Source organism: Streptomyces sp. NPDC054047 (genome assembly GCF_055585065.1).
In genome coordinates, this window is sequence record NZ_JBVJKV010000001.1 from 111,079 (window position 1) to 166,131 (window position 55,053).

Below are 55,053 nucleotides of genomic sequence, written 5' to 3' on the forward strand. Positions count from 1 at the left end.
AGACGATGACGTCCAGCGAGGTCGCCGCGGCCAGTTCGGCGTAGTGCCCAAGCAGCCCCTCCTGCCCGGCGACGACGAGGTAGGGCGGCATCGCGAGCAGCCCGTCGGCGCCCGCCTCCTCGGCGATCCGCGCGTACCGCACGGCGAGCGCGGTGCCGTACCCGGCGCCCGCGACCACCGGCACCCGCCCGGCCGACTCCTCGACGGCGGCGCGTACGCACACCCCGAACTCCTCGGGCGTCAGGGCGTGGAACTCACCGGTGCCGCAGCAGGCGAAGACGGCCGCCGCGCCCGCGTCGACGCCCGCGCGCACGTGCGCGCGGAAGACGTCGAGGTCGATGGAGCCGTCCGGGCCGTAGGCGGTGACCGGGAAGAACAGTGGCCCGCTGGGGATGTCGAGTCGAGCGGCGAGGGGTGCTGACGTCACGGGCTCTCCCTTAGCGTGCACGTTTCTGATCCACGTCCATATTTCTGAACGCACCCACGCTAATCCGCCTCCTGAGCCCTGGTCAAGCAGCAAGGTCGCCAAGAGAACCGTGATTTCAGGAGCGGATTCCCCGCCTCCGTACGACACTTGACGCGACGAGGCACTGCTCCTTAGCGTGTCCACAGATGTGAATGCTGTACGTACACGCGAATGCGCGTACATACGGATGCGCGTACACGCGAACGCAGCCGCTGAGCAGCCCCTGATCCGAGGAGACCCCCTCATGCCCGCTCCCCGCACCGTCCTGCTCACCGGCGCCGCAGGCGGCCTCGGCACCTTGATGCGCGGGCTGCTTCCGGCCTACGGCTACGAACTGCGGCTGCTCGACGTACGGCCCATCGAGGGCGAGCCGGACGCGATCACGGCGGACCTCGCCGACAAGAAGGCGCTGCGGGAGGCCGTGCGGGGCGTCGACGCGGTCATCCATCTCGCGGGCATCTCCCTGGAGTCCACCTTCGACAAGATCCTGCGGGCCAACATCGAGGGGACGTACAACCTCTACGAGGCGGCGCGCGAGGAGGGCATCGGCCGGATCGTCTTCGCGTCGTCCAACCACGCCGTGGGGTTCACGCCGCGGCCCGTCGGCGACGATCCGCTGATCCCGGTGAACACCCCGCGCCGCCCCGACACGTTCTACGGCCTGTCGAAGTCCTTCGGCGAGGACCTCGCCCAGCTCTACTGGGACAAGCACGGGATCGAGACGGTCTCGGTGCGGATCGGCTCGTGCTTCCTCGAGCCGTCGAGCGTGCGGATGCTGTCGGTCTGGATGAGCCCCGGGGACGGCGCCCGGCTCTTCCACGCGGCGCTGACCGCTCCCGAGGTGGGGCACGCGGTGGTCTACGGCTCGTCCGCGAACACCCGGCTGTGGTGGGACCTCTCGTCGGCGCGCGCGCTCGGGTACGAGCCGCAGGACGACTCCGAGCAGTACGCGGAGAAGCTGCTCGCGGACCAGGGAGAACTGGACCCCGCCAACCCGGACCACGCGAATATCGGGGGCCACTTCTGCACCAACCCCCCGGTGTGGCCGTACTGAGGACGCCCCCGACCGGCCGGACGGGCTGAATCCAGCCGTCCGGCGGGGTGCGCCGAGCCGCCCCGGCCCGCATACGGGCACCGAACGGGCAGCCCTTGCCCCCGAACGGGCACCGCCCTCGCCCGCCGCACAGGCCGTAGCCCTGCCAACCGGGCAGATGCGGGCATCATCGCCCCGGTTTCGAGCCTGTTCACACACCGCCCCCCGCTGTAGAACTTTTCCCCAGGGCCCGAACGGGCACAGCGAGGGAAGGGGCGGTCATGACCGCGGAGGAACGCCAGCGGGAAATCGTCCGGGCAGCGCGGACATCCGGCTCCGTGGACGTCACCGCACTCGCCAGCCAACTGGGCGTCGCCAAGGAAACCGTCCGCCGTGACCTGCGCGCCCTGGAGGACCACGGCCTGGTCCGCCGCACCCACGGCGGCGCCTACCCCGTGGAGAGCGCGGGCTTCGAGACGACCCTCGCGTTCCGCACCACCATGCACGTCCCGGAGAAGCGAAGGATCGCCACCGCCGCCGCCGATCTCCTCGGCGACGCCGAAACGGTCTTCGTCGACGAGGGCTTCACCCCGCAGCTCATCGCCGAGGCCCTGCCCGAAGCGGCCAAGGGCCGCCCCCTGACCGTCGTCACCGCGTCCCTGGCCACCGCCGGCGCCCTCGCCGAGGCCGACAACATGTCCGTCCTCCTCCTCGGCGGCCGCGTCCGCCCCGGCACCCTGGCGACCGTCGACCACTGGACCACGCGCATGCTGGCCGGCTTCGTGATCGACCTCGCCTACATCGGGGCCAACGGCATCTCCCGCGAGCACGGCCTGACCACGCCCGACCCCGCGGTCAGCGAGGTGAAGGCGCAGGCCATCCGCGCGTCACGGCGCACTGTGTTCACGGGCGTGCACACCAAGTTCGGGGCGACCAGCTTCTGCCGGTTCGGGCATGTCGGCGAGCTGGAGGCGATCGTCACCAGCACACAGCTGCCCGCGTCCGAGGCACACCGTTACTCGCTCCAGGGCCCGCAGGTCATCCGCGTCTGACATCCTCGCTCGCCCTCCCTGACCCGTCCTCCCCCGCTCACCCCTCACCTCACCTCTCATAACCCCTCATAACCCGCTCGGCACCTCCCGTGATCCCGCACGCCCGAATTCACCCTCGACGCACCCCCACACCTCCCTTTGGTCCCCATACGTCCAGGAGCATTCATGCGAACCCAGAGCCGACGGAGGCCGCGCGCACTCGCCGCGGCAGCCGCAGGGACGCTGCTTGCCCCGCTGCTCTCCGGCTGCTGGGCCGGGGCGGGCGGGGCCGGCTCAGGCGGCGACTCCATCAACGTACTGATGGTGAACAACCCGCAGATGGTCGAGCTGCAGAAGCTCACCGCCGCCCACTTCACCAAGGAGACGGGCATCAAGGTGAACTTCACCGTGCTGCCCGAGAACGACGTCCGCGACAAGATCAGCCAGGACTTCGCAAACCAGGCGGGCCAGTACGACGTCGCCACGCTCAGCAACTACGAGATCCCGATCTACGCCAAGAACGACTGGCTGCACGAGCTCGGCTCGTACACCCGCAAGGACAAGGCGTACGACGAGAAGGACATCCTGCCCTCCATGCGCCAGTCGCTCACCGGCGACGACGGCAAGCTCTACGGACAGCCCTTCTACGGAGAGTCGTCCTTCCTGATGTACCGGAAGGACGTGTTCAAGAAGGCCGGTCTCACCATGCCCGAGCACCCCACCTGGCAGCAGGTGGCCAGGCTCGCGGCCGACGTGGACGGCGCCGAGCCCGGGATGAAGGGCATCTGCCTGCGCGGCCTGCCGGGCTGGGGCGAGTTGATCGCGCCCCTGACGACCGTGGTGAACACCTTCGGAGGGACGTGGTTCGACAAGGGGTGGAAGGCCCGCCTCGACTCCCCCGAGTTCGAGAAGGCAACTCGCTTCTACGTAGACCTCGTTCGCAAGCACGGCGAGTCCGGAGCCGCCCAGTCCGGCTATGCCGAGTGCCTGAACAACCTCACCCAGGGCAAGACCGCCATGTGGTACGACGCCACGGCCGCCGCCGGTTCGCTGGAGTCCGCCAAGTCGCCGGTCAAGGGCAAGATCGGCTACGTACCGGCGCCCGTGGAGAAGACCGAGAGCTCCGGGTGGCTCTACACCTGGGCCTGGGGCCTTCAGAAGGCCTCGCGCAACCCGGACAAGGCCTGGAAGTTCGTCTCCTGGGCGTCCAGCAAGGAGTACGAGCAGTTGGTCGGCGAGAAGATCGGCTGGTCCAACGTCCCCGCGGGCAAGCGCGCGTCGACGTACGACAACCCGGCGTACCGCAAGGAGGCCGCCGCCTTCCAGGACGTCACCCACGACGCCATCGAGGGCGCACGGCCGCGCGACCCGGGCGTGCAGCCCCGGCCCGCGCCCGGCATCCAGTTCGTCGGCATACCCGAGTTCACCGATCTCGGCACGAGGGTCTCCCAGGAGATCAGCGCGGCCATCGCCGGGCGTCAGTCCGTCGAGTCGGCCCTCAAGAAGTCGCAGAAGCTCGCCGACAAGATCGCCGAGGAGTACGAGGGACGATGACCGCCACCGCGAGTACCCCCACCGTCGCGCCCGCTCCCGCGCGCGTGCCCGGAGCACGGACACCGGGACGGCTGCGCGCCTGGGCCACCAGGGCCCCGCTCCTGCCCGCCCTGATCTTCATGGTCGTGGTGACCCAGCTGCCGTTCGTGGCCACGCTGGTGATCTCCTTCTTCGACTGGAACGCCCTCTACCCCGACGCCCGCAGCTTCGCCGGGTTCGACAACTACTCCGAGGTCCTGACCGACGCGGACCTGCGCAAGTCCGTCCTGACGACCATCGTGCTCACGGCCACCGTGGTGATCGCGAGCCTTGTCATCGGCCTCGGGCTCGCCCTGCTCCTGGACCGGAGGTTCCGGGGCCGGGGCATGGTGCGCACGTTGCTCATCGCGCCGTTCCTGCTGGTCCCGGTAGCGGCTGCCCTGCTGTGGAAGCACGTGCTCTACAACCCCGAGTACGGCCTGTTCAACGGGCTGCTGCACTGGGTGGGCGGTGACGGCGCCGCCCAGCCCGACTGGGTCTCCAACACCCCGCTGATCGCCATCGAGGCCTCCCTGATCTGGCAGTGGACGCCCTTCATGATGCTGATCCTGCTCGCCGGGCTGCAGAGTCGCGACAGCGAACTCATCGAGGCGGCCCGCATGGACGGCGCGGGCAACTGGCAGGTGTTCCGCTACCTCACGCTGCCGCATCTGCGCCGCTACCTGGAGCTGGGCGCACTGCTCGGCTCGATCTACATCGTGCAGAACTTCGACGCCGTCTTCACGATCACCTCGGGCGGCCTGGGCACCGCCAACCTGCCCTACACCGTCTACCAGAGCTTCTATCAGGCGCACGAGAACGGCCTGGCCTCCGCCGCCGGCGTCCTCGTCGTCATCGGTTCCATCATCATCGCGACCTTCGCGCTGCGGGTCGTCTCGTCCCTGTTCCGTGAGGAGGCGTCCCGCGCATGATCACTGCCGTGACGCGTGTAGGTACACAGCCCGGGAGCCGCTTTCGCATCCGGGGTTCCGCGGGCCTCGGCCTGGCCGCCTGGCTGGCCGGAATCCTGTTCTTCCTGCCCATCGCCTGGATGACGCTGACCTCCTTCCACTCGGAGGAGGACGCGGCCACCAATCCGCCCTCGCTCGCCGCCTCGCTCACCCTGGACGGCTACCGCGACTTCTTCGGCTCGGGCGGCGGCGCGAGCCCCTGGCCCTCGCTCATCAACTCGACCGTGGCGTCGGTCGCGTCGACGCTCCTTGTGCTGCTCCTCGCGCTGCCCGCCGCGTACGCCCTGTCCATCAGGCCGGTGAAGAAGTGGACGGACGTCCTGTTCTTCTTCCTGTCGACGAAGATGCTGCCGGTCGTGGCGGGCCTGCTGCCGATCTATCTCTTCGCCAAGAACACCGAGATGCTCGACAACATCTGGCTGCTCGTCATCCTCTACACGTCGATGAACCTGCCGATCGCGGTGTGGATGATGCAGTCCTTCCTCGCCGAGGTGCCGGTCGCGATCATCGAGGCCGCGCAGATCGACGGGGCGCGCCTGCCCACCATCCTCACGCGCGTGGTGGCCCCCATCGCGCTGCCGGGGATCGCGGCGACGTCCCTGATCTGCTTCATCTTCAGCTGGAACGAGCTCCTCTTCGCGCGGGTGCTCACGGGCGTCGTCGCCCAGACCGCGCCCGTGTTCCTGACCGGCTTCATCACCAGCCAGGGCCTGTTCCTGGCGAAGGTGTGCGCCGCGTCCCTCGTGATCTCCCTGCCGGTGCTCGCCGCGGGGTTCGCCGCCCAGGACAAGCTGGTCCAGGGCCTGTCGTTGGGAGCCGTCAAGTGAAGGCCGCCATCATCGAGTCCGTCGGCAAGGCCGTCGTCGGCGAGGTGCCCGACCCCACCCCGGGGCCGCGCGACGTCGTCGTCGAGGTCGCCGCGTGCGGACTGTGCGGGACCGATCTGCACATCCTGCAGGGCGAGTTCGCGCCCACGCTGCCGGTGGTGCCGGGGCACGAGTTCGCCGGGGAGGTGGTGGGGCTCGGCCGCGAGGTCACGGAGCTCGCGGTCGGCGACCGGGTCGCCGTCGACCCCTCGCTCTACTGCTACGAGTGTCGCTACTGTCGCACCGGCCACAACAACCTCTGCGAGCGCTGGGCCGCGATCGGCGTCACCACCGCGGGCGGAGCCGCCCAGTACGCCGTCGCGCCCGTCGCCAACTGTGTGCGGCTCCCCGAGAACGTACGCACCCAGGACGCGGCCCTCATCGAGCCGCTGTCGTGCGCGGTGCGCGGCTACGACGTGCTCCGGGCCCGGCTGGGCGCCCATGTCCTGATCTACGGCTCCGGGACGATGGGCCTGATGATGCTGGAGCTCGCCAAGCGGACGGGCGCGGCGAGCGTGGACGTCGTGGACCTCAACCCGGACCGCCTCGCCACGGCGCGGCAGCTGGGCGTATCGGGCTCGGCCGCGGGCGCCGACGAACTGGACCGGCCGCAGGGCTGGGACATCGTGGTCGACGCCACCGGCAACGCGAACGCGATCCAGGACGGCCTCGGGCGGGTCGCCAAGGCCGGGACGTTCCTTCAGTTCGGGGTGGCCGACTACGCGACACGGGTCAGCATCGACCCGTACCGCATCTACAACCAGGAGATCACCATCACCGGGTCGATGGCGGTGCTGCACAGCTACGAGCGGGCGGCGGAGCTGTTCGCCGCGGGCGTGCTGGACCCCGATGTGTTCATCAGCGACCGGATGCCGCTGGACTCCTACCCGCAGGCGCTGGAGCGGTTCGCCTCCGGTGTGGGCCGCAAGATCGTGGTGGTTCCGTAGCAGCAGTTCCGGACGCCGGACCGGCCTGGAGGCGGCCCGTCCGGCGTTCCGGGAGCGCGGGAGTGAAAACTTCCGCAGGTAAGGGAACGGCAAAGCCGGGACGTTCGTTACCCCGGACATGACCGCTATGACACCCGGCTCGAACATCCCCCTCACCGCCACCCGCGTGGCGGTGGACGTCGCCGCACCGGTGCGGCTCGACGTATCGGGCCTGCTGCTCACCGCCGACGGCAAGGTGCGCTCCGACGACGACTTCATCTTCTTCAACCAGCCCGCGGGCCCCGGCGTGACCTACACGTCGGGTGGCGGCACGACCCCCGACAAGATCACGGTGGACACCACCGCCGTGCCCGCAGGCATCGAGAAGATCGTCGTCACCGCAAGCCCGGACGCGGCGGGCCAGACCTTCCAGGGCGTCGAGCCCACCGCCACCATCCGCAACGCGGACGACGGTTCCGTGCTCGCCACGTTCACGCCCCCGCAGCTCGGCGGCGAGACCGCCCTGGTGATCGTCGAGGTCTATCTGCGCAACGGCGCGTGGAAGGCCCGCGCCGTCGGCCAGGGGTACTCGAACGGCCTGGCCGGCATCGCGACGGACTTCGGTGTCTCGGTCGAGGAGCCCGCCGCCCCGGCCGCTCCGGCCGCCGCCGCGCCCGCAGCCCCGGCCCCTGCCGCCCCGATGGCGCCCCCGGCCGCCGACCCCCGTCTCGCCGCCCCGGCGGCGCCCGCCGCTCCCCCGGCGCCCCCGGCCCCCGTGCTCGGCGCCGGGAAGATCAACCTGGACAAGGGCCGGGTCAGCCTCCAGAAGAACCAGACCGTGTCCCTGGTCAAGGGCGGCAAGCCGCTGCTCTCGCAGGTCAAGATGGGCCTCGGCTGGGAGCCGGCGTACGGCGGCAAGGACATCGACCTGGACGCCTCCGTCATCGCGTACGGCCCGCAGCGCAACCACGTGGACAGCTGCTACTTCGGCAAGCTGTCGATCGTGAACGGCGCGATCAAGCACTCCGGCGACAACCTCACGGGCGAGGGCGGCGGTGACGACGAGGTGATCGTCGTGGACCTGGGCCGTCTGCCGCAGGAGGTCACGGGCCTGGTCTTCACGGTGAACTCGTTCTCGGGCCAGAAGTTCACGGCCGTCGCCAAGGCTTATTGCCGCCTGCTGGACGCGGCGACGGGCGAGGAGCTGGTCCGCTTCGACCTCACGAACGCCGAGGCGCAGACGGGCGTGATGATGGCCAAGCTGATCAAGCAGTTCACCGGAGAGTGGGAAATGACCGGCATGGGCGACTTCGTGAAGTCACGGACCGTGCGCGGCATGGTGAAGCCCGCGGCGCAGGCGCTGTAGCCGCCGCGCGGGCGCCCTCGGGGCCCGCGCGCAGCGCGTGGGGACATGCAGGGGCGGTCGGTGGGGAAGGGTTGGACCTTCCCGCCGACCGCCCCTTGTCGTGCTTGCAGACGCGCCCGCAGGCGTACGTCAGGTCAGAGCTTGGCCAGCTTCGCGTAGGGGCTCAGGAACCTTCCCTGGCGGCCTGCGAAGTCGATGACCACCGCATCCTCGCCTTCGACTCCGACGATCCGTCCGAGTCCGTACTGGTCGTGAGAGACCCGATCGCCCACGGCGAACTGCTCGATGGGCGGTGCGGGCGGCGGCGGAACGTTAAAAGGGCTGTTCGGCAGGTGGCGTCGGGTACCGGGGGGCCTCGTCATGTTCCGAGTATGCGCCCTCCGGACCCCGACGCACCATGCTCCGAGCTCACACGGTCCTCACATCGGCATCAAACCGACACACAACCGCGGGTTCCTCGTAGCGGTACGTAGTTGCTCCGTGGCACCGCGCGCACATGTGTGCCCCACGGGTCCCCGTCAACCCCTGCCCCTCAGGAGGATCAGAACAGGGCGCTGTAGGCGTTCAGCGCGGGTTGCCCGCCGAGGTGGGCGTACAGGACGGTCGCGTCGCGCGCGATCTCTCCCCTGTCCACCAGATCGATCATCCCGGCCATCGATTTCCCCTCGTACACCGGGTCGGTCACCATGCCCTCCGTGCGGGCGGCGAGCCGCATCGCGTCGAGGGTCGCCTCGTCCGGGAGGCCGTAGGTGCCCGCGTGATAGCGCGTGTCCAGCTCGACGTCGGAGGCCTTGACCTCTGCCTGCACGCCGATGAGTTCGGCCGTCCCGCGCGTGATCCTGGCGATCTGCTCGCGGGTGCGGTCGGGATCGGCGGAGGCGTCGATGCCCAGGACACGGCGGGGGCGCTCGCCCTCCTCCGCGAGCGCGGCGAATCCGGCGACCATGCCCGCCTGCGTGGACCCGGTCACCGAGCAGACCACGACGGTGTCGAAGAAGACCCCCAACTCCGCCTCCTGCTCGGACACTTCGTATGCCCAGCGGGCGAAGCCCAGGCCGCCCAGCCGGTGCTCGGAACAGCCCGCCGGGATCGCGTACGGCCTGCCGCCCGCCTCCTCGACCTCGCGCACCGCCCGCTCCCAGCTCTCCTTGACGCCGATGCCGAATCCGGCGCGCACGAGGCGCACGTCGGCGCCCGCGAGCCTGCTGATGAGGATGTTGCCGACCTTGTCGTACACGGAGTCGGGCCAGTCGACCCAACTCTCCTGGATCAGCACGCACTTGAGCCCGGCGCGGGCGGCGACCGCCGCGACCTGGCGGGTGTGGTTGGACTGGACGCCGCCGATCGACACGAGGGTGTCGCAGCCCTGCGCGAGCGCGTCGGCGACCAGATACTCCAGCTTGCGCGTCTTGTTGCCGCCGTACGCGATGCCGGAGTTGCAGTCCTCCCGCTTGGCCCAGAGCGCGGCGCCGCCGATGTGGTGGGTGAGGCGGTCCAGGGGGTGCACGGGTGAGGGGCCGAAGAGGAGGGGGTAGCGGGCGTAGGAGTCGAGGAGCGCGGACACGGGGCCTCCGGGAGGTTCAGGGGTGGGCGAGCTCTTCCAGGACGCGCCAGATCTCCGTGGTGACGGCCGCCGCCGCGTCCGGGTCGCCGTCCGCGCAGGCTTCGATGAGCCGCTCGTGCAGTTCGGCGGAGCCGCAGGTCACGCCCTCGGCGAAGCGCTGCCGCGCCAGACGGCGGATGAGGGGGGTGTAGCGCGTGATGGTGGCCGCCGCCGCGCTGTTGCCGCAGGCCGCGACGAGGACGCCGTGCAGGTCGTCGTCGGCCCGCAGGGCGCCCTCCACGTCGCCGGACGCGACGGCCGCCGCGAACCCGCGGTTGGCTTCCCGCATCGCGTAGAGGTCCGTCGGCGCCAGGCGGGGCACCGCGGCGCGGGCCACGAGTTCGTGCATGGCGCGGACGACGGCCGCCGCGTCCCTGACGCCGGCCGCGTCCAGCGGTGTCACCCGGGTGTGGCTCTGCGGTTTGGTCTCCAGGAGTCCCTCGTCGACGAGCCGTGAGAACGCCTCGCGGACGGGCGCGCGGGACAGGCCGAGCGAGGCGGCCAGGTCGGCGTCCCGCACGACGCTGCCCGGCGGGATGTCCCCGCCGACGATCGCGTCACGGATCGATGCGTACGCCTGGTCCCTCAGGAGGGTGCGGCGCACCGGTTGCATGGCTCCCATGAACTGAAATGTTAGATACCAATTCCCGTGACGGACAAGAGCCTTGCCTCACTTCCGCACCCACGGCCAGTCGCTCGACGAGCCCGCTTCGAGCAGCTGCACCATCCGGAAGGCCGCGTCCGAAAGCCCCCCGAACACATGGCGGTTGCCCGTGCCGGACTTGCCGTGGCCCACCCGGTAGCCCGCGAGGTTCCAGGTGTAGACCGGGATGTGCGCCGGGACCTGCTCGGTCGGGTCGCCGTGGCAGTCGTACGTCACCTGCTCGTCGGTGACGATCAGGACGCGGTCGTGGTTCTTGTAGAAGCGGCGCACCGCCTCGGTGGTGTTCGTGCCGCCGAGGTCGCCGAAGCGCCCGAGCACCTTCAGGACGGACTCGCCCTTGCGGTACTTCACCCGGGCGCTGCCCGTGCCGAACTCGACCAGGTCCGCGTCCGCCGCCCGCAGTGCGAGCGCCGTGCCGAAGACCGCCGCCGCGTCCGCGCGGTTGAGCTGCGAGCGGGCCGAGAGCGGCGACCACATCGAGCCGGAGCGGTCGACCAGGATCAGCGAACGGCCGGGCAGCGCGGGCACGTTGGCCAGCGAGTGGCCGAGCGCCCGCTCCAGCGGGTACGCCCAGCGCAGCGACGGCGCGTGCCGGTACGCGGCGAGGTAGCGGAAGGGGAACTGCCGCGAGCGCGCGACCTCCGCCGGGTCCGCGAGCTTCGCCGCGACGACGCCCGCGACCTCGTCCGAGACGCCTGCCTCGTCGAAGTTGCGCAGGTTGCGCACGAGCGCCATCGCGCCCATGGACGGAATGACCGCTTCCCAGGCCGCCTTGTCCATCGGACCCTGCAGCCAGCCCGCCAGCGCCTCCCAGGTCATGCCCGCCGCCGCGAGCCGCTCGGCGCCGCCCGCGCCGGTGACCACCGCACGCCGCTCGGCGACCGGCAGGGCCATCAGCTCGCGGTGTGCGGCCAGGATGCGGGCGGCGGCGGGCGGGACGGCGGTGTCGGGGTGGTGGCGGCGGTCGAGCGCGTACCGGAAGAGGTCGCCCTGCCACGGCTTGTCCGGGTCGGGCGCGGCGTGCACGAGGTTGAGGATGTCGCCGAAGCGGTAACCCTTGGCGGCCGTGTCGTACTTGAGCAGGGCCTTCTCGCCGTACAGCCGGCGCACCGCGTCGGCGATGCCGCGCTTGACGGGCTTGGGGACGTTCCGGCCGTACGTCGCCGTCCAGTACCCGAGCAGCTCGCCGGGCTCGTCCGGGCGGCGCAGCACGGAGTCGACGACCCGGCGGTTGGCGGGCCCTTCGGTGGCGCCCGCGTCGAGGCGCGCCTTCACGTACTCGGCGGCGCCGACGATCGAGGCCGTGCGCATGTTGCCGTCGCCGCGCAGCCAGCCGAGCAGGCCCGCGGTCCACTCCGGGTCCTCTACGGCGAGGCGTCGCACGAGCGCGGAGAACCGGTCGTCGCGGTCGGCGCCGTTCTCGTAAAAGGTCTGCTGGGAGACGAAATTCGCCACCGCGAGCAGAAAGAGCTCGGAGCGCGGGTCACGCAGGTGGCCTCGGCCGCCCTGGTGGGTCGGCGCGGTGCGTCCATTCGACTTCACGACGGAAGTGACGAGTGCCTTCGCGGACTTGGTGTTGAAGCGTGCCATGTGAATTCCCCCGAATTCAGAATTACTGGGGGGAGGCAGCACAGCAGAAGGGCTGAGCCTCCCGAGATCAAAGTGGCCGCGGCGTGGATTCTTTGAAGGAAGGAGCCGCTTCCGGCGCACCGGGAGGTGCGTGACATGAAAAAGTCCTGGGTGCCCAGAGCGAGTGGGAGTAAGTCCTGCCCTCGCACCTGGACCGGATTCACATTAGGAGAGCGAACTGGCGGGACACCAATGCTTTTCCGCTGCAACCGTACGATGGCTCACAGGCGTCGCACAGATCGTCCGTTGGGTGCGGTCGAGGCGGAGGGGGATGCCGGGGCATGGCACGGACGGCGAGGGATGAGCCGGTCGAGTTCGGCGGGTTCCGGATCGTCGCGCCGATCGGCGAGGGCGGGATGGGGCGGGTGCGACTCGCCCGTTCCGCGTCCGGGCGGCTCGCGGCGGTCAAGACGGTGCACGAACACCTGGCGGCGGACCCGGAGTTCAGGGAGCGTTTCCGCAGGGAGACCGTGGCCGCGCGCGCCGTCGTCGGGCCCTTCACCGCGGCGGTGCTCGCCGCCGATCCGGACGCGGCGCAGCCGTGGCTGGCCACGGAGTTCTGCGCGGGCCCCGGTCTGACGGCGGCCGTCGCCGCGCACGGCCCCCTCGGCGCCGCCGATCTCGCCGCGCTGGGCGCGGCCCTCGCGGAGGCGCTGGCCGGGGTGCACGCGGCGGGACTCACGCACCGCGACCTGAAACCGTCGAACATCGTCATCGGCCGCGACGGCCCGAAGGTCCTCGACTTCGGCATCGCCAAGAGCGCGGCCGACGAGAGCCTGACCGCCGCCGACGAGGCGATCGGCTCGCCCGGCTTCATCGCCCCCGAGCAGCTGGCCCGTGACGGCAGGCCCGGCCCCGCGGCCGACGTGTTCGCCCTCGGCGCGGTCCTCACGCTCGCCGCCACGGGCCGCGCCCCGTTCGGCACCGGCGGCGCCCCCGCGGTCCTGTACCGCACGCTGCACGACGAGCCGGACCTGGAGGGCGTGCCGGGCGCTCCCTGGCACACGTTCCTGGGCCGCTGCCTGGCCCGCGCCCCGGCGGACAGACCGACGGTCGGCGAGGTCCTCGCCTGGTGCGCGGCGCGCTCGGACGCGGCACCGTGGTGGGAGCGGGAGCCGATCGCGGGCCTGGTCCGCCGCCACGAGGACGAGACAGCGGAGCTGGTCGGGCGCCTGGAGGAGCCGCGGCCCGCGGGGGCCCCGCCCCGGGACCTCGCGCGGGACCGCGTCCCGTCCGCCGCTCCTCGGCTCGCGTCCCCGTCACGCCGGCGCCTCTTCGCCTGGACCGGCGCGGCCATCGCCACCGCGGGCGTCGCCACCGCCACGGCCGTCGCGCTCAGCCAGGGCGGCGAAGGCGGCGGCTCGGCCGGGAAACCGGGCGCGCCCGGCGCACGGCTGCCGAAGGGACGGGTGCGGTGGAAGACCGGGATCGGTGAAATCACCTACGGGGGATCGCTGTTGCGCAAGGGGGACGATCTGTACGTCGTCGACGACGCGGCCGTCACCCGGGTGGACGCGGCGACCAGCACCGTACGCTGGGAGTATCCGGCAAAGAACCTGCGGGGCGTGGACGTCCGCGGCGATCTGGTCTACGTCCTGCACGACCCGCTCTTCGAACCCGAACTCCTCGCCCTGCACAGGGCCACGGGCCGCAAGGCCTGGGACTCGGGCCTGCTCTCCCGCAACCCCCACCGCCCCCGGCCCGTGTTCGGGAAGCCCGGCGAACAGGAGGGGAACAAGGGCCAGTTGATCGTGGCGGGCGACGTGGTCTGTCTGCTCACCTACGCCGCGTACGGCACCATCCAGGCGCGGCGCACCGCCTGGGGCCGGAAGTGGCGGGCGTACGGCTTCGACGCCCGTACGGGAGAGCCTCTCTGGTTCCACGGCGGCGGCGCGGGTGAGGTGATCAGCTCCGACCAGGCGGGCGGACGCATCGCCCTGGCCGTCTCGGCGAACCCCGGCATGCCCGGCACGGACGTGTACGCGCAGGGCGATCCGCTGATCGTCCTGCGGGCCGCGCGCGGCACGGTGGAGAAGGAGATCGGGGGCGGCGCGGTGTACCCGCACGTCCACCCCGGAGCCAAGGGGACGCGCTACTACGGGCAGCGCGGGAAGATCCGGGCCGTCGACCTGTCCACCGGCCGCACCCGCTGGACCCGCGCCGCGGACACCGCGCCGGACGTCACCCCGACCGCCGCGAACGGCCTGGTGCACGCTCCCTCGCCGGACGGCGTCCGCGCGTACGACGCGACGTCGGGCGCGGTCCGCTGGACCCGCACGGGCTATCGCGTACTGGACGGGACACCGCTCGTCGCGGACGGCCTGGTGTACGTCGCCGGTCCGGAACCCGGCGGCTCGGGCCGGCCGGTCTGGGGCCTGTACGCCCTGGACGCGGCGACGGGCGATCCGCGGTGGGGACTCGCCCTGGACGCCGTCAGCTCCGTCGACGTCGCCACCGCCGGCACGGGCCTCGTCCACCTGTGCGCGGACGGCACCCTGTACGCGATCACCGGCCCGGACCGGCCATGACGGCTGACCGCCCCACCCGCCACCCGCCCGTGCCCGGCAACCCGGAGCGTCCATGACGACAGCACCCCACGGCGAGACGCACCCCGCCCTGCCCGGAACCCCGCTCCTGCCCGGTGACCCGATCCGTCTCGGTGGGCATCGCATCGTGCGGCGGCTCGGGGCCGGGGGGATGGGGCAGGTCTACCTGGGGCGGAGCCCCGGTGGGCGGCTCGTCGCCGTGAAGACCGTGCACGAGCACCTCGCCGCCGATCCGCACTTCAGGGAGCGGTTCCGTCGGGAGGCCACCGCCGCGCGGGCCGTGACCGGGGCGCATACCGCTGCCGTGCTCGACGCCGATCCGGACTCCGCGGTGCCGTGGCTCGCCACGGCCTTTCTCCCGGGGCTGACCCTGCGTCAGGCCGTGGCCGCCGGTGCGCCCTTCGGGGCGGGCGTCACCCGGTCGCTCGGGGCACATCTCGCCGAGGCCCTGGCCGCCATTCACGCGGCGGGCATCGTGCACCGTGACCTCAAGCCGTCGAACGTCCTGCTCACCGCCGAGGGGCCCCGCGTCATCGACTTCGGCATCGCGCGCGCCGCGGGCGACCGGGTGCTCACCGAGGCGGGCTCGATGATCGGCACTCCGGGGTTCATGGCCCCGGAGCAGATCGACGGGGCTCCCGTCGGTCCGCCCGCCGACGTGTTCGCGCTCGGCGCCGTCCTCACCTTCGCCGCGTCCGCAGAGCATCCCTTCGGCTCCGGGCCCGTGGCGGTGCTGCTCTACCGCGCCACGCACGAGGAGCCCGACCTCACCGGCGTACCGGAGCAGGGCGGGCTGCGCGGGCTCGTCGCGGAGTGCCTGCGCAAGGACCCGGCACTGCGGCCGTCCGTGGCCGACGTCCTGGCGCGGGCCGCCGATCCCGCCGCCCACCTGTGGTGGCGTGAGGAGCCACTGCGGTCCCTGATATCCCCCGGCCGCCCGCGCGCCACCGGACCGGACACGGAACCCGCCGGGTCGGGCACGGAACCCCCCGGGGCGGGCACGGAACCCCCCGGGCCGGGCAAGGAACCCACCCGGCCCGAACCCGTCGACCGTGCCGCCGCCATCGCCGCCGCCGTCCGTTCCGAGCGCCGCGGGACCCTCACCCGGCGCTCCCTCCTGACCGCCACCGGCGCGGGCTTCGCCGGGCTCCTGGGGTACGGGATCTCGCACTCGTCGCCGGACGAGGGCGGGGACGACGAGGACGCCGGGCTGCGCGTCGAGAAGGGTTCGCGGCGCCCCGGCAAGGTCCGGTGGACGCTGCGCACCGACGGCGGCACCATCGACGCCGCCCTGCTCGGCGGGTCCACCCTGCTCGTGCACGGGACCAAGCCCTACAGCAGCACCGAGGGCCTGGTCCGCGCCGCCGACACCCGCACCGGCGCCCGGCGCTGGCAGTCGTTCGAGGCCACCGTCAAGGCGCCGACGATGTGGGGCGTGGCCGATGGCATACTGATCACGCCCGAACTCACCGACGAGGTAAGGGACTTGACCACCGGCGAGCCGTGGAGTCCGGAAGGCGCCTGGTCACCGGGCACCCGGTGGTTCGCCGTCGCCGGTCGGCGCCTGGTCGCCCTGGGGAACAAGAAGAACAGCACCACCGAACTGACCCTGCGCTCCCGCGCGCTGCCCGGGGGCGGCTCCCCCTGGGCCCTGGACGACGGCGTCGTGGACTGGCAGAAGCCCGCGGTCTCCGGTTCGGCACTGTTCCTCGCGCCGACGCCGTCGCCGGTCGGCGGCAAGCCGCTCTGCCTGGACGCCACGACCCGGCGCGCACTCTGGACGTACGAGGGACTCGCGGACGATGACCAGGTCCTCACCGCCCCCGTCACGCCGGCCGCCGGCCGGTTCGCGCTGCTCACCGAGGACAGCGCGCTGCACGTCGTCGACGTGCGCGACGGCCGTCGGCTGCACCGCAGGGACATGAAGGTCTCCGCAGGTCGCGGCAGCACCGCCCTCGGCCACGTCCCCGGCACCGGCGGGCGCCCCGGCACCGGCCTCCTCCTCGCCGGCGGGGCGGGGCGGCTCATCGGCTTCGATCCGATGGACGGAGAGATCCGATGGGCCTTCCCCACGGCCGGGCTCGCCGCCAGCTGGCGCCGGCTGCCCGGCGGCGGGCACGGCCCCGTCACCGCCGACGGCGTCCTGCTGCACTGGGCCGACGAGAAGACCCTGCAGGCCATCGACCTCACCAGCGGCAAGAGCCGGTGGCTGGAGACGTTCGGCGCGACCGCCCAGCTCCCCCCGGCCGTCGCGGACGGCACCGTCTACGCCACCGCGGGCCGCGTCTGCAGGGCCCTGACCCTGCGTGGCGGCAAGGTGATCGAGGAGTGGCCGGTGGACGGCGACATCACCGATCTCGCCGCCGACGCCTCCGGGTGGTACGCGCGGATCGACGGCGGCTCCGTGCGCGCCGTCAACGCCGCCCGAGCCGTCAGTGGCGCTGGCGCCGCCACGGCCCCGTGATCGCCAGCATGATGCCGGGCGTCTGGATGTTGGCGTAGAGCGTCTTGCCGTCGGGTGAGAACGTGACGCCGGTGAATTCGCTGTAGGAGGGCTTCTCGGGGGTGCCCGCGTTGAGTTCGTTGCGTGCGATCGGGTACGTGCGGCCGCGCTCGGTCGCCCCGAAGAGGTGCTGGATGCCGTCGCCGTCCTCGGCGATGACGAGGCCGCCGTACGGCGAGACGGTGATGTTGTCCGGGCCGTCGTAGGCGCCGTCCTTGGCGGGGTCCGGGTTGACGCCGAGCAGGACCTTGAGGGTGAGGGTGCGGCGCGCCGGGTGGTAGAACCACACCTGTCCGTCGTGCTGGACGGGGCTCTCGTCGCGGGCGAACGAGGCGACGATGTAGGCGCCGCCGTCGCCCCACCACATGCCTTCGAGCTTGCGGGCGCGCGTGATGTCGCCGTCGTCGAACTGCTCGCGCACCGGGACCGTGCGGGCGTCGCGGTCGGGCACCTCGACCCAGTCCACTCCGTAGACGGTGCCGATCTTGGTGGCGCGGGACAGGTCGTCCACGAAGCGGCCGCCGGAGTCGTAGCACTTGGGCGCCTTCAGTACGCCCGCGTCGTCGGAGAGGGTGCGCAGCTTGCCGCGGCCGTGCTTGAAGCCGTGGGGCGGGGTCCAGCGGTAAAACAGGCCGTTGGGCTCGTCGGCGTCCTCGGTGAGGTAAAGGTGACCGCGCTTGGGGTCGACGACGACGGCCTCGTGGGCGTAGCGGCCCAGCGCCTTGACGGGCTTGGGGGCGCGGTTGGCACGCCGGTCGTAGGGGTCGACCTCGAAGACGTAGCCGTGGTCCTTGGTCATGCCGTTCTGGCCGGCCTTGTCCTCGGTCTCCTCGCAGGTGAGCCAGGTGCCCCAAGGAGTGCTGCCGCCCGCGCAGTTGGTGGCGGTGCCCGCGATGCCGACCCACTCGGCGACGTGTCCGTCGCGGCGGACCTCGACGACGGTGCAGCCGCCGGACGCGGCCGGGTCGTAGACGAGGCCCTCGGTCAGCGGGACCGGGTGCGGCCACTTGGAGCGGGGGCCGCTCAGCTCGTGGTTGTTGACGAGCAGCGTCACGCCGCGCGGGCCCTCGAAGGCGGCCGTGCCGTCGTGGTTGGACGGCGTGAACTCGCCGGTCTCCAGCTTCGTCTTCCCACTGTGGGTGAGCACGCGGTACGAGAATCCGGCGGGCAGCGCGAGCAGGCCCTTCGGGTCGGGGACGAGGGGGCCGTAGCCGGGGGCGCCGCCGAGCAGGTCGGCCCCGTCGTCCGCCGTGTCCTCGGCGGCGAGCGCGCCGGGCGCGGTGGCGAGCGCGCCGACGCTGCCGGCCAGCGCGACCCCCGCACCGGTGATCGCGGAGCGTCTGGCGAAGTCCCTGCGGGTGAGCGGCATGATGTCTCCTGAGGCGCGTACGAGCGGGCTGCGGGCTGACTGTGTACGTGCTGCGACGCTCGGCCTGCGTACGTCGAGGTGTGCTTCCCGTTTCGGCCGGGCTGCTGTCGGCGTCACGTTCCCGCTCACGTATAAACGGCGGTTGAACGCCGTCCGACGTCGAGGGGCCTCCTTCCATGAATCTGCCTGCCACCGGCCGCCGTGTCCTGATCAGCGGAGCCTCCCGAGGACTGGGCAGAGCCCTCGCACAGGCCTTCGCGGAGAACGGTGACCGTGTCGCGGTGCACTACGGCTCGCGCGAGGAGGACGCGCGCGCGACCCTCGCGTCCCTGGCGGGCGACGGCCACGTGCTGGTGGGCGGGGACCTGTCGGATCCGGCGGGCGCGGCGGACGTCGCCGAGCGGGCCGCCGCCGTGGCCGGGGGGCTCGGAGGCCTCGACGTACTGGTCAACAACGCCGCCGTGAATCTGCCGCACCCCCTCGCCGACACCTCGTACGAGGACTGGGCGGACCTCTGGCAGCGGCACGTGGCGGTGAACCTCCTGGCCACCGCGAATCTCAGCCATCTGGCGGCCCGCCGGATGATCGACCAGGGCACGGGGGGCCGGATCGTGAACATCGGCTCGCGCGGCGCGTTCCGCGGGGAGCCCGACCACCCGGCGTACGGGGCGACCAAGGCGGCCGTCCACGCGCTCGGCCAGTCCCTCGCGGTGTCGCTGGCGCCGTACGGGATCGCGGTGGCGTCGGTCGCGCCCGGCTTCTTCGAGACGGAGCGGGTCGCCCACCGGCTGAGCGGCGACGAGGGCGCGGCGATCCGCGCGCAGAGCCCGTTCGGGCGTGCGGGCACGGCGGAGGAGATCGCCGCGGCGGTGCTGTGGCTCGCGTCGCCGGTCGCGGAGTGGGCGTCGGGCACCGTCCTGGACCTCAACGGCGCTTCACATCTGCGCACCTGAACGAGAGGGCGGAAGAGACTTCGTAAACAAGGTCAACAGGCGTGAATCACCCGCAAAGCCAAGATTTCGTGCAGAACGCCTTGACCCGCCATCCACACGGCAATAGACATCCCCTACCTGCATCACCCGTTGGGGGAGGCGAGCCGCGTGGACGCTTCGCAGGCACGCAGCCTCCATGAGGACCGGCTGATGAAGCTGGCCAATGTCACCGGCGTCGGCATCGGGAGGGACGAGCACTCGGGGGCGGACGTCATCGTCGTGTTCGTCACCCGCAAAGTGCCCCGTGACCGGCTCCGGGAAGAAGACGTGGTTCCGGAAGTGCTCGAAGGCGTCCCCGTGCGCGTACTCGCCATCGGCGAGCCCGCGGCGCAGTAGGACGGCCTGCGCGAGCGGACCGGAACTCCACCCTTCAACCAAGGGGAAGAGGTGGTCTGGCGTGGTGAGCCAGCCCGAATTGATGCGCGGACCCACCGGCGGTCAGCTCAGCGACAGCTCGCGCCAGCAGGCGACAGGGGACTTCCTGGGCCCCCAGACGTCCCTGGCCAACGTCGTCGGCTTCGGCCACGGCGTGAAGTGGACCGATGGCGAGCCCACGGGCGAACCCGCGGTCATCGTGTTCGTGACCCAGAAGGTCTCGGAGTCCATGCTCCCGGAGCGGGACGTCATCCCCGCCCAGATGGACGACGGCACCCCCACCGACGTCGTGGCCGTCGGCCACATCGCCGCACAGCGCCAGCAGCGCAAGGCCGGCCGCACCGACGACCGCTCGGTGACGTACGGACCCGACGGCGGCGTGAGCGAGCAGCTCTCGGGCATCTCGCAGCCCATGCTGGAAGAGCTCGGCGGGCTCGGCTCGTTCGAGCCGCAGCTCCTCAAGCGCCGGATGCGCCCATGCCCCTCCGGCGCCTCGGTCGGCAACGTACGCGTGACGGCCGGCACGCTCGGCAGCGTGGTCTACGACTTCCTGCCCGGCGCCTCCGTCGACCCGCCGGGCTCCGGCCTCGGCGTACCGGCGAAGTTCTACATCCTCTCCAACAACCACGTGCTCGCCGACTCCAACCGCGCCCAGCTGGGCAGCGCGATCGTGCAGCCGGGTGTCTTCGACGGCGGCCAGGACCCGGCCGACCGCATCGCGACCCTGGAGCGCTTCATCACGATCCAGTTCGCCCCGCAGATTCCGCTGGAGCGGCACAACAACGTCGTCGACGCCGCGCTCGGCACCGTCGACTTCCAGGACGCGACCCGCGAGACGTACTTCAGCGGTGCGCCGCGCGCCTGGCGCCGCAAGGCGAACGTCGCGGTCGGCGACCTGGTGAAGAAGACCGGCCGTACGACCAACATCTCCTTCGGCCGGATCATCGCCGTCGACGCGACCATCGACGTCAACTACGGCACGGCGGGCACCGCCCGCTTCAAGGACCAGATCCTGACGACGAACATCTCGGCGGGCGGCGACTCGGGGTCCCTGGTGACCTCGCTCGACAACGTCGCGCTCGGCCTGCTGTTCGCCGGTTCCTCGACCGTCACCGTGCTCAACCACTTCGAGAACGTCCGCGCGCTGCTGCGGGTCGAGGTCTCCGAACAGCTGGCCTGACCGGTCGCACCACGAGAGGAGGGCTTTCATGACCACTCAAGCACGCAAGCAGAAGGGCCAGGCCCGCGCGGAGCACCGCTTCCACAATCCGCAGGGCGCCGAGGTCAAGACGCGCGACGAGGCGTTCGCCGCGCCCCAGGAGGTGTCCGCCGAGGCGGTCGCCACCACGTCCAAGCTGGAGCTGCACAACGGCGCGATCACCTTCGCCATGGAGGTGAAGTTCAACCCGAACACCTACCCGCACGTGGTGACGGGCGGCCAGATCACCTCCGGCATCTGCGGCGCTCCGTGGGACATCACGGGCGGCTTCATCGGCGACACGATCCGCCTGGACGCCAAGCGCACGGGCCAGGGGTCCTGCGCCAACACGATCACGATCGTCGGCGAGTACCAGAACCCTCCGGCGTACCGGGGGACGTACGGCTTCGACGGCGCGACGTCGTCGTTCAAGCACACGACGCTGTACCAGTGCTGAGCTGACCGCTCGGTGCGTCGAATACCGGCCGGGCTGGAATTCCAGCCCGGCCGGTATCGCATCACATGCCTTGCTGCGACCGCGCCTTGAACGCCGCCTTGCGGGCTTCCTTGGCCACCTTCTTGTCGGGGTGCAGCCGCCCCATCGCCTCCAGAACGTCCGCGGTGGCGGGGTGCTCGACCCGCCAGGCCGCGGCGAAGAACCCGCTGTGCTGCCGGGAGAGCCCCTCCACGAGGCCCTGCAGCTCGTCCGAGTTGCCCTCGGCGGCGAGCTGCGCCGCGATCGTGTCGATCGTCAGCCAGAAGACCATCGCCTCGGGCGGCGCGGGCACGTCCGCGGCCCCGTGCTCGGCCAGCCAGACCCGGGCGAGCCCACCGAGCTCGGCGTCGTCGAGCACCTCGCGCAGGGCGGGCTCCGCCTCACGGCCCACCAGCGAAAGGGCCTGCTGGCACCGGAGCCGCCGCAGCGGCGCACCCTCGTCGCCGCCCCGCGCGGCGGCCAGCAACTCCCGTGCCGCGTCCAGCGGTTCGTGCCGGGCGAGCCACAGCTCGATCTCGGCCTGCGCGGCGGCCTGCGGGAAACCGGCCGTCCCTTCGAGCAGCGCGTCGGCGCCCTTGTCCGCGAGATCACCGACGGCGGGCGCGTCCACGCCCGCCTCCAGCATCCGCGCCCTGATGCCGTACACGCCGAGCGGGGTGAGGCGGACCATGCCGTACCGCGTGACGTCCTCGTCGTCGTCCGGCAGTGGGGCCTCGGCCTCGTCGATGTCGACCATGAGGGCCTCGTCGACCGGCTGGTACTCGACGACCCCCAGCGGCTCGAAGAGCCGGAACTGGTCGTCGAGCTTCATCATCGCGTCCGACACCTGCTCCAGGATGTCGTCCGTCGGCTCGCCCATGTCGTCGGGCACGATCATCGACGCGGCGAGGGCGGGCAGCGGCACCGGGCCATCGCCCGCCCCGGCGTCCCCGGCGGTGAGCAGGTACAGGTTGCCGAGCACGCCGTCCAGGAAGTCCGCCTCCGCCTGGGGGTCCCAGCCGAGCTCCTCGAAGTCGATCTCGCCGTTCTCCTCCAGGACGTCCAGGAGGTTGTCCATGTCGGGCACGGTCGCGTCCCCGTACACGGTGTCCAGGGCGCCGAGCCAGACGGCGAGGATGTCCTGCGGGCTGCCGGAGGTGAGCGCGGCGAGGTCCTCGCCCGGGGTCACCGTGCCCTGCGCGTCCGCTCCGTCGGGGCCCTCCCCCTCGTCGCCGTCCGTGACGTCCACCAGGCCCGTGTCGACGGCCACGCGCCAGGCCTCGCTCGCGTGCGCGGCGGCGTCCGGGTCGTCCGCCGCGAGGCCAAGCTCGGCGGCGGCGGCGGGCAGCTGCTCCTCGATGAGTTCACCGCCCGCACCGACGCGCGTCTGGGGGCCCGCCCAGCGGGCGAGCCGCGCGGCGCGGGAGAGCAGCGGCGTGGCGAGCGCGGCCCGCGCGAGTTCCGCTTCGGAGTGCAGCAGCACCGGCGGCAGGGTGGCGGGACTTACGGACATCGGCTGGTTCTCCTCCGAAGGATGGGGCCTCCCCTGCTCGAGCGAAGTCGGGAGCCTGGGGAAGGGTCGGCTGGGCTGAAGCCTAGACGGATTTGGACCCATGCCGCCCGGTTCATGTCCCTGTCAGAAGACATACACGGTGAGAACACCCGCCGAACCTTGACAACTCCCCTGGCCACACAAGAGATTGACGCGCGTAGAACGTGGTGGGCGTCCGCCGGTCCACCTCGCTCGCTCCTTACGTGCTCACCCCTCATATACGTACTCACCCTCATCCGGAGTCTCTCCATGCCGTACATATCCCGCGCCACCCGGCCCACCGTGAGATCCGCGGCCGTCTCCACCGTCGTGGCCACCGCCCTCGCGGCCGGTCTGCTCGCCGTGAGCTCCTCGTCCGCGTCCGCCGCCGAGGTCCGCGTCCACGACATCCAGGGCACCACCCGGCTCTCGCCCCTCGCGGGGCAGCAGGTCACGGACGTGACGGGCATCGTGACCGGCGTCCGCTCGTACGGCTCGAAGGGCTTCTGGCTCCAGGACCCGAAGGCCGACACCGACCCCGCGACCAGCGAGGGCGTCTTCGTCTACACCGGCTCGGCGGCGCTGACGGTGAAGGCCGGTGACGCGGTCCGCGTCTCGGGGACCGTCAGCGAGTACGTCCCCGGCGGCGAGGCCTCCGGCAACCAGTCCCTGACCCAGCTCACCAAGCCGACGGTGACGGTCGAGTCGTCCGGCAACGCGCTGCCCGCGCCGGTCACGGTGCACGCCAAGTCGGTGCCCTCCGCGTACGCGCCCGACGGCGACCCGGCGGACGGGGGCAGCGTCAACGGGCTCCGGCTGGAGCCCCGCTCGTACGCCCTGGACCTGTACGAGTCCCTGGAGGGCATGAACGTACGCGTCGGCACCTCGCGCGTGGTCGGCGCCACGGATCCGTACTCGGAGCTGTGGATCACCGTGAAGCCGCACGAGAACCCGAACCGGCGCGGCGGCACGGTGTACAAGTCCTACGACGACCAGAACACCGGCCGCCTGCAGATCCAGCAGCTGGCCCCGGTCTCCGAGCAGCCCTTCCCGAAGGCGAACGTCGGCGACGCGCTGTCCGGCGGCGCCGAAGGGCCCCTGGACTTCAACCAGTTCGGCGGTTACACGCTGGTCGCGCGGACGCTCGGCAAGGTCACGGACAAGGGTCTCGTCCCGGAGAAGACGCGGCGCCAGGCCAAGGATGAGCTCGCCGTCGCGACGTACAACGTCGAGAACCTCGACCCGGGCGATCCGCAGACGAAGTTCGACGCGCTGGCCGGGGCCGTCGTCTCGAACCTCGCGTCGCCCGACATCCTCGCCCTGGAGGAGATCCAGGACGACAACGGCGCGAAGAACGACGGGACCGTCTCGGCGGAGGCGACCCTGAAGAAGTTCACGGACGCGATCGTCGCGGCGGGCGGGCCCCGCTACGAGTGGCGGTCCATCGACCCGGAGAACAACAAGGACGGCGGGGAGCCGGGCGGCAACATCCGCCAGGTGTTCCTCTTCAACCCCGAGCGGGTCTCCTTCACGGACCGGGGCGCCGGGGACGCGACGACGGGCACGGGTGTCGTGCGGTCCTCCGGCGGGCGCGCCGCGCTGACGCTCTCCCCCGGGCGCGTCGACCCCGCGAACACCGCGTGGGCGGACAGCCGCAAGCCGCTGGCCGGTGAGTTCGGCTTCCGTGGGCGCAGTGTGATCGTGGTCGCCAACCACTTCGGGTCGAAGGGCGGCGACGAGGGCCTCACGTCGCGGCATCAGCCGCCGGTGCGCTCGTCGGAGGCGAAGCGGCTGCGGCAGGCCCAGTCGGTGAACGCCTTCGTGCGGGACGTGCGGAAGGTCCAGAAGGGCGCGGACGTGGTGGTCGTCGGCGACGTGAACGACTTCGAGTTCTCGGCGACGACGACGGCGCTGGAGGCGGGCGGCGCACTGAAGTCCGCCGTCAAGTCCCTTCCCCGGTCCGAGCGTTACTCGTACGTGTACCAGGGGAACTCCCAGGTCCTTGACCAGATCCTGACGAGTCCCGGGGTCGGCAGCGGCTTCGCGTACGACAGCGTGCACATCAACGCGGAGTTCGCGGAGCAGAACAGCGACCACGACCCGCAGGTGCTGCGGTTCCGCCCGTAGGACGCGCAGGACTCCCGGGGCTGCTGCTCGGGCGCTACGCGTAGAGCCTGAGCAGCCAGTCCCGCCAGGCCATTTCGGTGCCCTTGGCATCGGCCTGCGGCGCGAAGTCGTGGATGCTGATGCCCACCGGGGCACCGAAGTGGTTGCGGCCGAAGAAGCGGTAGAGCGCGGTGTCGGTGCGCAGGCCGATGAAGTGCCGGCTGCGGAAGTCGACCATCGCGTCGAGGGATTCGCCGGGGGCGTCCACGCGCACGCGGGCGCCTTCGGACGCGTCGTCGGGCAGGGCCAGGCGGCGGCCCAGCTTGGTGAAGGCGTCCGGGGCCGTGGAGGGGGCGGGGCCGTCGAGGGCGGTGAAGGTGACGGGGAGGCCCGTGAAGTGCGTGAGGTACTGGCGCAGGGTGTGCAGGTAGAAGTCGGTGTGCTTGCTGGCCCCGTCGTACTGGTTGTCCCAGTCACCGGTGAGGATGCCGCTGTGTACGTAGCGGACCCATGAGCGGCGGCCGCCGTCGCGGGGCTCGATGGTGCGGTCGAGCTGGTTGCGGGTCTGGCCCGGTGGGAGGCCTTCGGGATTGTCGGCACGGTCCGTGAGGCGGTGCGGTGGCTCCCAGTGGGTGACGACACCACCGAAGGGGGCGGCGCCGCCTTCGCGGGGTTCGTACTCCGCCAGGGGCCACAGCCAGCCGCCGGTGCCGGTGGTGAACGCGTCCCAGACCTCGGCAGGAGAGGCATCGACCTCGAATTCCCGCTCGATCTCGAACTCCTTGCCGGTGGTCATGGTGGCTCCTTAAGCTCGCACGCCCCCTCGCGCGGGCCGCCGGGGCCGAGGTACGGAAAACGCCCGCCCCGCGCGGGGATTCCACCGTCCCACCGGCCAATATTTTCGTCCAGGGGACGGCCGGGCGCCCGGCGCCCCGGCTGTTCAGCGCACCGGTTCGAAGCCGTACGCCAGGCGGTACCTGCCCTCCACGGGCAGCCCGTCGCCGCTCTCCCACTCCTCGTGGCGGATCACCCGCTCGCCGTCCGTCGTCACGTGGAAGTAGACGCCGATCAGCCCCGGCGCCGCCCCCGGCAGCCCCGCGTCCCCCTCGGTGATCACGATCGCCCCGGCCACCCGCTCGTCACCGGCCGCCCGTGCCACTCCGCCCCGCAGCCGCGTCCTGTGCAGCCCCAGCCGTTCGATGCCCGGCACGGCCCTGTCGATGTCGGCGTTCCGCTCGTCCCTGTGGCGGGCGAAGAACTCCTGGTACGCCTCCTCGTCACGCCAGTGCGAGCGGTGCGCCAGCGTCGAACCGTCCGCACCGGCGTACACGGTGTACGAGAGCAGGCCCTCGTGCGGCCACGGGCGACTCCCCCAGGCCTCGGCGATCGCCTCGGCCGCCGCCCGCTGCCGCTCCGGAGTGCCCGTGCTCCACGTACTGAGGAAGACGAGCCCGCCGTCCGCGCGGGCCGGGTCGGGGAGGGTGGTGGCGCTGATGCGTGTCTTCATGCCCTGCTCCTTCGGTGTGTACGGGGCGCTGTGCCCGTCCCGCACACACTGCGACCTCAACTTTGCTTGAGGTCAAGCCCGTTCGGGAGAGGCCACCGGACCGAGGTCCGGCCGCTTCGCCTCGCGCCCGTCGCCCGACGAGCGCCCCCTGACGCGTCGCCACAGCCACGGGCCCATGAACCCCGCGAACCACTTCGCCTCCGCCGCCATCGTCCGCAGCGTGGACACCGGCGGCGGCGGTGGCAGCAGCGGCCGCACCCAGTCCTCGTGGCCGGGGATGCCCAGTGCTTCCGCCATGCCCGAGGCGATCCGCGCATGACCCACGGGGCTCGCGTGCAGGCGGTCGGCGCTCCACAGGCGGGGGTCCGTGGTGACCCGGTGCGGGAAGGTGTCGAGGACGACGACTCCGTGGCGGTCCGCGGCCGCGCGGATGCGGGCGTTCAGGTCGAGGACGCGGGGCAGCGCCCTGCGCGCGAGCGGCGAGATCCGGCCGAGGTCCGGGAACGTCACCGTGGCCACGCGCGCGCCCGCCGCGGTCAGCTCGGTGAACATGTCCTCGATGTCGCGGGCCACCTGGGCAGCGTCGAAGCCGGGGCGCACCAGGTCGTTCATGCCCGCCATGACCGTGACCAGGTCCGGCCGCAGCGCCAGGGCCGGGGCGAGTTGCTCCGCCTTGATGCGCGCCGTCAGCCTGCCGCGCACCGCGAGGTTCGCGTACTCGAACTCCGGGTTCCGTTCGGCCAGGATCTCGGCGAGGCGGTCGGCCCAGCCGCGGTAGCCGTGGGCCTCGTCGCCGTCGCCGACCCCTTCGGTCTGGCTGTCGCCGATCGCGACATAGCGCGCGTACGCATGCGTCGTCATGGCCAGAGCCTCCCTCCGGAGTCAGGACCCGTCAACGCGACGGTGACCGACGTGCCCCACTCCGGCCCACGCCCGCCCCGCACCCCGCGCTCCGCGACCCCGCGCGCCCGCGTCGCAGCCGTGCGGGTGGGGGGGTTGCGCGCGTGGCTGCGCCCTGATTTAGCTCACCGGCTCACCAGCGGCACACGGACGCGCACCACTCCTACGCCGCGCTGATGGGCCCGCTGGGGTTCGCGCGCAGCCACGGCGGGTTCGACCAGGCCCTCTGGCCGGCATCCGCAGAGGTCGGCACGCTAACCCCTCTCCTCCCTCGCCAGACGCGCCAACTCGCCCTGGAAAACGTCGAGTCGGGCCTGAAGCAGCGCCGCCTCCGCGACCAGCTCCGGCACCCCCATACCCTCGGAAGGCGCCCCCGGCAGGGACTCGGCGACCGTCGCCACGACCGTGACGCCGTCCCCGGCGAGGCGGGCGAACTCCGCGAGCCGCAGCGACGTACGCCTGCCCACGCAGGCCCCGCACACCCCCTCGACCACCCGCCACCCCGGCCTGCCCCACCCCGCGTCGGCGAGGACCGCGGCCCGCGCCCCGCAGCCGCACGGCCGCACCGTCACCGCGCGCACCCGCTGCCGCGCGTACCGGAAGCCCCGCTCGAAGCGGATGTACGCGCCGAGCACCGTCACCTCGAGCAGCGCGGCCCCACGGTGATCGCCGGTGCACAGGAGCGCCTCCGCGTCGGCGCGTTCGTGGACGCAGTGGAAGCCGCAGTCGCAGCGGCGGTGCGGGGCCGCGTGTCGTCGGCCGTAGACGCAGTGGGCCGCGTCCAGCGTGCCGTAGGGCAGGGCCGCGCCCAGGGAGACGCCGGTGAACCCGGCCCTGGCGCCGTCGTGGGACAGCACCAGGCGGGCGATCTTGTATCCGGTCGGCGGCTCCGTCGGGCGTTCCTCGGGGAGCCGCAGCCTCATCGGACCGCGGGGACCTCGACCGCCGGCTTCTCGGCCGGCACCGCCGGTTCGGGCCGCGGCTCCGCGTGCTGCTCGAGATCTTCCGGCCGCAGCCGCTCCTGCGGGTCTTCCTCGGCGATCCCGGTGGCGAGTGCTTTGCCCAGCCTCATGACGCCTCCTGTGGCCGGCGGCCCTGCGGCCGTCCGTCGACTACCGTCCGGCCCATGGTGGCCCATACGGGGGCGAGTTGGCACTAGGGCCCGGCCCGCCCGCGGCCACCTCGTAGCATTCCTGTCGCATATCTCGTAGCAGAATTAAGTGGAGCTTCAGCTTCGCTGAACCGACACTGCCCCTATGACCTCTCCCTCCACAGCGCCTCCTCCCTTCGGCCGCGCCCTCTGCGCGATGGTCACGCCCTTCACGGACGACGGCCTGCTCGACCTCGACGGCGCCCAACTGCTGGCCGAGCGCCTGGTGGCCGACGGCTGCGACGGTCTCGTGCTCTCCGGCACCACCGGCGAGTCGCCCACCACCTCCGACAGCGAGAAGGCCGCGCTCGTACGCGCCGTCGCCGAGGCGGTCGGCGACCGGGCCACGGTCGTCGCGGGCGTCGGCAGCTTCGCCACGCGGCACACCGTGGAGATGGCCCTCCAGGCCGAAAAGGCGGGCGCGGACGCCCTGTTGGTGGTCACGCCCTACTACAGCAAGCCGCCCCAGGACGCCGTCGAGGCGCACTTCCTGGAGGTCGCCGACGCGTCGGGGCTGCCGCTGGCGCTGTACGACATCCCGGGGCGCACCGGGACCCGCATCGAGCCGGAGACGATGCTGCGGCTCGCGGAGCATCCGCGGATCGTGGCCGTGAAGGACTGCGCGTACGACCTGATGGGCACCCAGAAGGTCCTTTCCCGGACCGACTTGGCCTACTACACGGGATGCGACGAGTTCATCCTCGCCCTGTACGCGGTGGGCGGCGTCGGCTACATCAGCACGGTGGCCAACGTGGCACCGCGCCAACTCCGTTCGATCCTCGACGCGTTCGACGCCGGTGACACGGCGGAGGCGCGACGGCATCAGCAACAGGCCATGGAGCTCATCGAGTTGATGATGGGCGCGGGCCTCCCCGGCACGGTCACCTCCAAGGCGCTGCTCGGCGCGCTCGGTCTGCCCGGCGGTCCCGTCCGCGCACCGCTGCGGCCCGCCGGCCGCGAGGCGACCGACGGGCTGCTTGCCGCGTACGAGGCACTGCGGCAGTCGGCGTAGCCGCCGCGTCAAGATCAGCCCGCGGCGGGGAAGCCCCCGGCCTTGGTCCAGTTGAGCATGTCACTGCCCCGGCTGAACGTGACCTTCTTGCCACCGGTGGCGACGGCGATCTTCTCCCAGCCGTCGAAGTTCTTCGTGAGGTGCGTGGCCCACTTCGTCAGCGGGCCCGTGGCGACCGCGGCGACCGACTCGGTCGGCGGCTCGCCGTCGGCGCAGTACACGCCGAAGTCCCCGAAGGCCGCGACGGTGCCGTCCTTGGCCTTGAGCGTGATCCCCTGGCAGGCGTCGGTCTTCGTCTTGTACACGAGGGCCGACTTGGACCAGCCCTTGGCCTTGGGGCTGTAGTCCTGCACGAGGAGCCCCTTGCCCTTCATGTAGTGCATCGCCACGCGCCGCCCGTCGGTGAGCTTGACCTGGGCGTTGAACGGGCTCGGGCTGCCGCTCCAGTGGATGTCGCTCTTCTCCAGCGGATAGCTGTGGTCGCCGGTGCCGACGGAGGTCCGGGTCACTTCCTGCGCGCCACCGCCGCCGACGTCCTGGCTCTGCCCGGCGCTCTCACCGCACCCGGCCACCAGACCGAACACCGCCACTCCGCTCAGGGCAAGGGCCCTGATCCCCGTTCGGCGCATGTCGCTCTCCTGTCGTCCCAGTCGTGCCGGTTCGCCCCGGCCGTCCCGTGCGGCATCCGCACCGCACGCATGACAGGGCAGCTTACGCACGGCACCACGCGAAGAGCGCCCTCCGGAAGACCGAAAGGCGCTCTCTTGGGCGGCGATGCTCAGTTGTTGCTGTGCAGCACGTCGTTCAGGCCGCCCCACACCGCGTTGTTCGGGCGGGCCTCGACGGCGCCGCTGACCGAGTTGCGGCGGAAGAGGATGTTCGAGGCGCCGGACAGCTCGCGGGCCTTGACGATCTGCCCGTCGGGCATGGTCACGCGGGACCCTGCGGTGACGTAGAGACCGGCCTCCACGACGCACTCGTCGCCGAGCGCGATGCCCACGCCCGCCTCGGCGCCGATCAGGCAGCGCTCGCCGATGACGATGCGGACGTTGCCGCCGCCGGAGAGGGTGCCCATGGTGGAGGCGCCGCCACCGATGTCGGAGCCGTCGCCGACGACGACACCGGCGGAGATGCGGCCCTCGACCATGGAGGTGCCGAGCGTGCCCGCGTTGAAGTTCACGAAGCCCTCGTGCATGACGGTCGTGCCCTCGGCGAGGTGCGCGCCCAGGCGCACCCGGTCGGCGTCGGCGATGCGGACGCCCTTCGGCGCGACGTAGTCCGTCATGCGCGGGAACTTGTCGATGGAGGTCACCGCGAGGTGCAGGCCCTCGGCGCGGGCGTTGAGCCGGACCTTCTCGACGTCGTCGACGGCGACCGGACCGAGCGAGGTCCAGGCGACGTTGGCGAGCAGGCCGAACTGGCCGTCCAGGTTCTGGCCGTGCGGCTTGACCAGGCGGTGGCTGAGCAGGTGCAGACGCAGGTACACGTCGTGGGTGTCCAGCGGCTTCTCGTCCAGGGACGCGATGACCGTACGTACGGCGACGATCTCCACGCCACGGCGCGCGTCCGGGCCGATGGCCTTGGCGGCGCCCTCGCCGAGCAGCTGCACGGCACGCTCGGCGGTGAGCCGCTCGGTGCCTGCGGGGCCCGCTTCGGCGGCGAGCTCGGGCGCGGGGAACCAGGTGTCGAGAACGGTGCCGTCGGCGGTGATGGTGGCGAGGCCTGCGGCGACGGCGCCGGTGGTGCGGGAAGCGTTCGTGTCGGTCATGGGGAAAACCTAACCGGCGGTGCGCCGCGCGGGCGAACCGGTCTCAGTGACCGGGCTCGGCGACCGGGCTCGGCGACGGCTCTCAGCGACCGGCTTCCGGCGCGACACCGTCCGCCGTGGACGCCATGGACGCCGTGGACGCCGTGGACGCCGTGGACGCCACGGACGCCTTGACCGCCGTGGACGCCGTATCCGCCGGGACGAGCCGGTTGAACACCTCGCGCGCGTACGCCTCGTCGTACGGCACGCCCGTGAGCAGCACCTGCAGACAGATCCCGTCCACGAGCGCGACGAGCGCCTGCGCGGTGACGGGGTCGGTGCGGCGCCGCAGGACCTCGGCGAGCACCTCCCCGCACTCGGCGGCCACGGGCTGCAGCGCCGGCTTGCGCAGGGCGGCCAGATAGAGCTCGTACTCCAGCTCCAGCTCGGTACGGTCTCCCGCGAGCCACCGTCCGAGCAGCCCGGCGAGCTCACCGGCGAGGTCGGCCCGCGCGTCCTCGAACGCGCCGCTCGCGGTGACCGCCTTGGCGAACCCCTCGTTGGCCTGCCGCATGGCGGCCACCATCAGCTCGTCGAGTGTCTTGAAGTGGTAGGTGGTGGACCCGAGCGGCACGTCGGCCTCCGCGGCGACGGACCGGTGGCTGAGCCCCCCGATCCCCTTCTCCCCCACCACACGGATCGCGGCGTCGATGATCCGCTGACGCCGCTCGGGGTCGTAGCGCCGGGCCATCAATGGGCTCCGCCGAGGTTGAGCAGGACGACGCCCGCGATCACCAGGGCGATCCCCGTGATCTTGACCAGTCCGGTGGATTCCCCCATGAAGAGCATCCCGATGGCGGCGACCGCGGCGGTTCCCGCCCCCGCCCAGATCGCGTAGGCGGTGCCGACGGACAGCGTCTTCAGGGTCTGCGCGAGCAGCGTGAAGGCGATCAGATAGCCGGCGACGGTGATCAGCGAGGGCCAGAGCCTGCTGAACCCCTCGCTGTACTTCATGGCCGTCGTCCCGGCCACCTCCGCCGCGATGGCCGCAGCCAGCAGTCCGTATCCCATGCGTACGAGTGTACACAACGGTGCGTACGGGCGTACATAACGCCGGTCGCCCGAACGGCTAAGGTGACGCGATCACTGTGGGGGGCCACAGCGAACACGCGCCGCGCACGGCAAGACACCACGGGAGCACAAGAGCGATGTCGGACACATCGGGGTGGGGACCACAGGGCTGGGGCCGGCACGGCGGCTGGACGCCTCCGCCCCCGCCGCCCAAGCCGGGCGTCATACCCCTCGCCCCGCTGGGCGTCGACCACGTCCTGGGCGGCGCGTTCGCCACGATGCGGCGGTACGCGAAGCCGCTGTTCGGCACCGGGGCCGCGGCGTACGGCGCGCTCGCCGTCGTCATGGCCGTGGCCGCCGCCCTCGCCTACCTCTCCGTACGCGAGCACGTCCGGGCGGTGTCCGAGCCCGGCTCGGCGTTCTCCTGGGACCACGGCATGCCGGTGCTCGTCGCCTTCGGGGCGCTGTGGCTGGTGGGCCTCCTGAGCACGCTGGCGGTCAACTCGTTCATCCAGGCCTCGTGCGCGGCCACGCTGCACGAGGCGGTGCTCGGCCGCCCCGCGACGTTCGCGGCGGTCTGGCGCAGGGCGTGGTCGCGGACGCCGTCCGTGATGGCGGTGACCGTGCTCCTGTCCTTCATCCTGCTGCTGCCGCTCGGCGCGTGCGTCCTGCTCGTCGTGGGCCTCTTCGTCATGATCCTGAGCGGGTGGGCCGTACCGCTCGGCATGATCTTCCTGCTGACCCTCGTCGTGACCCCGCTCGCGGCCTGGCTGTACGTCCTGTTCGCCTTCGCCCCGGCGATCGCGTCCCTGGAGACGGCGGGCCCGCTCCAGGCGCTGCGCCGCTCCGTACGCCTGGTCCGCGGCGCCTGGTGGCGCACGTTCGGCATCTCGCTGCTCGCCGGGGTCATCGTGGCCGTCGCGTCCATGGCGGTGCGTCTCCCCCTGCAGTTCGCCATGCCGGACCCGCCCCCGGTGGACCCGGACAGCTCCACCTCCACGGTCCTGCTGGACCAACTGAGCTCCCAGGTCGGCCTGTACGCCCTGCTCGGCCTGGTCGGCACGCTCATCACGCAGCTGGCCGCCAGCGTGTTCCTGCCCCTGGTGACCGCCGTGCTCTACATCGACCGACGCATCCGCAAGGAGGGCCTGGCGCACACGCTGGCGCAGGCCGCGCCGGTTCAGCCGTACGCCCCGCAGAGCCCGTGAAAACAGTTCGGCCCCCCGCGCGGTGAGCGCGGGGGGCCGAATCAGTGGTCGCCTCAGACGTTGAACCCGAGCGCGCGAAGCTGCTCGCGGCCGTCGTCCGTGATCTTGTCCGGGCCCCACGGCGGCATCCAGACCCAGTTGATCCGGAGCTCGTTGACGATGCCGTCGGTGGCGGACTTCGCCTGGTCCTCGATGACGTCCGTCAGCGGGCAGGCCGCCGACGTGAGCGTCATGTCGATCGTGGCGATGTTCGCGTCGTCGACGTGAATGCCGTAGATCAGGCCGAGGTTGACGACGTCGATGCCCAGCTCGGGGTCGACCACGTCGTACAGCGCCTCGCGGACCTCTTCTTCGGAGGCCGGCTTGGTCAGGGTCTCGTTCTCGCTCATGCGGTCTTCCTCTCAGCGACGTCGTCGGTACCGAGTGCCTGTGCCGTCGCGTCCTTCCACGCCATCCAGCTCAGCAGAGCACACTTCACACGCGCCGGGTACTTCGAGACCCCGGCGAACGCGACGGCGTCCTCCAGGACCTCCTCCATCGCGTCGTCCGGCTCCAGCTTGCCCTTGGACTGCATCAGCTCCAGGAACACCGCCTGGATCTTCTGCGCGTCCGCGAGCTCCTTGCCGACCAGCAGGTCGTTCAGGACGGATGCGCTGGCCTGGCTGATGGAGCAGCCCTGGCCCTCGTACGAAACGTCGGCGATCGTCGACCCGTCGTACTTCACGCGCAGCGTGATCTCGTCGCCGCACGTCGGGTTGACGTGGTGCACCTCGGCGTCGCCGTCGCGCAGACCGCGCCCGTGAGGGTGCTTGTAGTGGTCCAGGATGACTTCCTGGTACATCGAATCCAGCTTCACGTTCCCAGCCAGCCCCTCAGCCGAAGAAGTTCCGTACGTGCTCCAGGCCGTCGATCAGCGCGTCGATCTCGCCGGGCGTGGAGTACAGATAGAACGACGCTCGCGTCGTCGCAGGAATTCCGTAACGGAGGCAGACGGGGCGGGCGCAGTGGTGACCCACGCGGACCGCGATGCCTTCCTCGTCCAGGACCTGGCCGACGTCGTGCGGGTGGATGTCGCCGAGCGTGAAGGAGATAGCGGCGCCGCGGTCCTCGGCCGAGGCCGGACCGATGATCCGGAGGTCGGGGACCTCCAGGAGGCGCTTGACCGCGTACTCGGTGATCGCGTGCTCATGAGCGGCGATCTTGTCCATGCCGATCGCGGAGAGGTAGTCCACGGCCGCGCCCAGGCCGACGGCCTGGGAGACCGGGGGCGTGCCCGCCTCGAACTTGTGCGGCGCGGGAGCGTAGGTCGACGAGCTCATCGACACGGTCTCGATCATCTCGCCGCCACCGAGGAACGGCGGCAGGTCCTCCAGGAGCTCCTGCCGTCCCCACAGCACGCCGATGCCCGTCGTGGCCAGCATCTTGTGGCCGGTGAAGGCCACGAAGTCGGCCTGCAGCGCCTGCACGTCGAGCACCATGTGCGGGGCGGCCTGCGAGGCGTCGATGAGGACGAGCGCACCGACCTCCTGCGCACGGCGGACGATCGCCTCGACGGGGTTGACCGTGCCCAGGATGTTCGAGACCAGGACGAAGGAGACGATCTTCGTCTTCTCCGTGATGATCTCGTTGATGTTGGACAGGTCGAGCCGGCCGTCGTCCGTGAGACCGAACCACTTCAGCTTCGCGCCCGTGCGCTGCGAGAGCAGCTGCCACGGCACGATGTTGGAGTGGTGCTCCATCTCCGTGATGACGATCTCGGTCTCGTGGTCCACGCGGTAGGGCTCGTCGGCCCAGCCGAGCATGTTGGCCACGAGGTTGAGCGACTCCGAGGCGTTCTTCGTGAAGATCACCTCGTCGCGGCTCGGCGCGTTGATGAACGCGGCGACCTTGTCACGGGCGCCCTCGTAGAGCTCCGTGGCCTCCTCCGCGAGGACGTGCACTCCGCGGTGGACGTTGGCGTTGTGCTTCTCGTAGTACTCGTTGAGTACGTCGAGCACCTGGCGCGGCGTCTGCGACGTGGCCGCGTTGTCCAGGTAGACCAGCTTCTTGCCGTCGTGGATCGTGCGATCCAGGATCGGGAAGTCCTTGCGGATCGCCTCGGTGTCGAGGAGGCCGGTGAGCCCCTGGTGGGCCACTGTCACGCGGATACGCCACCCTTCGTGTATGCCTCGTAGCCCTCGGCCTCGAGCTTGTCGGCGAGCTCGGCGCCGCCGGACTCGGCGATGCGGCCGTTCGCGAAGACGTGCACGAAGTCGGGCTTGATGTAGCGCAGGATGCGCGTGTAGTGCGTGATCAACAGGGTGCCGACCTCACCGGTCTCGCGGACGCGGTTGACGCCGTCCGAGACCTGGCGCAGGGCGTCGACGTCCAGGCCGGAGTCCGTCTCGTCGAGGATCGCGATCTTCGGCTTGAGGAGCTCCATCTGGAGGATCTCGTGGCGCTTCTTCTCACCGCCGGAGAAGCCCTCGTTCACGTTGCGCTCGGCGAAGGCCGGGTCCATCTGGAGCGTCTCCATCGCGGACTTGACCTCCTTCACCCAGGTGCGCAGCTTGGGGGCCTCGCCGCGGATCGCCGTCGCCGACGTACGCAGGAAGTTGGAGACCGAGACGCCGGGGACCTCGACCGGGTACTGCATGGCCAGGAACATGCCGGCGCGGGCGCGCTCGTCGACGGACATCTCCAGGACGTCCTCGCCGTCGAGGGTGACGGTGCCCTGCGTGATCGTGTACTTGGGGTGACCCGCGATGGAGTAGGCGAGAGTCGACTTGCCGGAGCCGTTCGGGCCCATGATGGCGTGCGTCTCGCCCTGCTTCACGGTGAGATCGACACCCTTGAGGATTTCCTTGGTGCCGTTCTCGACCTCGACGGTGACGTGCAGGTCGTGGATTTCAAGCGTTGCCATGTGCCTCAGGACTCCTGGGTGACGGAGACGAGCACATCGTCCCCTTCGATCTTTACGGGGTATACGGGGACGGGGCGCGTCGCGGGGAGGCCGGACGGCTTGCCGGTGCGCAGGTCGAAGCTGGAACCGTGCAGCCAGCACTCGATCTGACAGTCCTCCACCTCTCCCTCGGAGAGGGAGACGTTCGCGTGCGAGCAGATGTCGTGGATCGCGAACACCTCGCCCTCGGTGTTGACGACCGAGACCGGCGTGCCGTCGAGTTCCACCCGCTTCGGGGTGTCCTCCGCCAGCTCGCTCAGGCCACAGGCGCGTACGTATGTCATGCCGCCGATGCCTCCAGCTCCTCTTCGATCTTGGTGAGGAGGCGCTCTTCGACGTCGGGCAGGCCGATCTGCTGGATCAGCTCCGCGAAGAACCCGCGGACGACCAGGCGGCGCGCCTCGCCCTCCGGGATACCGCGCGACTGCAGGTAGAAGAGCTGCTCGTCGTCGAAGCGGCCGGTCGCCGAGGCGTGTCCGGCGCCGACGATCTCGCCGGTCTCGATCTCGAGGTTCGGCACGGAGTCGACGCGGGCGCCGTCGGTCAGAACCAGGTTGCGGTTCATCTCGTACGTGTCCGTGCCCTCGGCGGCGGCCTCGATGAGGACGTCGCCGATCCACACCGCGTGGGCGTCGTCGCCCTGGAGCGCGCCCTTGTAGACGACGTTCGACTTGCAGTGCGGCTGGTTGTGGTCGACCAGGAGGCGGTGCTCCTGGTGCTGGCCGGCGTCCGTGACGTACAGACCGATGAGCTCGGCCTCGCCGCCCGGGCCCGCGTACTCGACGCGGGGGTGCAAGCGGACGAGGTCGCCGCCGAAGGTCACGACGACCGACTTGAAGGTGGCGTCCCGGCCGATCAGCGCGTTGTGCTGGGCGACGTGGACGGTCTTCTCGTCCCAGTCCTGGACCGAGACGACGGTCAGCTTGGCGCCGTCGCCGACGATGAAGTCGACGTTGGCGGCCAGCACGGCGTCACCGGTGTGGTCGATGACGACCAGCGCCTCGGCGAACGCGCCGAGCTCGATGACCTGGTGCGCGAAGGCGGTGCCGCCCTCGCCGTGCACGGCGATCCGGATCGGCTCGGTGAGGACCGTCTCCTTGGGCACGGACACGACCGAGGCCTTCTCGAAGGACGTGTACGCCTGCGCGGCGACGCGGTCGACGGGCTTGCCCGCCTTGCCGACGCGCGCGTCGTCACGGCCGACGGTCTCCTGGATCACGCCGGCCGGGGCCGTCACCTCGACGCGGATGCCGCCGGTGGCGACCGCCGTACCGTCGTGCAGCCCGCGCAGGCGCTCCAGCGGCGTGAACCGCCACTCCTCCTCGCGACCCTGGGGGACCGGGAAGTCGGCCACGTCGAAGGACGGGGGCGCGCTCATGCGGGTGGCGACGGTGGACTCGGCGGCCACCGCGATGGACCCGGCGGTCGTGGACCCCACGGGGATGTTCTGAGCCTCAGCCATGGCTGTCGTCGTGCTCTCTCTCTGCGTAAGAAATCTGCTCGCTACGGGGGACGCGGCCGGTCTTAACCGACCGAACCCTCCATCTGCAGCTCGATCAGCCGGTTCAGCTCCAGGGCGTACTCCATGGGGAGCTCCTTGGCGATCGGCTCGACGAAGCCGCGCACGATCATCGCCATGGCCTCGAACTCCGTCAGACCGCGGCTCATCAGGTAGAAGAGCTGGTCGTCCGAGACCTTGGAGACGGTCGCCTCGTGGCCCATGGACACGTCGTCCTCGCGGACGTCCACGTAGGGGTACGTGTCGGAGCGGGAGATCGTGTCGACGAGCAGTGCGTCGCAGAGCACGTTCGACTTCGATCCGGCCGCGCCCTCGCCGATCTCGACGAGACCGCGGTAGGAGGTGCGGCCACCGCCACGCGCCACGGACTTCGAGACGATGTTGGAGGACGTGTTGGGCGCCATGTGGACCATCTTGGAACCGGCGTCCTGGTGCTGGCCCTCGCCCGCGAAGGCGATGGACAGCGTCTCGCCCTTGGCGTGCTCGCCCATCAGGTAGACGGCGGGGTACTTCATCGTCACCTTGGAGCCGATGTTGCCGTCGATCCACTCCATGGTCGCGCCCTCGTACGCCACGGCGCGCTTGGTGACCAGGTTGTAGACGTTGTTCGACCAGTTCTGGATCGTCGTGTAGCGGCAGCGGCCGCCCTTCTTCACGATGATCTCGACGACCGCGGAGTGCAGGGAGTCCGACTTGTAGATCGGCGCCGTGCAGCCCTCGACGTAGTGAACGTAGGCGTCCTCGTCGACGATGATCAGCGTGCGCTCGAACTGGCCCATGTTCTCCGTGTTGATACGGAAGTAGGCCTGGAGCGGGATCTCGACCTGCACGCCCTTGGGGACGTAGATGAACGAGCCACCGGACCACACGGCGGTGTTCAGCGACGCGAACTTGTTGTCGCCGACCGGGATGACCGTGCCGAAGTACTCCTTGAAGAGCTCCGGGTGCTCCTTCAGCGCCGTGTCGGTGTCCATGAAGATGACGCCCTGCTCCTCCAGGTCCTCACGGATCTGGTGGTAGACGACCTCGGACTCGTACTGGGCCGCGACACCGGCGACGAGGCGCTGCTTCTCCGCCTCGGGGATGCCGAGCTTGTCGTACGTGCTCTTGATGTCCTCGGGCAGGTCCTCCCAGGACGTCGCCTGCTTCTCCGTGGACCGCACGAAGTACTTGATGTTGTCGAAGTCGATGCCCGACAGGTCCGAGCCCCAGTTGGGCATCGGCTTCTTGCCGAAGAGCCGCAGGCCCTTGAGGCGCAGCTTCGTCATCCACTCGGGCTCGGACTTCTTCGCCGAGATGTCCTTGACGACGTCCTCGTTGATGCCGCGCTTGGCGGAGGCCCCGGCCACGTCGGAGTCGGCCCAGCCGTATTCGTACGTGCCCAGACCCTCGAGTTCGGGGTGGGCAGTCTCCGTGGGGAGCGTCATGCGGGGTTCCTCCCGGCCGTGCTTGCGGATGCGTTGTCAGTGGTCTGTGTGGGCTGTGGGGCGTTGCGGGGGATGAAGGTCGTGCAGACGCCGTCGCCGTGGGCGATGGTGGCGAGCCGCTGGACGTGCGTCCCCAGGAGGGCGGAGAAGATCTCCGTCTCCGCCTCACAAAGTTGTGGGTACTGCTCGGCGACGTGGGCGACCGGGCAGTGGTGCTGGCAGAGCTGCTCGCCCACCGGCGCGCTGCGAGCCGTAGCAGCGTACCCGTCGGCGGTCAACGCCTTCGCGAGAGCCTCCGTGCGCTGCTCGGGGGGCGCCGCGTCGATCGCCTTGCGGTAGGCCACGGCCTGGGCGGCCATGCGCTCGCGGGCGAATTCGACGACCGCTCCTTCGCCGTGCCGCTCGCTGATCCAGCGCAGGGCGTCGGCGGCCAGTTTGTCGTACGACTGGTCGAAGGCGTCCCGGCCGCAGTCGGTGAGCGCGAAGACCTTGGCGGGGCGGCCGCGCGTCCGCGCTCCGTAGATCCGCTGCTCGCGGGGCTCGACGACGTTCTCATGGGCGAGGGTGTCGAGGTGCCGGCGGACGGCGGCCTGGGTCAGACCGAGGCGTGCGGCGAGGTCGGCCACCGTGGAGGGGCCGTGGTCCAGGATGGAGCGCGCGACCCGGTTGCGCGTAGACCGCTCCCCGGTCGCGAGTTCCTCCTGCGGAGCCTCGCCAACGTTTTTCACAACGCCATTGTTGCGTAATTCCTCAGAGCCTGACAACCCGCGTCCGGATCACGGTCCGGTGCGCTGCATCACTTAGGCATACCTAAGCTGACCTGCGGAAATGATCACTGATCGATCAAATCGGTGGCGCGCGACGGCCTGCGGGAGGAGACTCCCTGACCATGCCTACACCCCCTCCCACCGGCCCTTTGTGTACCCGCGCGTCCCTCGCCGACGACCTCCGCGAGCTCGGTGTGAGCCCCGGTGAGACCCTCCTCGTGCACTCCTCGCTGAGCGCCCTGGGCTGGGTCAGCGGCGGCCCGGTCGCCGCCGTCCAGGCACTTCTGGACGCACTGGGCCAAAAGGGCACCCTGGTCGTCCCCACGCAGTCCAGCGACAACTCCGACCCGGCCGAGTGGGGAAACCCGCCCGTGCCCGAGTCCTGGTGGCCGGAGATCCGCGCCTCCATCCCCGCGTACGACCCGCGCACCGCCCCCACGCGCGGCGTGGGCGTGATCCCCGAGACCGTACGGACCTGGCCCGGCGCCCTGCGCAGCGCGCACCCCCAGACCTCCTTCGCCGCGGTCGGCCCCCGCGCCCAGGCGCTCCTGGAGGGCCACGCGCTCGACTGCCGCCTGGGCGAGCGCAGCCCGCTGGCCCGCCTGGAGGAATCGGGCGCCCGGGTGCTGCTGCTCGGCGCGGGCTTCGACTCCTGCACCTCCTTCCACCTGGCCGAGTACCGGCTCCCCGCCCCCGAGGTGGCGAACTCCTTCGCGGTCATGACCCCGGAGGGACGCCGCTGGACGACCGTGCGCGAGCCCTCCATCTCCGAGGAGCGCTTCGACGAGCTCGGCGCGGACTTCGAGCGGGACCGCCCCGTGGTGCGCGGCACGGTGGGCGCGGCGACGGCCCGGCTCTTCCCGGTGGCCGACGCGGTCGCGTACGCGCAGAGGTGGCTGGAGACCCACCGCTCACGGGCGGAGTGGGTCGGTCGGCAGCCCCCCGCCCGCGGCCCTGTTTCCCCTCTCTAGACTTCCCGCCATGGGAAATGAGTCCGTCGTCCAGGTCACCGGCCTGGTCAAGCGGTACGGCAAGAAGACCGCGGTGGACGGCCTCGACCTCCGGGTCCGCGCGGGCACCGTCACCGCGGTCCTGGGCCCGAACGGCGCCGGGAAGACCACCACGATCGAGACCTGCGAGGGCTACCGCAGGCCGGACGCGGGCACGGTCCGCGTCCTGGGCCTCGACCCGGTCCGCGAGGCCGGCCCGCTGCGGCCCCGCATCGGCGTGATGCTCCAGTCCGGCGGCGTCTACTCCGGGGCCCGCGCCGACGAGATGCTGCGCCACATGGCCAAGCTGCACGCGCACCCGCTGGACGTGGGCGCGCTGATCGAGCGCCTGGGCCTGGAGAGCTGCGGCCGCACCACCTACCGGCGCCTGTCCGGCGGCCAGCAGCAGCGCCTGGCCCTCGCGATGGCCGTGGTCGGACGGCCCGATCTCGTCTTCCTGGACGAGCCGACCGCGGGCCTCGACCCGCAGGCACGCCGGGCCACCTGGGATCTCGTACGCGATCTGCGCACCGACGGCGTCAGCGTCATCCTCACCACGCACCACATGGACGAGGCCGAGCAGCTCGCCGACGAGGTCGCGATCATCGACGCGGGCAAGGTCATCGCCGAGGGCACCCCCGAGGAGCTGTGCCGCGGCGGCGCCGAGAACACCTTGCGCTTCTCCGGCCGCCCCGGACTCGACGTCGCCTCGCTCCTCAAGGCGCTCCCGCCGGACTCGGCCGCGGCCGAACTCACCCCGGGGGCCTACCGCGTGAGCGGCACGGTCGACCCGCAGTTGCTCGCCACGGTCACCTCCTGGTGCGCCCAGCACGGCGTGATGCCGGAGAAGATCGCCGTCGAACGCCACACCCTGGAAGACGTCTTCCTGGAGCTCACAGGCAAGGAGCTGCGCGGATGAGCGCCGCCGGTACGTACACGCCGAAGCCGGGCGCCGCCCCGCTCCCCCGCATGATCGCCGCGCAGGCGGCGCTCGAGACGAAGATGCTGCTGCGCAACGGCGAACAGCTGCTGCTCACCGTCGTCATCCCCACGCTCCTGCTCGTCCTGTTCAGCGCGGTAGACATCGTCGACACGGGTGACGGCAAGGCGGTCGACTTCCTCGCGCCCGGCATCCTGGCCCTCGCCGTGATGTCGACGGCGTTCACCGGGCAGGCCATCGCCACGGGCTTCGAGCGCCGCTACGGAGTCCTGAAGCGGCTCGGCGCGTCCCCGCTGCCCCGCTGGGCCCTGATGGCCGCGAAGACGCTGTCGGTCCTGGTCACCGAGGTCCTGCAGATCGCGCTCCTGACGGTGATCGCCTTCGCGCTCGGCTGGTCGCCGCACGGCAACCCCTTCGCCGTACTGCTCCTCCTGATCCTCGGCACCGCGGCCTTCTCCGGCCTCGGCCTGCTGATGGCGGGCACCCTGAAGGCGGAGGCGACCCTGGCCGCCGCGAACCTGGTCTTCCTGCTCCTGCTGGTCGGCGGCGGCGTCATCGTGCCGCTGGACAAGTTCCCGGACGCGGCCCAGTCGGTGCTCGGCCTGCTGCCCATCTCGGCCCTCTCGGACGGCCTGCGGGACGTGCTCCAGCACGGCGCGGGGATGCCGTGGGGAGACCTCGCGATCCTGGCGGTCTGGGCGGTGTTGGGGCTCGGGGCGGCGGGCAGGTTCTTCCGCTGGGAGTAGCCGCGGCACCGGGGCGGCGTAAGGCGCGTCACAGAAGCTGCGGATACGTCCCCCTCGTGAAGCCGTGCACAAGCGGACCCCTACGATGGTCCCCGTGCCAAACGTGACCCGAGCCGACGCCGTCTCCGCCGTGCGCAACCCGCTCGCCTTCATCGCCGAACGCTGGACCCCGCAGCAGCGGACCGTCCGGCACGCCGCCCTCATCTCGCTCGCGATGACGGTGTGCATCGTGGTCACCGGCGGCGCCGTCCGGCTGACCGGCTCGGGCCTGGGCTGCCCGACCTGGCCCAAGTGCACCGACGAGTCCCTGACGGCCACCCACGAGATGGGTTTCCACGGGTACATCGAGTTCGGCAACCGCATGCTGACGTACGTCCTGTGCGCGGCCGTCGGCTGGGCGATCATCACGGCGCGCTCGCAGAAGCCGATGCGACGCAGCCTCACGCGCCTGGGCTGGGTCCAGTTCTGGCTGGTCATGGGCAACGCCGTGCTCGGCGGCATCGTGGTCCTGGTCGGCCTGAACCCGTACACGGTCGCGGCGCACTTCCTGCTCTCCACCGCCCTGATCGCGGTCGCCGTCACGATGTGGCAGCGCACCCGCGAGGGCGACGGCGACGCTCGCCCGCTGGTCGGCAAGGCCGTGGCGCAGCTCGTGTGGTTCCTGGTCGCGGCGTCCGTGCTGCTCATCGCGGTCGGCACCGTCGTGACGGGCTCCGGGCCGCACGCCGGCGACTCCAGCGAGGTGCCGCGCATGGGCTTCGACTGGGAGACGGTGAGCAAGCTGCACGCCGTGCTCGCCTGGATCGTGGTGACGCTGACGTTCGCCCTATGGTTCGTCCTCAAGGCCGTCGACGCCCCCAAGGGTCCCCTGCACCGCACCCGCGACCTGTTCCTGATCCTGCTCGCCCAGGGCGCGATCGGCTACGTCCAGTACTTCACTGACCTGCCCGAGGTCCTGGTCGGCCTGCACATGTTCGGCTCGTGCGTGGTGTGGATCGCCGTGATGCGCGTCCTGCTCTCGCTGCGCGAACGCCCCTCCGGCACCGCCGAAGTGCCGTCCCAGACGGGCGGCTCCCAGCTGTCCTCCGTCTGAGGAGTCCGCTCGGTCCGCGGGGTCCGTGGCCGCGAGCCGTCAGCCGTCAGCCGTCCGAAAGGCCGTACACGCGCCGTGCGTTACCCGCCGCGACGAGCCCGGCCACCCGCTGCGCGTCCGGCAGCGACCACGCCCCCTCCGTGACCCACCCGCCGAGCACGCGCCCCAGCGCCTCCCCGAAGAGCCGCGCTCCCACCACGTGCAGCTCGGGAAGCCCGTGCGCGCCGCTGGAGAACAGCAGCTTGCCGAAGGGGGCCAGCTCCAGGATCTCCGCGAGCACGGCCGCCGCGCGGGCCCCCGTGCGCACCAGGGCGGGCCCCAGATCGGCGTACACGTGCGGGAAGAGGGCCGCGAGGTCCGCTGCGTTGCGGTGGTACGGATAGCCGTGCAGCAGGACCAGATCGGTGCCGAGCCCCGCGGTCGCCCGCGCGAAACCGCCGAAGTAGCCCTGCGGATCACCGGCCCCCGCGTGCAGTTGCAGCGGACGTCCCGACGCGACGGCGATCCACAGCAGATGCCTCAGCAGTACGGGGTCCTGGAGCGCCCCGCCCACCTGCCGCCGGGCCAGCCAGCGGTCCGCCGCGCCCCGCACCTCGCCGGGACCCGGCGGTTCGGGGGCCAGGGCGAGACTGCGCCGCACGCCCGCCACGGAGGTGAAGGCGACGGCGTTCGCGGCGGCCGCGTGCACGGACTCGGCGAGATTGGCGAGGAACGAGTCGACGGTGCCGGAGGTGTCGGCCACCTGTTCGGCCAGTAATTCCAGGCGGACGATCTCATGCGCGTCGGCGTCGCCGGTGGAGGCCATCTCGCCCGGCCCGGTCAGATCGCCGGGCAGCCCCGTGTCGACGAGATACGTCGTGATGCCGCTCCCCCGCAGCAGCCGCCGCCCCGACTCAAGCACGCCCAGTTCGCGCCGGCGGGCGAGATAGCGGGCGGGCGGGCAGTGCGGTTCGAGGCCGAGCAGCGGCGGGCACCAGCGGCGTACGGCGAAGCCCGTCTGGGTGTCGAAGAAGGTGGTGCCGGGCGCGGGCGGTCCCTCGCCGCGGCCGAGGTGGGCCTCGAAGGTGCCGAGGCCCAGCTCCGTACGCAGCACACCATGGCAGTACTGGTCCACCAGGGACGGCGTCTCGATCATCCGGGCTCCCTGTAGGCGGACCGTGCTCCTTACGGTCCTAACGGGTGACCCGGGCGTCAGGTGTTGCTTTCGGCCAGTCCGTCCGCGACGGACTCAGCCGTTGCTCGGGCCGCCGAGCTGAATGCCCGCCATGCGGGACCACTCGTAGGGGCCGGTCTTCACCTTCGCCGCGAAGTCGCCGTCGAAGTCCTCGTGGACGGTGACCCCGGCCTTCTCGACGGCGCTCTGCGCGATCGCGTAGGTGGGCGCCACCAGGTCGCCCCAGCCGCCGTCCTCGCCGACCAGGACGATGCGGGTGCCCTCGTGCCCGATGTACGCGACCTGCGCCTCGGCACCGCCGTGCGCCTGGGCGAAGGAACCGATCTGCTTGGCCAGCTTGGCCGCCTTCTTCTCCGCGCGGGCGGCCTGCTTGCTGTCCTCAACCTGCTGCGTCTCTGCCATAGCCAGGATGCTACCGACGGGTAGATCAACTGGCGACGGGCGGGGCACGTGGCGTTCAACACCAGATGCCCCGCCCGTCGGCGAGTCAGGAACCGCTATGCGCGGAGTCAGCGGAGGAAGGGATCCACCGCGACCGCCACGAACAGCAGCGAGACGTAGGTGATCGACCAGTGGAACAGCCGCATCTCCTTGAGCTTGCCGCCCGTGACCTCGGCCTTGGCGCGGTTCTGCAGGCCGTGCGCCTCCCACAGCCACCAGCCGCCGGTCACGAAGGCCACCACCGTGTAGAACCAGCCGGTGTAGCCGAGCGGCTGGAGCAGCAGCGAGACGGCGACCATCACCCAGCTGTAGAGGACGATCTGACGCGCGACCACTTTGTTCGACGCGACGACCGGCAGCATCGGCACGCCCACGCGGGCGTAGTCGTCCTTGACCTTCATGGACAGCGGCCAGTAGTGCGGCGGCGTCCAGAAGAACATGACGAGGAAGAGGATGACCGGCGCCCACGACATGGAGTTGGTGACCGCTGACCAGCCGATGAGCACCGGCATGCAGCCCGCGATGCCGCCCCAGACGATGTTCTGCGAGGTCCGGCGCTTCAGGATCATCGTGTAGACGACCACGTAGAAGAGCAGGGCGCCCAGAGCGAGCCAGGCGGACAGCCAGTTGACGACGAGGCCGAACAGCAGCGTGGAGGCGATCGCGAGCGCGATGCCGAAGACGAGGCACTCGCGCGGGCTGACCATCCCCGTGACCAGCGGCCGCTGGGACGTACGGTCCATCAGCGCGTCGATGTCCCGGTCGATGTACATGTTGAGCGCGTTGGCGCCACCCGCCGACAGGTAGCCGCCGAGGCAGGTCACGAAGACCAGCCAGAGATCGGGCACCCCCTGTTCGGCGAGGAACATCACCGGAACGGTGGTGATCAGGAGGAGCTCGATGATTCGCGGCTTGGTCAGCGCCACGAACGCCATGACACGGGCCCCGAGCGGCCGGTGGCTTGGGCTAGAGCTCGTCCCAATTGCTCCCGCTGGACGGGATTCAACGGCCGTCACGCACACCCCTGACAGAGACTTCCCAGCAAGCCGCGTCGGACGTTCAGACATGAAGATCCGGTAAAGGCTCGCGCGTACCACGCCACTGTAGACGTTGCCCATACCTCGCCCTTCGCGGGGGTGGGGTCGTGTTGAGCAGCGTGTTGGACCGCCCGAAACGCGGCCCGACACCCGTTCAGATGAGCGGTCCGGCACTCGTTCTGAGAGTCCAGATGAGCGGCCCGCGGATCACATGGTGAACACCGTGGATCCCTTTCGGGAGGCGGATACCGGCGCACCCCGGCACTCTGGAATGACTCGAAAAAATGCACGTCTTTACAGCGGTAGGCTCGACATCGGCCGGTGGGATCTACATCGCCGGCATTCGACATGTGGAGAGGAGCCCTGACTCAGGGTGAGCACCAAGCCGACCACCACAGACCTCGAGTGGACCGAACTGGACCAGCGGGCTGTTGATACTGCCCGCGTCCTGGCCATGGACTCCGTACAGAAGGTCGGCAACGGCCATCCGGGTACGGCCATGAGCCTCGCGCCTGCCGCGTACACCCTCTTCCAGAAGGTGATGCGGCACGACCCCGCGGACGCCGAGTGGACCGGGCGCGACCGGTTCGTTCTTTCCGCGGGCCACTCGTCCCTGACCCTCTACATCCAGCTCTACCTGGCCGGCTTCGGCCTGGAGCTCGATGACCTGAAGGCCTTCCGCACCTGGGGCTCGAAGACCCCCGGCCACCCGGAGTACGGGCACACCACGGGCGTGGAGACGACGACGGGCCCCCTCGGCCAGGGCGTCGCGAACGCCGTGGGCATGGCGATGGCCGCCCGTTACGAGCGTGGCCTGTTCGACCCGGAGACCGCCGCCGGCGAGTCGCCGTTCGACCACCACATCTTCGCGATCGCGGGTGACGGCTGTCTCCAGGAGGGCATCTCCGGCGAGGCGTCGTCGCTGGCCGGGCACCAGAAGCTCGGCAACCTCGTGCTGCTGTGGGACGACAACCACATCTCCATCGAGGGCGACACCGAGACCGCGGTCTCCGAAGACACCATGAAGCGGTACGAGGCCTACGGCTGGCACGTCCAGCGCGTGGAGCCCAAGGAGAACGGCGACCTCGACCCGGCCGCCCTCTACAAGGCGATCCAGGCCGCGAAGGCGGAGACGGAGCGCCCCTCCTTCATCGCCATGCGCTCGATCATCGCCTGGCCCGCGCCGAACGCGCAGAACACCGAGGCCGCGCACGGCTCGGCGCTCGGCGACGAAGAGGTCGCGGCCACCAAGCGCGTCCTCGGCTTCGACCCGGAGCAGACCTTCGAGGTCTCGGACGAGGTCCTCGCGCACACCCGTGCGGCCCACGACCGCGGCACTGACGCCAAGGCCGCGTGGGAGAAGAGCTTCGCCGCCTGGCGCACCGCCAACGCCGAGCGCGCCGCCGAGTTCGACCGCATCGCCGCGGGCGAGCTCCCGCAGGGCTGGGAGGAGAAGCTCCCGGTCTTCGAGGCGGGCAAGGGCGTCGCGACGCGTGCCGCGTCCGGCAAGGTCCTGCAGGCGCTCGGCGCGGTGATCCCCGAGCTGTGGGGCGGCTCCGCCGACCTCGCGGGCTCGAACAACACCACGATCGACAAGACGTCGTCGTTCCTCCCCGTGGGCAACCCGCTGCCGGAGGCCGACCCGTACGGCCGAACGATCCACTTCGGCATCCGCGAGCACTCCATGGCCGCGGAGATGAACGGCATCGCGCTGCACGGCAACACCCGCATCTTCGGCGGCACCTTCCTGGTGTTCTCCGACTACATGCGCAACGCCGTCCGGCTGTCCGCGCTGATGCACCTTCCGGTGACGTACGTGTGGACGCACGACTCCATCGGTCTCGGCGAGGACGGCCCCACGCACCAGCCGGTCGAGCACCTGGCCTCGCTGCGCGCCATCCCGGGCCTGAACGTGGTCCGCCCCGCGGACGCGAACGAGACCGCGATCGTGTGGCGCGAGATCCTCAAGCGCTACACCAAGGAGTTCGGCAAGGGCGCCCCGCACGGCCTCGCGCTGACCCGTCAGGGCGTGCCGACGTACGACCGCGAGGTCACCGAAGGCGCGGTCAAGGGCGGTTACGTCCTGTTCGAGGCCGACGGCGGCAAGCCCGAGGTCGTCCTCATCGGCACCGGCTCCGAGGTGCAGCTCGCCGTCGAGGCGCGCGAGCAGCTCCAGGCGGCGGGCGTGCCCACGCGCGTCGTCTCGATGCCGTGCGTCGAGTGGTTCGAGGCGCAGGACCAGGGGTACCGCGACAGCGTCCTTCCGCCGTCCGTCAAGGCGCGCGTGGCGGTCGAGGCGGGCATCGGCCTGACCTGGCACCGCTTCGTGGGCGACGCCGGGCGCATCGTCTCGCTGGAGCACTTCGGTGCATCGGCCGACGGCAAGGTGCTGTTCCGCGAGTTCGGGTTCACCGCCGACGCCGTCGCATCGGCCGCCCGGGAATCGATCGACGCCGCTCAGCGCTGACGCCGACATACGACCAAGTAGGAGATGTAATCCTCATGACAGACGCACTCAAGCGCCTCTCCGACGAAGGCGTCGCGATCTGGCTGGACGACCTGTCGCGCAAGCGGATCACGTCCGGCAACCTCGCCGAGCTGATCGACCAGAGCCACGTCGTGGGTGTCACCACGAACCCGTCGATCTTCCAGAAGGCGATCAGCAGCGGTGACGGTTACGAGCAGCAGCTCGCCGACCTCGCCGCCCGCAAGGTCACCGTCGAAGAGGCCATCCGCATGATCACGACGGCGGACGTCCGTGACGCCGCCGACATCCTGCGCCCGGTCTTCGACGCGACGGGCGGCCAGGACGGCCGTGTGTCGATCGAGGTCGACCCGCGCCTGGCGCACAACACCGAGGCGACCATCGCCGAGGCCAAGCAGCTCGCGTGGCTGGTGGACCGTCCGAACACGCTCATCAAGATCCCGGCGACGAAGGCGGGCCTGCCCGCGATCACCGAGGTCATCGGCAAGGGCATCAGCGTGAACGTGACGCTGATCTTCTCGCTCGAGCGCTACCGCGAGGTCATGGACGCGTACGTGGCGGGCCTGGAGAAGGCGAAGGCCGCCGGCCTGGACCTCTCCAAGATCCACTCGGTGGCGTCCTTCTTCGTGTCCCGCGTGGACACCGAGATCGACAAGCGCCTGGACGCGCTCGGCACGGACGAGGCCAAGGCCGTCAAGGGCAAGGCCGCGCTGGCCAACGCCCGCCTGGCCTACGAGGCGTACGAGGAGGTCTTCTCCTCCGACCGCTGGGCCGCGCTCGACAAGGCGCAGGGCAACAAGCAGCGTCCGCTGTGGGCCTCGACCGGCGTCAAGGACCCGGCGTACAAGGACACCCTGTACGTCGACGACCTGGTCGCGCCGAACACGGTCAACACGATGCCGGAGGCGACCCTCGAGGCCACCGCCGACCACGGCCAGATCACGGGCAACACCGTGGCCGGGACGTACGACGCCTCGCGCGGCGAGATCGAGGCCGTCGAGAAGCTCGGCATCAGCTACGACGACGTGGTGCAGCTGCTCGAGGACGAGGGCGTCGAGAAGTTCGCGGCGTCCTGGAACGACCTGCTCAAGTCCACCGAGGCGGAGCTCAAGCGCCTCACCCCTTCGGAGGGCTGACCATCTTGTCAAGCAGCAATCCGCTGCGTGACGCCGCAGACCGACGGCTCCCGCGTATCGCGGGGCCGTCGGGCCTGGTCATCTTTGGCGTCACGGGCGATTTGTCCCGTAAAAAGCTGATGCCCGCTGTCTACGACCTCGCCAACCGAGGTCTTCTCCCGCCGGGCTTCTCCCTCATCGGTTTCGCCCGCCGCGAGTGGCAGGACGAGGACTTCGCGCAGGAGGTGCACGACGCGGTCAAGCAGCACGCGCGTACGCCCTTCCGCGAGGAGGTCTGGCAGCAGCTCATCCAGGGCATGCGCTTCGTCCAGGGCAACTTCGACGACGACGACGCCTTCGAGCAGCTCAAGGCCACCATCCAGGAGCTCGACAAGGCACAGGGCACGGGCGGCAACTTCGCCTTCTACCTCTCCGTGCCGCCGAAGTTCTTCCCGCAGGTCGTCCAGCAGCTCAAGAAGCACGAGCTGGCGGACGCCCCGCCCGGATCCTGGCGCCGCGCGGTCATCGAGAAGCCCTTCGGACACGACCTGACGTCCGCCAAGGAGCTCAACTCGATCGTGCACGAGGTGTTCGCCCCGGACCAGGTGTTCCGGATCGACCACTACCTCGGCAAGGAGACCGTCCAGAACATCCTGGCGCTCCGCTTCGCCAACCAGATGTTCGAGCCGATCTGGAACCGGTCGTACGTGGACCACATCCAGATCACGATGGCCGAGGACATCGGCATCGGCGGCCGCGCCGGCTACTACGACGGCATCGGCGCCGCCCGTGACGTCATCCAGAACCACCTGCTCCAGCTGATGGCGCTGACCGCCATGGAGGAGCCCGCCTCCTTCGAGGCGGACGCGCTGGTCGCCGAGAAGGCGAAGGTCCTGGGCGCCGTACGGCTGCCCAAGGACCTCGGCGAGAGCACGGTCCGCGGTCAGTACGCCGCGGGGTGGCAGGGCGGCGAGAAGGCCGTCGGCTATCTCCAGGAAGACGGCATCGACCCCAAGTCGAAGACCGACACCTACGCGGCCATCAAGCTGGAGGTGGACAACCGCCGCTGGGCGGGCGTCCCCTTCTACCTGCGCACCGGCAAGCGCCTTGGCCGCCGCGTCACCGAGATCGCGGTCGTCTTCCAGCGGGCGCCCCACTCCCCCTTCGACCACACGGCGACGGAGGAGCTGGGCCAGAACGCGATCGTCATCCGCGTCCAGCCCGACGAGGGCATCACGGTCCGGTTCGGCTCGAAGGTGCCCGGCACCTCGATGGAGATCCGCGACGTGTCGATGGACTTCGCGTACGGCGAGTCCTTCACCGAGTCCAGCCCGGAGGCGTACGAGCGCCTGATCCTGGACGTCCTGCTCGGCGACGCCAACCTCTTCCCGCGCACGGAGGAGGTCGAGCTGTCCTGGAACATCCTCGACCCGATCGAGGAGTACTGGGACAAGCACGGCAAGCCCGCGCAGTATTCGTCCGGCACCTGGGGCCCGACCGAGGCGGACGAAATGCTCGCACGAGACGGACGGAGCTGGCGTCGCCCATGAAGATCGACCTTACGGACACCACGTCCAGCAAGATCAACAAGGCGCTCGTGAAGGGGCGCCGCGCGATCGGCACCCCGGCCGTCGGCATGGTGCTCACCCTCGTCATCGTCACCGACGAGGAGAACGCCTACGACGCCCTGAAGGCCGCCAACGAGGCGTCCCGCGAGCACCCTTCGCGCACCCTGGTCGTCATCAAGCGGGCCGCGCGCTCGCCCCGCGACCGCACGACGTCGCGCCTGGACGCCGAGGTGCGGGTCGGCGCGGACGCGGGCACCGGCGAGACGGTGATCCTGCGCCTCTACGGCGACGTCATCAACCACGCCCAGTCGGTCGTCCTGCCGCTGCTGCTTCCCGACGCCCCCGTGGTCGTGTGGTGGCCGGTCAACGCGCCGCTCAACCCGGCCAAGGACCCCCTTGGCGCGCTCGCCCAGCGCCGCGTCACGGACACGTACGCCGCCGAGCAGCCGATCCACGAGCTGACCGCGCGCGCCGAGGCCTACCACCCCGGCGACACGGACCTGTCCTGGACCCGGATCACCCCGTGGCGCTCGATGCTCGCGGCGGCGCTCGACCAGGTCACCTGCAAGGTGACGTCGGTCGAGGTGGAGGGCGAGGAGTTCAACCCGAGCTGCGAGCTGCTCGCCATGTGGCTCGCGGACCGGCTCTCCGTCCCCGTCAAGCGCTCGCTCTCCGCGGGCCCGGGCCTCACCGGCGTACGCATGGACACCGACTGCGGTCCCATCGTGCTCGGCCGGGCCGACGGCTCGCTGGCCACGCTCTCCATGCAGGGGCAGCCCGACCGCGCGGTGGCGCTCAAGCGCCGCGAGACGGCCGAGCTGATCGCCGAGGAGCTGCGCCGTCTCGACCCGGACGACACCTACGCGTCCGCGCTGCGGTTCGGCGTGGACCGCCTGGGCGAGTCCATCGAGGAGAAGACGGCGCCGACCACCGAGGCGGCTTCGCGGGAGGAGCCCGCCGAGCCCAAGAAGGCGGCGGCGAAGAAGGCTCCGGCCAAGAAGGCGGCGGCCAAGTGAGCGCGGCCCCGCAGCTGGTCGTGCACCGCGACAAGGAGCTGATGGCGCAGGCCGCTGCGGCCCGCCTCATCACGAAGATCGTCGACGCGCAGGCCGCCCGCGGCTACGCGTCGGTGGTCCTCACCGGCGGCCGCAACGGCAACGGCCTGCTTGCGGCGCTGAGTTCCTCCCCGGCGAAGGACGCGATCGACTGGTCGCGCCTGGACCTGTGGTGGGGCGACGAGCGCTTCCTGCCGGACGGCGACCCGGAGCGCAACTACACCCAGGCCAAGGAGGCACTGCTCGACTCGGTGCCCCTCAACCCGGCCCGGGTGCATCCGATGCCCGCGTCGGACGGGGTGTACGAGGTGGACGCGGCGGCCGGGATGTACGCCGCCGAGCTCACCGCGGCCGCGGGGCCCGAGGACCACGGTCCGGTGCCGACGTTCGACGTGCTGATGCTGGGCGTCGGCCCGGACACCCATGTCGCCTCGCTCTTCCCGGAGTTGCCCGCGGTCCGTGAGACGGAGCGGACGGTGGTCGGCGTGCACGGCGCGCCCAAGCCGCCGCCCATCCGCATCACGCTCACGCTCCCGGCGATCCGGTCGGCCCGTGAGGTATGGCTGCTCGCGGCCGGCGAGGACAAGGCGAACGCCGCGGCGATCGCCCTGTCGGGCGCGGGCGAGATACAGGCGCCCGCCGCGGGCGCGTACGGCAGGTCGCGGACGCTGTGGCTGCTCGACGCCGCCGCGGCCTCGCAGCTGCCGCGCGATCTGTATCCGCCGGCTTCTCCCTGAGGGGCTCATACGGCAGTGCGGCCCGGTCCACCTCCACGGTGGACCGGGCCGCACTGTTTTCAGCGGCTCAACGGCCGCGCAGGGTCCGGTACTTGGCGACGAGCGCGGTCGTCGACCCGTCGAGGTCCGGCACGTCCGTGCCCTCGGTCAGGGCGGGCTCGATGCGCTTGGCGAGGACCTTGCCGAGCTCGACGCCCCACTGGTCGAAGGAGTCGATGTTCCACACGGCGCCCTGCACGAACACCTTGTGTTCGTAGAGCGCGATGAGTTGACCGAGAACCGACGGCGTCAGCTCCTTGGCGAGGATCGTCGTCGTCGGGTGGTTGCCCTGGAACGTCTTGTGCGGGACGAGCTCCTCCGGCACACCCTCGGCCCGCACCTCGTCCGGCGTCTTGCCGAAGGCCAACGCCTGCGTCTGGGCGAAGAAGTTGGCCATCAGGAGGTCGTGCTGGGCGACCAGGCCGGGCAGCAGATCGGCGACGGGCTCGGCGAAGCCGATGAAGTCGGCCGGGATCAACTTCGTGCCCTGGTGGATGAGTTGGTAGTACGCGTGCTGGCCGTTGGTGCCCGGCGTGCCCCAGACCACCGGACCCGTCTGCCAGTCGACCGGCTCGCCGTCACGGCCGACGGACTTGCCGTTGGACTCCATGTCCAGCTGCTGGAGATAGGCGGTGAACTTGGAGAGGTAGTGCGAGTACGGCAGGACGGCGTGCGACTGCGCGTCGTGGAAGTTGCCGTACCAGATGCCCAACAGGCCAAGGAGCAGCGGCACGTTGGACTCGGCGGGCGCGGTGCGGAAGTGCTCGTCGACGAGGTGGAAGCCGTCGAGCATCTCGCGGAAGACGTCCGGGCCGATCGCGATCATCAGCGAGAGGCCGATCGCCGAGTCGTACGAGTAACGGCCGCCGACCCAGTCCCAGAACTCGAACATGTTGGCCGTGTCGATGCCGAAGTCGGAGACCTTCTCGGCATTCGTCGACAGGGCCACGAAGTGCTTGGCGACCGCGCTCTGGTCGGCGCGAAGGCCGGTCAGGAGCCAGTCGCGCGCGGAGGTCGCGTTCGTGATCGTCTCGATCGTGGTGAACGTCTTCGAGGCGATGATGAAGAGCGTCTCGGCCGGGTCCAGGTCCCGCACGGCCTCGTGCAGATCGGCGCCGTCGACGTTCGACACGAAGCGCACGGTGAGGTCACGGTCGGTGAAG

Annotated in this window: 52 protein-coding genes and 1 pseudogene (2 of these 53 cut by a window edge); 25 read left to right on the forward strand and 28 right to left on the reverse strand. The window is 70.9% G+C overall.

From position 1 onward, the window contains the following. Nucleotides 1–427, reverse strand: partial view of a 5-dehydro-4-deoxyglucarate dehydratase gene (locus ACZ6ZP_RS00565; RefSeq protein WP_351161945.1) — the start only. The gene continues 527 nt to the left of window position 1, outside the view; only the first 427 of its 954 coding nucleotides appear in the window; its start codon is at nt 425–427; the stop codon falls past the left edge of the window. A gap of 283 nt (nt 428–710) precedes the next feature. Here ACZ6ZP_RS00565 and ACZ6ZP_RS00570 point away from each other — a divergent pair, with 283 nt between their 5' ends. The 7 genes from ACZ6ZP_RS00570 (at nt 711) to ACZ6ZP_RS00600 (ending at nt 8,231) form a co-directional block, all read left to right on the forward strand. After that, the gene (locus ACZ6ZP_RS00570) at nt 711–1,520 is read left to right on the forward strand and encodes an NAD-dependent epimerase/dehydratase family protein (RefSeq protein WP_366463975.1); all 810 of its coding nucleotides are present in this window, start codon (nt 711–713) and stop codon (nt 1,518–1,520) included. A gap of 260 nt (nt 1,521–1,780) precedes the next feature. After that, complete coding sequence (locus ACZ6ZP_RS00575; protein ID WP_351161949.1) at nt 1,781–2,551, forward strand: DeoR/GlpR family DNA-binding transcription regulator; 771 nt, start codon at nt 1,781–1,783, stop codon at nt 2,549–2,551. A 165-nt stretch (nt 2,552–2,716) separates the two neighbouring features. Continuing rightward, a complete protein-coding gene (locus ACZ6ZP_RS00580; RefSeq protein ID WP_351161951.1) occupies nt 2,717–4,084 on the forward strand; it encodes an ABC transporter substrate-binding protein in 1,368 nt (455 codons plus the stop codon). Next, nucleotides 4,081–5,034 (forward strand): carbohydrate ABC transporter permease, encoded by a 954-nt coding sequence (locus ACZ6ZP_RS00585; RefSeq protein ID WP_366463973.1) that lies wholly within the window; start codon nt 4,081–4,083, stop codon nt 5,032–5,034. The genes ACZ6ZP_RS00580 and ACZ6ZP_RS00585 overlap by 4 nt, the downstream gene beginning before the upstream one ends. Further along, nucleotides 5,031–5,900 (forward strand): carbohydrate ABC transporter permease, encoded by an 870-nt coding sequence (locus ACZ6ZP_RS00590; protein ID WP_399978039.1) that lies wholly within the window; start codon nt 5,031–5,033, stop codon nt 5,898–5,900. The genes ACZ6ZP_RS00585 and ACZ6ZP_RS00590 overlap by 4 nt, the downstream gene beginning before the upstream one ends. Continuing rightward, a complete protein-coding gene (locus tag ACZ6ZP_RS00595; RefSeq protein ID WP_366463972.1) occupies nt 5,897–6,886 on the forward strand; it encodes a zinc-dependent alcohol dehydrogenase family protein in 990 nt (329 codons plus the stop codon). The genes ACZ6ZP_RS00590 and ACZ6ZP_RS00595 overlap by 4 nt, the downstream gene beginning before the upstream one ends. A 127-nt stretch (nt 6,887–7,013) precedes the next feature. Continuing rightward, on the forward strand, nt 7,014–8,231 hold the full coding sequence (locus tag ACZ6ZP_RS00600; protein ID WP_366463981.1) for a TerD family protein: 1,218 nt from the start codon (nt 7,014–7,016) through the stop codon (nt 8,229–8,231). A 134-nt stretch (nt 8,232–8,365) separates the two neighbouring features. Here ACZ6ZP_RS00600 and ACZ6ZP_RS00605 read toward each other — a convergent pair whose 3' ends face one another. From ACZ6ZP_RS00605 to ACZ6ZP_RS00620, 4 genes are all read right to left on the reverse strand, one after another. Continuing rightward, complete coding sequence (locus ACZ6ZP_RS00605) at nt 8,366–8,593, reverse strand: CarD family transcriptional regulator (protein ID WP_351161959.1); 228 nt, start codon at nt 8,591–8,593, stop codon at nt 8,366–8,368. A 179-nt stretch (nt 8,594–8,772) separates the two neighbouring features. Continuing rightward, the gene (locus ACZ6ZP_RS00610) at nt 8,773–9,795 is read right to left on the reverse strand and encodes a 1-aminocyclopropane-1-carboxylate deaminase (RefSeq protein WP_469405104.1); all 1,023 of its coding nucleotides are present in this window, start codon (nt 9,793–9,795) and stop codon (nt 8,773–8,775) included. Nucleotides 9,796–9,811: 16 nt separating this feature from the next. After that, nucleotides 9,812–10,456, reverse strand: a complete 645-nt coding sequence (locus ACZ6ZP_RS00615; protein ID WP_351161963.1) for a GntR family transcriptional regulator — start codon at nt 10,454–10,456, stop codon at nt 9,812–9,814. A 48-nt stretch (nt 10,457–10,504) separates the two neighbouring features. Beyond that, nucleotides 10,505–12,088, reverse strand: coding sequence for a TROVE domain-containing protein (locus tag ACZ6ZP_RS00620; RefSeq protein ID WP_351161965.1), 1,584 nt, complete (start codon nt 12,086–12,088; stop codon nt 10,505–10,507). Between the two features lie 320 nt (nt 12,089–12,408). On the opposite strand from ACZ6ZP_RS00620, the gene ACZ6ZP_RS00625 reads away from it, so the two are divergent. After that, on the forward strand, nt 12,409–14,655 hold the full coding sequence (locus tag ACZ6ZP_RS00625; protein ID WP_469405105.1) for a protein kinase domain-containing protein: 2,247 nt from the start codon (nt 12,409–12,411) through the stop codon (nt 14,653–14,655). Between the two features lie 52 nt (nt 14,656–14,707). Then, nucleotides 14,708–17,137 (forward strand): protein kinase domain-containing protein, encoded by a 2,430-nt coding sequence (locus ACZ6ZP_RS00630; RefSeq protein WP_399978025.1) that lies wholly within the window; start codon nt 14,708–14,710, stop codon nt 17,135–17,137. On the opposite strand, the gene ACZ6ZP_RS00635 is transcribed toward ACZ6ZP_RS00630, so the two are convergent. Then, complete coding sequence (locus ACZ6ZP_RS00635) at nt 17,106–18,545, reverse strand: alkaline phosphatase PhoX (RefSeq protein ID WP_383819769.1); 1,440 nt, start codon at nt 18,543–18,545, stop codon at nt 17,106–17,108. The genes ACZ6ZP_RS00630 and ACZ6ZP_RS00635 overlap by 32 nt on opposite strands. Nucleotides 18,546–18,721: 176 nt before the next feature. On the opposite strand from ACZ6ZP_RS00635, the gene ACZ6ZP_RS00640 reads away from it, so the two are divergent. From ACZ6ZP_RS00640 to ACZ6ZP_RS00655, 4 genes are all read left to right on the forward strand, one after another. Further along, on the forward strand, nt 18,722–19,498 hold the full coding sequence (locus tag ACZ6ZP_RS00640; RefSeq protein WP_351161974.1) for an SDR family NAD(P)-dependent oxidoreductase: 777 nt from the start codon (nt 18,722–18,724) through the stop codon (nt 19,496–19,498). 147 nt (nt 19,499–19,645) lie between these two features. Beyond that, nucleotides 19,646–19,873 carry a hypothetical protein gene (locus tag ACZ6ZP_RS00645; RefSeq protein WP_351161976.1) on the forward strand — a complete coding sequence of 76 codons (228 nt, stop codon included), beginning with the start codon at nt 19,646–19,648 and terminating at the stop codon, nt 19,871–19,873. A gap of 64 nt (nt 19,874–19,937) precedes the next feature. After that, nucleotides 19,938–21,092 (forward strand): chymotrypsin family serine protease, encoded by a 1,155-nt coding sequence (locus ACZ6ZP_RS00650; protein ID WP_399978020.1) that lies wholly within the window; start codon nt 19,938–19,940, stop codon nt 21,090–21,092. Between the two features lie 28 nt (nt 21,093–21,120). After that, on the forward strand, nt 21,121–21,567 hold the full coding sequence (locus ACZ6ZP_RS00655; RefSeq protein ID WP_351161980.1) for a hypothetical protein: 447 nt from the start codon (nt 21,121–21,123) through the stop codon (nt 21,565–21,567). A 61-nt stretch (nt 21,568–21,628) separates the two neighbouring features. Here ACZ6ZP_RS00655 and ACZ6ZP_RS00660 read toward each other — a convergent pair whose 3' ends face one another. Next, on the reverse strand, nt 21,629–23,098 hold the full coding sequence (locus tag ACZ6ZP_RS00660; RefSeq protein ID WP_383819762.1) for a hypothetical protein: 1,470 nt from the start codon (nt 23,096–23,098) through the stop codon (nt 21,629–21,631). A 288-nt stretch (nt 23,099–23,386) separates the two neighbouring features. Here ACZ6ZP_RS00660 and ACZ6ZP_RS00665 point away from each other — a divergent pair, with 288 nt between their 5' ends. Continuing rightward, nucleotides 23,387–25,243: an endonuclease/exonuclease/phosphatase family protein gene (locus ACZ6ZP_RS00665; protein WP_469405106.1), complete on the forward strand. Its 1,857-nt coding sequence runs from the start codon at nt 23,387–23,389 to the stop codon at nt 25,241–25,243. Between the two features lie 34 nt (nt 25,244–25,277). Here the strand turns inward: ACZ6ZP_RS00665 and ACZ6ZP_RS00670 are convergent, their stop codons facing one another. The 5 genes from ACZ6ZP_RS00670 to ACZ6ZP_RS00690 form a co-directional block, all read right to left on the reverse strand. Then, nucleotides 25,278–26,018, reverse strand: coding sequence for an SRPBCC family protein (locus ACZ6ZP_RS00670; protein ID WP_469405107.1), 741 nt, complete (start codon nt 26,016–26,018; stop codon nt 25,278–25,280). Between the two features lie 144 nt (nt 26,019–26,162). Then, a complete protein-coding gene (locus tag ACZ6ZP_RS00675) occupies nt 26,163–26,729 on the reverse strand; it encodes a hypothetical protein (RefSeq protein ID WP_469405108.1) in 567 nt (188 codons plus the stop codon). Nucleotides 26,730–26,801: 72 nt separating this feature from the next. After that, nucleotides 26,802–27,590, reverse strand: coding sequence for an SGNH/GDSL hydrolase family protein (locus ACZ6ZP_RS00680; protein WP_469405109.1), 789 nt, complete (start codon nt 27,588–27,590; stop codon nt 26,802–26,804). Between the two features lie 293 nt (nt 27,591–27,883). Next, nucleotides 27,884–28,552 carry a hypothetical protein gene (locus tag ACZ6ZP_RS00685; protein WP_469405110.1) on the reverse strand — a complete coding sequence of 223 codons (669 nt, stop codon included), beginning with the start codon at nt 28,550–28,552 and terminating at the stop codon, nt 27,884–27,886. Next, nucleotides 28,549–28,701 (reverse strand): hypothetical protein, encoded by a 153-nt coding sequence (locus tag ACZ6ZP_RS00690; RefSeq protein ID WP_351161994.1) that lies wholly within the window; start codon nt 28,699–28,701, stop codon nt 28,549–28,551. Before ACZ6ZP_RS00690 ends, ACZ6ZP_RS00685 begins: the two co-directional genes overlap by 4 nt. Before the next feature lie 184 nt (nt 28,702–28,885). Between ACZ6ZP_RS00690 and dapA the strand changes: the two genes are divergently transcribed. Beyond that, complete coding sequence (gene dapA, locus ACZ6ZP_RS00695; RefSeq protein ID WP_469405111.1) at nt 28,886–29,791, forward strand: 4-hydroxy-tetrahydrodipicolinate synthase; 906 nt, start codon at nt 28,886–28,888, stop codon at nt 29,789–29,791. A 14-nt stretch (nt 29,792–29,805) separates the two neighbouring features. Here dapA and ACZ6ZP_RS00700 read toward each other — a convergent pair whose 3' ends face one another. The 4 genes and pseudogenes from ACZ6ZP_RS00700 to ACZ6ZP_RS00715 all read right to left on the reverse strand — a co-directional run bounded on the left by ACZ6ZP_RS00700 (nt 29,806) and on the right by ACZ6ZP_RS00715 (nt 32,609). Next, entirely contained in the window at nt 29,806–30,420 is a 615-nt protein-coding gene (locus ACZ6ZP_RS00700) for a hypothetical protein (RefSeq protein WP_469405112.1), read from the reverse strand. Nucleotides 30,421–30,569: 149 nt separating this feature from the next. Then, the gene (dapD, locus tag ACZ6ZP_RS00705) at nt 30,570–31,559 is read right to left on the reverse strand and encodes a 2,3,4,5-tetrahydropyridine-2,6-dicarboxylate N-succinyltransferase (RefSeq protein WP_351161999.1); all 990 of its coding nucleotides are present in this window, start codon (nt 31,557–31,559) and stop codon (nt 30,570–30,572) included. Between the two features lie 196 nt (nt 31,560–31,755). Then, nucleotides 31,756–32,289 (reverse strand): annotated as a pseudogene (locus ACZ6ZP_RS00710) (TetR/AcrR family transcriptional regulator); the annotation flags it as partial. Next, entirely contained in the window at nt 32,289–32,609 is a 321-nt protein-coding gene (locus ACZ6ZP_RS00715) for a DMT family transporter (RefSeq protein ID WP_454429258.1), read from the reverse strand. The pseudogene ACZ6ZP_RS00710 and the gene ACZ6ZP_RS00715, both read right to left, overlap by 1 nt. Nucleotides 32,610–32,746: 137 nt before the next feature. On the opposite strand from ACZ6ZP_RS00715, the gene ACZ6ZP_RS00720 reads away from it, so the two are divergent. Continuing rightward, a complete protein-coding gene (locus ACZ6ZP_RS00720) occupies nt 32,747–33,817 on the forward strand; it encodes a DUF7847 domain-containing protein (protein WP_469405113.1) in 1,071 nt (356 codons plus the stop codon). A 53-nt stretch (nt 33,818–33,870) separates the two neighbouring features. Here ACZ6ZP_RS00720 and ACZ6ZP_RS00725 read toward each other — a convergent pair whose 3' ends face one another. The 8 genes from ACZ6ZP_RS00725 to ACZ6ZP_RS00760 all read right to left on the reverse strand — a co-directional run bounded on the left by ACZ6ZP_RS00725 (nt 33,871) and on the right by ACZ6ZP_RS00760 (nt 40,432). Further along, a complete protein-coding gene (locus ACZ6ZP_RS00725) occupies nt 33,871–34,206 on the reverse strand; it encodes a metal-sulfur cluster assembly factor (RefSeq protein WP_160504340.1) in 336 nt (111 codons plus the stop codon). Continuing rightward, nucleotides 34,203–34,673 carry a Fe-S cluster assembly sulfur transfer protein SufU gene (sufU, locus tag ACZ6ZP_RS00730; RefSeq protein ID WP_344527077.1) on the reverse strand — a complete coding sequence of 157 codons (471 nt, stop codon included), beginning with the start codon at nt 34,671–34,673 and terminating at the stop codon, nt 34,203–34,205. Before sufU ends, ACZ6ZP_RS00725 begins: the two co-directional genes overlap by 4 nt. Before the next feature lie 16 nt (nt 34,674–34,689). Continuing rightward, complete coding sequence (locus tag ACZ6ZP_RS00735) at nt 34,690–35,958, reverse strand: cysteine desulfurase (protein ID WP_351162006.1); 1,269 nt, start codon at nt 35,956–35,958, stop codon at nt 34,690–34,692. Beyond that, complete coding sequence (gene sufC / locus ACZ6ZP_RS00740; RefSeq protein WP_351162008.1) at nt 35,955–36,719, reverse strand: Fe-S cluster assembly ATPase SufC; 765 nt, start codon at nt 36,717–36,719, stop codon at nt 35,955–35,957. Before sufC ends, ACZ6ZP_RS00735 begins: the two co-directional genes overlap by 4 nt. Nucleotides 36,720–36,724: 5 nt before the next feature. Further along, entirely contained in the window at nt 36,725–37,042 is a 318-nt protein-coding gene (locus tag ACZ6ZP_RS00745) for a bifunctional 3-phenylpropionate/cinnamic acid dioxygenase ferredoxin subunit (protein WP_351162010.1), read from the reverse strand. Next, nucleotides 37,039–38,220, reverse strand: a complete 1,182-nt coding sequence (gene sufD, locus ACZ6ZP_RS00750) for a Fe-S cluster assembly protein SufD (protein WP_351162012.1) — start codon at nt 38,218–38,220, stop codon at nt 37,039–37,041. Before sufD ends, ACZ6ZP_RS00745 begins: the two co-directional genes overlap by 4 nt. A 62-nt stretch (nt 38,221–38,282) precedes the next feature. Next, nucleotides 38,283–39,704 carry a Fe-S cluster assembly protein SufB gene (gene sufB / locus ACZ6ZP_RS00755; RefSeq protein WP_351162014.1) on the reverse strand — a complete coding sequence of 474 codons (1,422 nt, stop codon included), beginning with the start codon at nt 39,702–39,704 and terminating at the stop codon, nt 38,283–38,285. Continuing rightward, complete coding sequence (locus ACZ6ZP_RS00760; protein ID WP_351162016.1) at nt 39,701–40,432, reverse strand: helix-turn-helix transcriptional regulator; 732 nt, start codon at nt 40,430–40,432, stop codon at nt 39,701–39,703. Before ACZ6ZP_RS00760 ends, sufB begins: the two co-directional genes overlap by 4 nt. A 161-nt stretch (nt 40,433–40,593) precedes the next feature. On the opposite strand from ACZ6ZP_RS00760, the gene ACZ6ZP_RS00765 reads away from it, so the two are divergent. The 4 genes from ACZ6ZP_RS00765 (at nt 40,594) to ACZ6ZP_RS00780 (ending at nt 44,239) form a co-directional block, all read left to right on the forward strand. Continuing rightward, a complete protein-coding gene (locus tag ACZ6ZP_RS00765) occupies nt 40,594–41,442 on the forward strand; it encodes an AAC(3) family N-acetyltransferase (RefSeq protein ID WP_366462214.1) in 849 nt (282 codons plus the stop codon). A 10-nt stretch (nt 41,443–41,452) separates the two neighbouring features. Further along, complete coding sequence (locus tag ACZ6ZP_RS00770; RefSeq protein ID WP_399977990.1) at nt 41,453–42,379, forward strand: ABC transporter ATP-binding protein; 927 nt, start codon at nt 41,453–41,455, stop codon at nt 42,377–42,379. Beyond that, a complete protein-coding gene (locus ACZ6ZP_RS00775) occupies nt 42,376–43,146 on the forward strand; it encodes an ABC transporter permease (protein ID WP_351162022.1) in 771 nt (256 codons plus the stop codon). Before ACZ6ZP_RS00770 ends, ACZ6ZP_RS00775 begins: the two co-directional genes overlap by 4 nt. 85 nt (nt 43,147–43,231) lie before the next feature. Continuing rightward, nucleotides 43,232–44,239 carry a COX15/CtaA family protein gene (locus tag ACZ6ZP_RS00780; RefSeq protein ID WP_469405114.1) on the forward strand — a complete coding sequence of 336 codons (1,008 nt, stop codon included), beginning with the start codon at nt 43,232–43,234 and terminating at the stop codon, nt 44,237–44,239. 46 nt (nt 44,240–44,285) lie between these two features. Here ACZ6ZP_RS00780 and ACZ6ZP_RS00785 read toward each other — a convergent pair whose 3' ends face one another. The 3 genes from ACZ6ZP_RS00785 to ACZ6ZP_RS00795 all read right to left on the reverse strand — a co-directional run bounded on the left by ACZ6ZP_RS00785 (nt 44,286) and on the right by ACZ6ZP_RS00795 (nt 46,876). Next, the gene (locus ACZ6ZP_RS00785) at nt 44,286–45,374 is read right to left on the reverse strand and encodes an amidohydrolase family protein (protein WP_351162026.1); all 1,089 of its coding nucleotides are present in this window, start codon (nt 45,372–45,374) and stop codon (nt 44,286–44,288) included. A gap of 93 nt (nt 45,375–45,467) precedes the next feature. After that, nucleotides 45,468–45,815 (reverse strand): hypothetical protein, encoded by a 348-nt coding sequence (locus tag ACZ6ZP_RS00790; protein WP_361463565.1) that lies wholly within the window; start codon nt 45,813–45,815, stop codon nt 45,468–45,470. Between the two features lie 107 nt (nt 45,816–45,922). Then, complete coding sequence (locus ACZ6ZP_RS00795) at nt 45,923–46,876, reverse strand: heme o synthase (protein WP_351162502.1); 954 nt, start codon at nt 46,874–46,876, stop codon at nt 45,923–45,925. 388 nt (nt 46,877–47,264) lie between these two features. Here ACZ6ZP_RS00795 and tkt point away from each other — a divergent pair, with 388 nt between their 5' ends. From tkt to pgl, 5 genes are read left to right on the forward strand one after another with little or no spacing between them, the layout of a single operon-like run. Next, nucleotides 47,265–49,358, forward strand: coding sequence for a transketolase (gene tkt / locus ACZ6ZP_RS00800; RefSeq protein ID WP_351162030.1), 2,094 nt, complete (start codon nt 47,265–47,267; stop codon nt 49,356–49,358). 35 nt (nt 49,359–49,393) lie between these two features. Then, nucleotides 49,394–50,512: a transaldolase gene (tal, locus tag ACZ6ZP_RS00805; protein ID WP_351162032.1), complete on the forward strand. Its 1,119-nt coding sequence runs from the start codon at nt 49,394–49,396 to the stop codon at nt 50,510–50,512. A gap of 5 nt (nt 50,513–50,517) precedes the next feature. After that, nucleotides 50,518–52,041 (forward strand): glucose-6-phosphate dehydrogenase, encoded by a 1,524-nt coding sequence (gene zwf, locus ACZ6ZP_RS00810; RefSeq protein WP_383819719.1) that lies wholly within the window; start codon nt 50,518–50,520, stop codon nt 52,039–52,041. Continuing rightward, the gene (opcA, locus tag ACZ6ZP_RS00815) at nt 52,038–53,075 is read left to right on the forward strand and encodes a glucose-6-phosphate dehydrogenase assembly protein OpcA (RefSeq protein WP_351162034.1); all 1,038 of its coding nucleotides are present in this window, start codon (nt 52,038–52,040) and stop codon (nt 53,073–53,075) included. The genes zwf and opcA overlap by 4 nt, the downstream gene beginning before the upstream one ends. Next, nucleotides 53,072–53,851 carry a 6-phosphogluconolactonase gene (pgl, locus tag ACZ6ZP_RS00820; RefSeq protein WP_351162036.1) on the forward strand — a complete coding sequence of 260 codons (780 nt, stop codon included), beginning with the start codon at nt 53,072–53,074 and terminating at the stop codon, nt 53,849–53,851. The genes opcA and pgl overlap by 4 nt, the downstream gene beginning before the upstream one ends. A gap of 67 nt (nt 53,852–53,918) precedes the next feature. Here pgl and pgi read toward each other — a convergent pair whose 3' ends face one another. Next, nucleotides 53,919–55,053, reverse strand: partial view of a glucose-6-phosphate isomerase gene (gene pgi, locus ACZ6ZP_RS00825; protein WP_469405115.1) — the 3' portion only. Its footprint extends 518 nt past the window's final position; the window shows 1,135 of its 1,653 coding nt (coding positions 519–1,653); the start codon falls outside the window, past its right edge — the gene reads right to left on this strand; the stop codon is at nt 53,919–53,921.

Coding starts and splice junctions, on each gene's coding strand:
- ACZ6ZP_RS00790 (WP_361463565.1), bottom strand. CDS start 45,815: ATGGCAGAGACGCAGCAGGTTGAGGACAGCAAGCAGGCCGCCCGCGCG.
- ACZ6ZP_RS00685 (WP_469405110.1), bottom strand. CDS start 28,552: ATGAGGCTGCGGCTCCCCGAGGAACGCCCGACGGAGCCGCCGACCGGA.
- ACZ6ZP_RS00680 (WP_469405109.1), bottom strand. CDS start 27,590: ATGACGACGCATGCGTACGCGCGCTATGTCGCGATCGGCGACAGCCAG.
- ACZ6ZP_RS00770 (WP_399977990.1), top strand. CDS start 41,453: ATGGGAAATGAGTCCGTCGTCCAGGTCACCGGCCTGGTCAAGCGGTAC.
- ACZ6ZP_RS00590 (WP_399978039.1), top strand. CDS start 5,031: ATGATCACTGCCGTGACGCGTGTAGGTACACAGCCCGGGAGCCGCTTT.
- ACZ6ZP_RS00700 (WP_469405112.1), bottom strand. CDS start 30,420: ATGCGCCGAACGGGGATCAGGGCCCTTGCCCTGAGCGGAGTGGCGGTG.
- tal (WP_351162032.1), top strand. CDS start 49,394: ATGACAGACGCACTCAAGCGCCTCTCCGACGAAGGCGTCGCGATCTGG.
- ACZ6ZP_RS00655 (WP_351161980.1), top strand. CDS start 21,121: ATGACCACTCAAGCACGCAAGCAGAAGGGCCAGGCCCGCGCGGAGCAC.
- dapD (WP_351161999.1), bottom strand. CDS start 31,559: ATGACCGACACGAACGCTTCCCGCACCACCGGCGCCGTCGCCGCAGGC.
- ACZ6ZP_RS00585 (WP_366463973.1), top strand. CDS start 4,081: ATGACCGCCACCGCGAGTACCCCCACCGTCGCGCCCGCTCCCGCGCGC.
- ACZ6ZP_RS00665 (WP_469405106.1), top strand. CDS start 23,387: ATGCCGTACATATCCCGCGCCACCCGGCCCACCGTGAGATCCGCGGCC.
- ACZ6ZP_RS00575 (WP_351161949.1), top strand. CDS start 1,781: ATGACCGCGGAGGAACGCCAGCGGGAAATCGTCCGGGCAGCGCGGACA.
- ACZ6ZP_RS00580 (WP_351161951.1), top strand. CDS start 2,717: ATGCGAACCCAGAGCCGACGGAGGCCGCGCGCACTCGCCGCGGCAGCC.
- ACZ6ZP_RS00635 (WP_383819769.1), bottom strand. CDS start 18,545: ATGCCGCTCACCCGCAGGGACTTCGCCAGACGCTCCGCGATCACCGGT.
- ACZ6ZP_RS00615 (WP_351161963.1), bottom strand. CDS start 10,456: ATGGGAGCCATGCAACCGGTGCGCCGCACCCTCCTGAGGGACCAGGCG.
- ACZ6ZP_RS00625 (WP_469405105.1), top strand. CDS start 12,409: ATGGCACGGACGGCGAGGGATGAGCCGGTCGAGTTCGGCGGGTTCCGG.
- ACZ6ZP_RS00630 (WP_399978025.1), top strand. CDS start 14,708: ATGACGACAGCACCCCACGGCGAGACGCACCCCGCCCTGCCCGGAACC.
- ACZ6ZP_RS00640 (WP_351161974.1), top strand. CDS start 18,722: ATGAATCTGCCTGCCACCGGCCGCCGTGTCCTGATCAGCGGAGCCTCC.
- dapA (WP_469405111.1), top strand. CDS start 28,886: ATGACCTCTCCCTCCACAGCGCCTCCTCCCTTCGGCCGCGCCCTCTGC.
- sufC (WP_351162008.1), bottom strand. CDS start 36,719: ATGGCAACGCTTGAAATCCACGACCTGCACGTCACCGTCGAGGTCGAG.
- ACZ6ZP_RS00780 (WP_469405114.1), top strand. CDS start 43,232: ATGGTCCCCGTGCCAAACGTGACCCGAGCCGACGCCGTCTCCGCCGTG.
- ACZ6ZP_RS00605 (WP_351161959.1), bottom strand. CDS start 8,593: ATGACGAGGCCCCCCGGTACCCGACGCCACCTGCCGAACAGCCCTTTT.
- sufD (WP_351162012.1), bottom strand. CDS start 38,220: ATGGCTGAGGCTCAGAACATCCCCGTGGGGTCCACGACCGCCGGGTCC.
- ACZ6ZP_RS00675 (WP_469405108.1), bottom strand. CDS start 26,729: ATGAAGACACGCATCAGCGCCACCACCCTCCCCGACCCGGCCCGCGCG.
- ACZ6ZP_RS00570 (WP_366463975.1), top strand. CDS start 711: ATGCCCGCTCCCCGCACCGTCCTGCTCACCGGCGCCGCAGGCGGCCTC.
- ACZ6ZP_RS00600 (WP_366463981.1), top strand. CDS start 7,014: ATGACACCCGGCTCGAACATCCCCCTCACCGCCACCCGCGTGGCGGTG.
- sufB (WP_351162014.1), bottom strand. CDS start 39,704: ATGACGCTCCCCACGGAGACTGCCCACCCCGAACTCGAGGGTCTGGGC.
- ACZ6ZP_RS00745 (WP_351162010.1), bottom strand. CDS start 37,042: ATGACATACGTACGCGCCTGTGGCCTGAGCGAGCTGGCGGAGGACACC.
- ACZ6ZP_RS00785 (WP_351162026.1), bottom strand. CDS start 45,374: ATGATCGAGACGCCGTCCCTGGTGGACCAGTACTGCCATGGTGTGCTG.
- ACZ6ZP_RS00660 (WP_383819762.1), bottom strand. CDS start 23,098: ATGTCCGTAAGTCCCGCCACCCTGCCGCCGGTGCTGCTGCACTCCGAA.
- ACZ6ZP_RS00620 (WP_351161965.1), bottom strand. CDS start 12,088: ATGGCACGCTTCAACACCAAGTCCGCGAAGGCACTCGTCACTTCCGTC.
- ACZ6ZP_RS00725 (WP_160504340.1), bottom strand. CDS start 34,206: ATGAGCGAGAACGAGACCCTGACCAAGCCGGCCTCCGAAGAAGAGGTC.
- opcA (WP_351162034.1), top strand. CDS start 52,038: ATGAAGATCGACCTTACGGACACCACGTCCAGCAAGATCAACAAGGCG.
- ACZ6ZP_RS00715 (WP_454429258.1), bottom strand. CDS start 32,609: ATGGGATACGGACTGCTGGCTGCGGCCATCGCGGCGGAGGTGGCCGGG.
- ACZ6ZP_RS00765 (WP_366462214.1), top strand. CDS start 40,594: ATGCCTACACCCCCTCCCACCGGCCCTTTGTGTACCCGCGCGTCCCTC.
- ACZ6ZP_RS00720 (WP_469405113.1), top strand. CDS start 32,747: ATGTCGGACACATCGGGGTGGGGACCACAGGGCTGGGGCCGGCACGGC.
- ACZ6ZP_RS00670 (WP_469405107.1), bottom strand. CDS start 26,018: ATGACCACCGGCAAGGAGTTCGAGATCGAGCGGGAATTCGAGGTCGAT.
- ACZ6ZP_RS00690 (WP_351161994.1), bottom strand. CDS start 28,701: ATGAGGCTGGGCAAAGCACTCGCCACCGGGATCGCCGAGGAAGACCCG.
- ACZ6ZP_RS00775 (WP_351162022.1), top strand. CDS start 42,376: ATGAGCGCCGCCGGTACGTACACGCCGAAGCCGGGCGCCGCCCCGCTC.